This is a genomic window from Olleya sediminilitoris (assembly GCF_016785945.1).
GTDB classification, from domain to species: domain Bacteria; phylum Bacteroidota; class Bacteroidia; order Flavobacteriales; family Flavobacteriaceae; genus Olleya; species Olleya sediminilitoris.
This window is the reverse complement of the sequence record NZ_JAEMEF010000018.1, coordinates 1-57671: the sequence shown is the minus strand read 5'-3', so window position 1 is coordinate 57671 and position 57671 is coordinate 1. Positions and strand designations below refer to the sequence as shown.

Sequence of the window (57671 nt, the reverse complement as noted above, 5' to 3'; positions counted from 1 at the left end):
TTGGAAAAGGCAATTATTTATCGAATGAGTTTACCGAATGAATTACCTGAAAAGATTGAGAATAATATTCTATATTTTAAATTGGAATCTGAAAAAGTAGGAATATCAATTTTGGGAGGTTTACCACAAATGTTATGTCTTCCGAAAATTGGATGTAATTGATAAAAAAACGAACGCACAACACCGTATAAAAATAATTGCGGTTAAGTGCTTAATCAAAGGTCTTTGCGTGTTTGTAACGTCTGATTTTCCTTCGGAAAATCCTCGCATACAAACCCGCAACTATTCTTATACATAAACGTTGTACGCAATTAGCGAGATAAAAAAATAATGGAATCATACATTTCAAAATATCAATTTAAAGCAACTGGAGATAATCTATTGAAACATATTGTCCCAAGTGAATTTCATGTTAGGATTGATATTGACAATTTAGTCTTACGCATTTACCGAGACAAAAATTTATTAGAATATGATGAGATTCTGAGTAAATACTCAGTTAATGAATCATCTGTGGCTATAAGCTTTATTAAACTCATAATACTATCAGACTATTCCTTAAAAGCTTTTAAAGCTAGAAGAAGAATAAACACACAATTTGCATGGCGATTAATTTTTGAAGGCTTAACATTTTTCAAAAAGGACAATCCAAAAGCTGGAATCGGCTCACAAGGTTTTTTATCGATTGAATTGTATAGGTATGAGTCTGAGAATAATCGTAAAATTTTGAGACTTCATATTTGGGATGAATCTTTTGAAAATAAATTTAAAGAAAATGAATATGGAAAATACAAAGTTCATTCCCATCTCTTTAATGCTCAAAGCCATGTATTAGTTGGTAGCATCTCTAACAACAGGTATGAAGTTTTGGCAACAGATGATACTTCAGAAAAAAGCCTGTATAGAATAGATTGGAAGTCTGAAAAAGATGACAAAGGATTAACTAAAAGAAGGTCTGAGTTAAATGTTGACATAGAAAATGTTACGATTAAAAAAACTTCTAGTGAAACAGTAACGATAGGACAAGAATATTCTGTTTCAATAAATGAATATCATAGTTCAAATTCTAACACACCCCTAACCGCAACTTTGTTCTTATTCAATTCGGATGAAGGGCTAAATGATTTGTCAAAAGTTGTGGGTCCAAAGAACGACTCAGATACGGGCTTTAAGTATGAACAAATTAATATTTTCCCAAGCCTTTATAACATTGACAGAGAAATTAAGAAATACTATAACAAGCAGAAACTACTTGGCTTAGATTGGATGAGAAAGATTCACACTCTTGAACATGCACATAGAATCGAATCGAGACACCTTAATACATTTTCTGAGGTTCTTTCTTGGTTAATTGTTGGTATACCAGCAATAATAGCTGGTTTAACTTTCTACTTGAAACAGATGCCTAATGACAAAGAAGATATAATCGTATGGGTTGCTATTATGGCTGGAATTAGTACTTTACTAGGTACGGTTAATAAAGTTATCAAACCCAGTAATCTAAGTGAAAAACATAGGCTAAACTCGGAGAAATTTGAACACCTCAGGCACAAACTGGAAAAGTGCATAATATTCAATAATGATGATAGGTTGGAGTTGGTTCTAGATGACATTCAGAAAGACTGGAAAGAACTAACTCTCTATAATGTCAAAGAGTACAATTTCAAACGGGCATCAAAAATGATAAAAAGCATGAAAGTTTATCCTGAGAACCTAGCTTTCTTGAAAGAATAAAAAATAAAAGCGTACAACAACATGTATAGTGCATACCCTTCGGGAAACGCACCATACACAAAACGTTGTAACCAATTTGAGAAAAACTGCATCTATATGAAATTTATTGGTCAATCAATTTTTATATTATTAATTATTTCAATTTTAGGATGTGAAAAAAGTAAACCTAATAATGGCAAATTAGAAAATGCTACAAAATTAAAAAATCTCGAATACGCTGTTTATAACCAAACTTTATCCTTTTTAGGAGAAGACATTTTGTATAATCACAAAGATTATTCATTTCTTGAGAAATTTGAGATTGAAAGATTTAATGAACGATTTGAAGTTAAGGATAAAACCAAACTTTTTGAGAGAATAAAAAGTGAAGGAATTGACACATCAAAAGTTTACTTATCCAAAATCGACTTCCTGATATTACCAGATAGTTTAGACGAAAAAAGCGGTTTACCTAAAAAAGAGTTCAAGATTGACAAAATAAACCATCCTGTTGGAATAATTCTAATCAAGGAAAATGATAAAATTAGAGAACTTGATTTTTTCATTAAATCATTACGATTATCTCGAATAGTATTTAATAAGACAAAAACTAAAGCCGAATTTGAAATTGAAATAGTAAGAGGTTTAATGAACGGAAAAGGAATGAACGTTAAATGTGAACTCAGAAATGGGGCTTGGGTAATAGTCAAAACAAAAACAACTTGGGTGTCATAAAACTGTTTACAACAAAGTACTGTAGTTAAAAACAAGTAAAAACTCATTAATTTTTCAATAAAACACTTATATAATTATTATCATAAGTTAGTCTTGATTTTGCTATTGCAAAAGCCTGTTTTAATAGTGTATTACAAACCGCTATTAATACTAATGTTTTCCGCTACCCTTTGGCTACTAATCAATAGTATATTGCTTTGCAAGCATAGTTATATTTACAGGCATTAAAACTGCACATAAATAATAAATTTCAAAGCTTTTAATTCCCTATTTTACTAATTAGGGCAAGTCCTCTAAAAACATTTAAAAACCCTAAGACCAACACTGTCTTTAGCATTTAAAGCATACAAAGCACCATCAACCATTTGGTAAAACCGCACACCAAGCACTAAAAGCCTAGTTCCAATCACAGTAGGCAAAGTATCAGGCGTTAAAGTCAAAGTAGATCCAGCATAACTGCCATCCATAACTACAGGAGCTGCCATATGCAAAGCATAATCTAAACGCTCAAAATCAAAATCCAAAACACCATAAGTCAGTGCAATATGTGTGGCACCATCTGCAAAACCAACCTGATCAATATTAAAATCAGTAAAAGTCAAAGCATAATCACTATCAGACACACCATACTCAAAAGGCAATACCTGTGCCACCTCGCACGCTGGTGTATAATTAAACTGTTCCAATAATTGCAAACCTTTCGCCTGCCCTACACCATTAACTACCGTACGCATACCACGTGCATTAGTAGTATCTAAGGTCTTTAAACGCGTAAATAAGCTCATCAAACGACTATGAAAATGCGGAAACGTGTACCCCTTATAAAACGGAGCCAAAGCTAATCTAAACGCTTTATTAACTGCAGAACAATGCCCAAACTCATTAGCATTTTCACGCACACGCTGCATACTGGCCTTACTTTTTATAGCCTTTTTAGTAAACCCACCACCTGCTTTTCTGGCAATAGGTTTCCCATGTAAATAATAAAAATTAACACCATTTATCGTCCCTACTAAGGGTATAATTCCTGTCTGTTTTGCCATATCCTTAAATTTTATATTAAACACCTATAATACAGTAATATACAAAATATTTCAATAAGGGTTATAGCGTGGTTATAGCATGCTTATAAAGTAGTTATAACATGGTTATAGCATGATTAAAGTGTATTAATAATAACCAAGCTTAATGCATAACTTAGCAATTCAAGCAGTAAACGTTCAGGTGTGTATATATAATTAGCATGGTTCTGGTTGACACATAAAATATTTTCTGATGTTATAAACAATTACTATGTCCTAAATTAATCTTATAAATACAACACTACAACCTAAATAAACCCACAAAAAAGAAATATAAAAACATCACAATAGTATCAGATGTAAAAACTAAAACTGTAGGTCAATTGTGATGTTTATAAGCTAACACACTAATCACCTTAGCAATTACTTCTAAAACCAATTAATAATATAGAAAAGACCAACAAATACTAGAGCATCGTTTTAAATCTAAAATGAATTTAAGGCAACATGAATTGGTTAACCAATTTTTCATTATATTACTTAAGTTATTATAACCACCATTAATTATTTTTTAAATAATTAATTAGACACAACAAACTAAACTAAACTGAACTAAATGAAAATGATTAAAAAACAACACAACTTAGTATTGGGTTTAATCCTATTAAGTATTGGACTACTAAACAGTTGTAAAGACCAAGTAAAAACCAATACCAATAAAGTTAATACAGTTATAAAAGATACTATTAAAGTCAAATATGCCAATTCTGTAATTCCGTTTTTTGATAACTGGAAGTTAATTTTAGGTGATGGATCTAATGCTGGAATTGCTAATAATTTTGAAAACAAAGACTTTTTCTATACTACAAATGATGGTAAAACAGATTGGGTTGTGTTTAAAACACCTAATGGTGGAGATACACACGGAACCTCTAATAACACCAGAACCGAATTAGCACAAATAAAAAAATGGTATCCAAAGACAGCAAACGATAAATTGACTGCCACACTAAAAGTAATGAATGTGTCTGCTACTGGAGATGCTCGTGTGGCTGCAACCCATTCGGTAGTTGTTGGACAAATTCATAGTGCTGATGCTTTTGAAAACGAACCGTTAAAAATTTTTTACAAAAAGTATCCTGGACACGATAAAGGTTCTGTTTTTTGGCATTACGAAATTAATACTGCTGGAGACGATAATTCAAAACGTTGGGATTATTCTTCTGCGGTTTGGGGTAACGACTTCTCGGTTGTTGGTAGCGATGCCAATACCTATCCAGAACAACCAAAAGAGGGGATTGCGTTAGGCGAAGAATTTACTTATACAATTGAAGTGAAAAATGGTATTATGAATTTAACGTTTACAAGTCCAGGACATGAAACCAAAACATTTACTAAAAACATAATACAATCTGAATATACAACTGTAGCAGATATCCCTGAACAAACTAAACAACTATTTTTTCCAAAAGGTCAAGATGGCGTAGAGCGTCCAGAAGCATACACAGGCGAAGGCTGCTTTTTTAAGCTTGGTGCTTATAACCAAACCAACGGAAAATCTCCTGATGTAAATAAAAACTGGTGCTCTGGTGCACAAACTCATAATGGAGATATTGCTAAACAATATGCAGATGGTAATTATGCTGAAGTTTGGTTTAAAACAGCTAGCATAAGCGTTAGTGATGCTGCAGTATCAAATGAAGGCTATTTTACTAAAAACGATTAGTAACTATCTAACCCATAGTATAAACCACTTTGTAGTAACAAAGTGGTTTTTTTATTGTCTAACAGTTTTACTTTAATAAGGCTACTATAGCATCAAATTTCTTTTCTATAGCATAATCTAAAGCGGTTTTACCATTGTTGTCTTTAATAGTGGTATCTGCTTTGTGTTGCAATAATAACTTTACAATGTCAATTTTATCATATTGGGTAGCAAAAGTTAAAGCTGTCGTTCCGTTATTATTCACTGCATTTAAGTCAGCTCCATTTTTAATTAAATAGTCTGCAAATGCAATATTACCTTTAAAACTAACACCAATCAGTGCAGTATTTCCTGAAGCATCTTTATCATTGATTGGGGCATGATGTTCAACCAAAACCTTTGTTGCTGCTTCATTATCAAAATAAGTAGCCAAAATTAATGGTGTAAATCCACGTTGGTCTTTGGCTTCTGCTAACCTTGGGTGTTCCGCTAAAATGGCTTTTAAACCTGCTGTATCTCTATTTTTTATACTTTCAAAAAGGGCTTCTGTATTCATTGTGTTTCTATTTTAATGTATTTAAAAATTGACTATGTCGCTACTTTTAATCTAATTCTAAACCTAAAGACCTAGCTTTCAACTTAAAAAAGCGACTTTTAAATTAGTCGTAGTCAATAAAAAAGGAATGGACTTTATGTAAATCCATTCCTTTAAATAATATGTCAACGTATTTTATTTCACGTCAAAACGATCTAAATTCATCACTTTAGTCCAAGCAGCAACAAAGTCTTTAACAAAACGATCTTGACCATCGTTTGCACCATAAACTTCAGCTATTGCTCTAAGTTCTGTATTAGAACCAAAAATTAAATCTGCTCTTGTACCTTTAAATTTAACTTCACCTGTATTTCTGTTACTTCCTTCAAAATATCTATCGTCTTCAGAAGTTGCTTTCCATGTGTAAGTGAAATCTAAAATGTTTTTAAAGAAATCGTTACTTAATGTACCTACTTGGTCAGTAAAAACACCATAATCAGACCCGTCATAATTAGCACCTAATACACGTAAACCTCCAACTAAAACAGTTAATTCTGGTACAGAAAGTGTTAATAAGTTTGCTCTGTCTACTAATAAATCTTCAGCAGCAATTTTTAAGTCACCTTTAATATAGTTTCTAAACCCATCTGCTAAAGGCTCTAAATATCCAAACTGCTCTATATCTGTTTGTTCTTGTGTAGCATCTCCTCTACCTTGTAAAAAGGCTACCTCTTGATTATATCCTGCTGCTTTTAATGCTTTTTCTACACCTACGTTTCCTGCAAGTACAATTAAATCTGCTAAAGAAACGGTACCTTCAAATTCACCTCTAATACCTTCAAGTACAGCTAGTACTTTATTTAATTCTGTTGGATTATTAACTTCCCAACTACGTTGCGGCTCTAAAGCAATACGCGCTCCATTGGCACCACCACGATTATCAGACCCTCTAAAGGTTGATGCTGAAGCCCAAGCAGTTGTTACTAATTGTGATACGGTTAAACCTGAATCAATAATCATCACTTTTAAGTTTGCAATATCAGCAGCGCTTAATGTATAGTCTACTGCTGGAATTGGATCTTGCCATAATAGGGTCTCTTTTGGCACTTCTGGACCTAAGTAACGTGATGTAGGACCTAAATCACGATGCGTTAATTTATACCAAGCACGTGCAAAGGCATCTTCAAAGGCTTTATGATCTGCATGAAAACGTTTAGAAATTTCTAAATATTTTGGATCTACTTTTAGTGCAATATCAGCAGTCGTCATCATTAAATCTTGTCTTTTACTAGCGTCACCAGCCATAGGGGCTTGTCTAGCTTTAGATGCTGCAGTTGGTTTCCATTGGTGTGCTCCTGCTGGACTTTTGGTAAGCTCCCAATCGTAGTTTAATAATACATCAAAATAATCGGCATCCCAACGTGTAGGGTTTGGTGTCCATGCACCTTCTATACCACTTGTAATTGTATCGTCTAAAACTCCTGTTCCAAAGCTATTTTTCCAACCTGTACTCATCTCTTCAATTGGTGCACCATGTGGTTCTTTTCCAACATACTCATTTGGATCTGCTGCTCCATGCGCTTTACCAAAGGTATGCCCACCTGCAACTAAAGCAACCGTTTCTTCATCATTCATAGCCATTCTTCCAAACGTTTCGCGAACATTATGTGCAGAACCCATTGGATCTGGATTACCATTTGGACCTTCAGGATTAACATATATCCAACCCATCATTACTGCTGCTAAAGGATCTTCTAAATCTCCATCTTCATATCTATCATCATTGGCTCCCCATTCTGTTTCGCTTCCCCAATATATATCTTGTTCAGGTTCCCAAACATCTGCTCTCCCTCCTGCAAATCCAAATGTTGGAAAGCCCATAGACTCTAAAGCACAGTTACCTGCCAGTATCATTAAATCTGCCCAAGAGATTTTGTTACCATATTTTTGTTTGATTGGCCATAACAATAATCTAGCTTTATCTAAATTACCATTATCAGGCCAACTGTTTATAGGTGCAAAACGCTGGTTTCCTGCACCTGCGCCTCCACGTCCATCTCCTACTCTGTAAGTTCCTGCACTGTGCCAAGCCATGCGTATCATTAATCCTCCATAATGTCCATAATCTGCAGGCCACCAATCTTGAGAGTCTGTCATAAATGCAGTTAAGTCTGCTTTTAAAGCCTCATAATCTAGGCTTTTAAAAGCCTCTGCATAATCAAAATCGTCTCCCATTGGATTAGATTTAGAAGCATTTTGGCGTAAAATATTTAGCTTTAACTCGTTAGGCCACCAGTCGCGGTTTTTAACTCCACCACCAGAAGTGTGTTTAACGGTTCCGCTTAAAAAAGGGCAATTTGCAGCACTTTCATTAATGTCAAAGTTTTCACCATTTTGTTGATGACTTGAATGAGGATTATTTTCCATAACAGTAATTTTTAGTTTTTAATTCGAGATAAAATTAGTTATATACCTCATAAATTTACCATTAAAAAAATTGATTGTTACTATTTTAATATAGCTTTTAACTATGGTTCATGTTGAAATAATAAGTATTAACTATTTAATAAAATTTTGCTAAGAGGTATTAATTACATTCTTTATTAACTATTTTTACTTTTAGAAACAAAACTTAATAAAAATGGCAAAAATAACATTAGGAGGCGATCCAGTAGAAACTACAGGGAAACTCCCACAAGTTGGACAACAAGCTCCAGACTTTACATTAACTGTAAGTGATTTATCTGTAAAAAAACTATCAGACTATAAAGGGCAAAAAGTAGTACTAAACATTTTTCCTAGTGTAGATACTGGTACTTGCGCAACATCGGTAAGAGCTTTTAATAAAGAAGCAGCTAACATGGATAATACACAAGTATTATGCATCTCTAGAGATTTACCATTTGCACAAGCTAGATTTTGTGGTGCAGAAGGTATTGAAAACGTTACCATGTTATCTGATTTTAAAACAGGACAATTTGGTAAAGACTACGGATTAGAATTTGCATCAGGTGCTTTTGAAGGGTTACACTCTAGATGTGTAGTTGTTTTAGATGAAAATGGAACAGTTACCTATAATGAGCAGGTACAAGAAGTAGCGGACGAGCCAAATTATAAAGCTGCATTAGAGACCCTATAATATATGGACACCAAAGAACCTTTCGTTGTCAACAGAATAAAAAGCGTTGGGTATGCCTTTAAAGGTATGCTCATGCTTTTAAAAACAGAAGCCAGTATAAAAATACAATTTTGTATAGCTGTAATAGTTACTATTGCTGGCTTATATTGTAACATCTCTGCAACCGAATGGATCATGCAATGCTTTGCTATTGGATTAGTAATGAGTATTGAAGGTGTTAATACTGCTATTGAAGCCATAGCAGATTTTATACATCCTGAACATCATGAAAAAATTGGCTTTATTAAAGACATTGCAGCAGGCGCTGTATTTATCGCCTCAATAGCTTCAACAATCATTGGATTGATTATTTATATACCTAAGCTATTTTAAACAATTATCCATTAGGATAAATGTTAACTATTTGTATTTTTACACAAATTAAAACCTGATAATGGCGAAAGCAAAAAAAACAGTTAAACCTAAAAAGAAAAAAAGCATAAAAAAACCTGATTTGACGCTTAGTAGTCAGCAAAAATTAGTTCTTGGTAGCTTTTTAATAATATTAGGTATCTTGTTTTTTATTGCCTTTTTATCTTATTTATTTACAGGACATGTTGACCAAAGCGCTTTAAGCGAATTTGGATCAAGAGAAGTAGTTACTAAAAACTGGCTAAGTAAACTTGGGGCTTGGATTAGCGACCTATTTATACAACGTGGATTTGGGGTAGCTTCATTTATAATCTCTGGACTAACCTTTTTATCTGGTATATATGTTTTAACAGACTTAAATAAAGCTAAACTGCGTAAACATTGGTTTTGGGGCATCTTAGTTATTATCTGGCTATCTATATTTTTCGGCTTTTTTACACATATTAATGATAGCCTAAGTGGTGTTATTGGTTTTGAAATTAATAGCTTCTTCCAAGATTACATAGGTAAAATAGGTACAATTCTATTATTAACCTTTGCCTTTATTAGTTATTTAGCAATCCGATTTAAATTTACTCCACAGCGTATTGCCTCAATGTTTAAAAAAGCATCAAAAGATATTCAAAAAGATTTTAATGATGACTTTGTACCTGTTGACAATTCGTATTCAGATGAAGCTGAAGCCATGAAATCAGCTTTTGAAGTAGACAAAAAAGTAGAGCCTACAATTTCAAATCATTCAAAAATAGAAGGTACAACTCAACTTGAAGTTAATCCAACAATTCCTAAAAAGCAACCGACAACAACTATCAAAACGGAAACCATTTCGCCTAAAATAGAAATAGAAGAACCTAAGGTTGAAATAGAAGTTGAAACGGTTAAAGAGGAATTATCTGAAACCGATAATTTAGCTAATAAATTAGTTGAAGATTTTGGTCAATTTGATCCTACTCTAGAATTGGGTAATTACCAATTCCCTCCTTTAGACTTACTTAAAAAGTATGATAACGAAGGGGTTACCATAAACCAAGAAGAACTAGAAAATAATAAAAACCGAATTGTAGAAACATTAAACAACTACAAAATTGGTATTGCAAGCATAAAAGCGACAATTGGTCCAACGGTAACGTTATATGAAATTGTACCAGAAGCTGGTATCAGAATTTCAAAAATTAAAAACCTTGAAGATGATATTGCATTATCATTATCGGCTTTAGGGATACGTATTATTGCTCCAATTCCAGGAAAAGGAACCATTGGTATTGAGGTACCAAATAAAAACTCGACAATCGTATCAATGCGATCTGTTATAGCCTCACAAAAGTTTCAGAAAACCGAAATGCATTTACCAATAGCTATTGGTAAAACTATTAGTAATGAAACCCTAGTGGTCGATTTGGCAAAAATGCCTCACCTTTTAATGGCTGGAGCAACAGGTCAAGGTAAATCTGTTGGTTTAAATGCTGTGCTAACCTCATTATTATATAAGAAGCATCCTGCTGAAGTAAAGTTTGTTTTAGTAGATCCTAAAAAGGTTGAATTAACTTTATTTAATAAAATTGAAAGACATTATTTAGCTAAGCTTCCTGATGAAGGTGAAGCCATTATAACCGATAATACCAAAGTAATACACACCTTAAATTCATTGTGTATTGAAATGGATAACAGGTATGAAATGCTTAAAAATGCTTTATGTAGAAATATTGTAGAATACAATAACAAGTTTAAAGCACGAAAACTAAATCCAAACGATGGTCATGCTTTCTTACCATATATAGTACTGGTTGTAGATGAGTTTGCTGACTTAATTATGACTGCTGGTAAAGAAGTAGAAACTCCAGTTGCAAGACTAGCACAACTGGCTCGTGCTATTGGTATACATTTAATTATTGCAACACAACGTCCATCTGTAAACGTAATTACAGGTATTATAAAAGCTAACTTCCCAGCAAGAATAGCGTTTAGAGTATCAAGTAAAATTGACTCTAGAACCATTTTAGATGCAGGTGGAGCCGATCAATTAATTGGTCGTGGTGATATGTTGTACACTCAAGGTAATGATATGATACGTATACAATGTGCGTTTGTGGATACACCTGAAGTAGAAAAAATAGTCGATTTTATTGGTGGTCAAAAAGCATATCCTGACGCCTATTTATTACCAGAGTATGTTGGTGAAGAAAGTGGCACAAGTCTTGATGTAGATATAACTGACAGAGATGTCTTGTTTAAAGATGCTGCCGAAATTATTGTTACAGCTCAACAAGGATCTGCGTCTTTATTACAACGTAAATTAAAACTAGGGTACAATCGTGCTGGTCGTCTAATTGACCAATTAGAAGCAGCAGGTATTGTTGGTGGTTTTGAAGGTAGTAAAGCCAGACAGGTGTTAGTGGTAGATTTAGTGGCTCTTGATCAATTATTAGAAAACGAAAAGAAATAAATTACACTTAAAATGAAAAAAGTATTAGTATTATTTTTATTAGCAACAACAACTATTTTTGCTCAAGATAATAAAGCAAAACAATTGTTAAATGAAGTTTCAGCTAAAGCGAAAAGTTACCAAAATATTTCAATAGACTTTAAATATGTTTTAGAGAATCTTGAAGAAAATATTAAGCAAGAAACTAAAGGTGACGTAGTCATGCAAGGCGAAAAATACAGATTAAACATCTTAGGTATTACACGTATTTATGATGGTCAAAACATTTATAGCATTAGTACAGAAGATGAAGAAGTTACTATATCTAAAGGAAGTGATGAAGATGAAAGCACCATTACACCTAGTCAAATGTTATCGTTTTACAAAGATGGTTTTACTTATAACATGGACATAGTACAAGATGTAAGTGGTCGTAAAATACAATATGTAAAATTAACACCAATTGATTCTAATTCTGAAATCAAATATGTTTTATTAGGTGTTGATAACAAAACAAAGCATATTTACAGATTAATTGAAGTTGGAAAAAATAGCACTAAAACGACTTTAACAGTAAACGCTTTTAAAACAAACGAGACTTTATCAAAATCGTTATTTACCTTTGACAACAGTAAATACAAGGATTATTTCATCAATAAACTAGATTAATCTTAAGTGAAAATATTAGATAGGTACATATTAACTTCATATCTAAAAACTTTTATCAGCGTGTTTGTAATACTCATGCTGATTTTTGTTTTACAAGCTATATGGTTATATATTAAAGAATTAGCAGGTAAAGATTTAGATCTTGTCACTGTATTAAAATTTTTAATGTACATTACTCCTACATTAATACCTTTAATTTTACCCCTTACAATTTTATTATCTTCAATAATGGTTTTTGGTAATTTTGCCGAAAATTATGAGTTTGCAGCCATGAAATCTACAGGTATATCACTGCAACGTGCTATGTCAGGTTTAGGTATATTTATAGTTGGATTATCTATATTAACGTTCTTTTTTAGTAACAACGTTATACCTTGGGCAGAATATAACAGCTTTAACTTAAGACGCAACATTGCAAAAGTTAAACCTGCAATGATAATTGCAGAAGGTCAGTTTAATGATATTAGTGACCAATTAAATATTAAAGTTGAAGAGAAATATGGTGAAAACGGTAAATTTCTAAAAGGCATAACCATACATCAAAAAAGCGGAAAAAGTTTTTCTGGTAACCACATCACCATAATTGCTAAAACAGGAGAATTGGCTAGTTCTGAAGATTCTAATATCTTAAAACTAATACTATACGATGGGTATTACTATGATGATACACCTCCTAAAAAAATAGCTGAACGTAATAAAAAACCATTTGTAAAAAGTGAATTTAAAAAGCATGTCTTAAATTATGATCTATCTAATCTAAATAATGTGGATTTAAATGAAAAAAATGTAGACGATAATTATAAAATGCTTAATGTAGCTGAACTTAATTTTTCAATAGATTCCTTAAAAACTAAAAGACAAACTACAGTTAAAGATTTTTCTAAAGCTTTATACACCAGAACAAATTTATCTACAATAAACTTAACGATAAATGCTAAAAAAGACAGTATTTTCAAAGGTAATATTTTAGATATATTTAAAACCAAACGTAAAATTCAAGTATTGGATTATGCTATTAATAGTATTTCTAGTACACAACAAATTATAAAATCAAAACAAAGTAATTTAAAAGGTGAAAATTCTAGAATTTACAAACACGGAATCCAATTACATAAAAAGTTTGCTTTAGGAGTCGCTTGTATTATCTTATTTTTTGTTGGAGCTCCTCTTGGTGCATTAATCCGTAAAGGTGGACTGGGTTTACCAATGGTAATTGCTATTGTTTTATTTTTAACCTATCACTTTATTGGTTTATTTGCAGAAAATAGTGCTAAAAACGGAAACTTAAATCCTGTATTGGCTGCTTGGTTTTCAACATTAATCATGTTACCCTTAAGTATATTTTTAACTACTAGAGCAACACAAGACAGAGGGATTTTTGAATTTGACCACATTACAGAACCTATTAAAAATTGGTATAATAAAAAGTTTAATCGTGGCTCAAAGCTTGACCGTTTAGATCATAATTTTACAATTGTACATTTTGAAGATAAAGAGGTTTTAAATTATAAATCTTTATCAAAAATTAATATCATTAGCCTTAGCATCGCCATGATATTATTCATTTTATATTTTGTTTTTAAAAATAACAAATTACCTCAATTAGCACTTGCAGGTATACAAATTGCTGGAGTATCAGCTGTTATATTCATATTCAATTACATAAAATCAACAATTACTTATAATACCTTAGTTGTTAAAACAGTACATAAAGAAGAAACTTTGATTCAAAAAGGTTTAGGATTATTTATTTATCCTTTAACACATTTTTTAAGAGTTAGTAAATTATCTGTTGGAACAAATTTTAATGGATTAACTGCTATGGATACTGTATTTGAATCAGGATCCGAACCAATTATACTTACAGACAAAGATTTAAAAGATTACAATATAATAGCAACCTTAAGCTTCATTAGTTTCTGTATTGCTTTAATTTTATTTGTTTTATACTTTGTATTTAAAAATAATAAATTACCTCAATTAGCACTTGCAGGCATACAAATTAGCGGAATCTCATTTCTAGTTTTTCTTTTTAATTATATAAAATCTTCTATAGAATTTTCAAAAAATTTAAAGGCTATTAAAGTAAAAAGAGAAAACTTTTTAATGCTAATTTTAGGCGTTATAATGTATCCTATCATTCATTTTAAAAGACGTCAAAAACTATAGGCTTAATTGCACTAAGTAATAAATATGCAATATCTTTGCAGGACAACACATTTGTTATGAATACTACACAAAAAAAAGAAAAAACAGCTTTTAAATTAAATACAATTGAAGAAGCTATACAAGATATAAAAGCAGGAAAAGTCATTATCGTCGTTGATGATGAAGATAGAGAAAATGAAGGTGATTTTGTTGCTGCAGCAGAATTAGTTTCTCCTGAGATGATAAACTTTATGGCAACGCATGGTCGTGGTCTAATTTGTACACCTTTAACGGAACAACGTTGTGAAGAGTTAGATCTACACATGATGGTTACCAACAATACAGATCATATGGAAACTGCCTTTACTGTATCTATAGACTTAAAAGGAAATGGTGTTACTACAGGTATATCTGCTGCAGATCGCTCTAAAACAGTACAGGCACTAGTAAATCCTGAAACAAAACCGTTTGATTTAGCACGACCAGGACATATTTTTCCATTAGTTGCTAAAGAAGGTGGCGTTTTAAGACGTACAGGTCATACTGAAGCAGCAATTGATTTTGCAAGATTAGCTGGACTACAGCCTGCTGGTGTGATTGTTGAAATCATGAACGAAGATGGAACGATGGCTAGATTACCTCAGTTAATTGAGGTTGCTAAAAAGTTTGATTTAAAACTAGTTTCAATTGAAGATTTGATTGCTTATCGTATGGATCATGATTCTTTAATCGATAAAAAAGAAGACTTTGAGATTCAAACAAGATTTGGTGCTTTTAGATTAAGAGCATACCAACAAACTACAAATAATCAAGTTCATATTGCTTTAACTAAAGGAGATTGGACTAGCAATGATACAGTTTTAACTCGTGTTAACTCGACTTTAGTTAATAATGACATATTAGGAACGTTAACCAATAATGCCGATGAGAAGCTAGACGACATGTTCAGAGTAATTAATGATGAAGGCAAAGGTGCTATTCTATTTATTAATCAACAAGCTGAATCGATGAACTTGCTACAACGTTTATCGGTTTTAAAATCAGAACAAAAACCAGATACTATTGCTAAAGCTCCTGCAATTGCAATGGATAGTAAAGATTTTGGTATTGGAGCACAAATACTTCATGATTTAAATATTCATAAAATTAAGCTTATCTCAAACTCACAACAAACTAAACGTGTTGGAATGATAGGTTATGGTTTAGAAATAATTGAATACGTTAATTACTAATTAACTTTTAATTTAAAATAAAAAAAGCTCCAATTATTAATTGAAGCTTTTTTTATATAATTATAATAGTTTTATAATGATGCTTTTATAGCTTCGACCATTAATTCTGCACGTTTTTTTGTTTCGGCTTCAGTCCAAGATAGTTTAATTAAACATGACAAGTTTCTACCTATATAATGATCAGATTTTTCAAAAGACTTATTTTTTAAGTAAGACATACCATCTTTAACCTCTTTACTAACAGGATATAATGTTTTCAAGTCTTTTAAATGATCCCATTTTCTAACATAATGCCAATTGTTATCATAATAATGAAAACATGCATCAACTCCACTATTTTTAAATGAAGCTGAAACTTTACGAGCAATATCTAAATCCGGTAAGAAAAAGCTTAAAAACGCATAACTCTCCTCTCCTCCTTCAGGTACTGTTCTAAAAGTAACTTCAGGAATTGCAGATAAAGCTTCCCTTAAAATTGTGTAATTCTTTTTCTGTATAGCAACAAAATCTTTTAAACGTCTAACCTGAGCTAAACCTACAGCTGAATGTAACTCTGATAATCTAAAATTATAACCTAAGACTGGATGTGATTCTGCACCTCTATCATTACCAATATGGTCGTGACCATGATCTGTAAAATAATCTGCATGTTTAGCATATTCTGGATTATTGGTAATAACAGCTCCTCCTTCTCCAGAAGTAATTGTTTTAACAAAATCAAAACTAAAGCAACCTAAATCACCATAAGTTCCTAAATATTGTCCTTTATAAGTACCTCCAATTGCTTGGCAAGCATCTTCAACTAATTTTAAATTATACTGATTGGCTATTGTTTTTAAAGCCTCTAAATTAGCCATACTACCACACATATGAACTGGCATAATAGCCTTAGTTTTATCTGTAATGGCTTGTTTTACAGCTTCAGGATCTAAGGTTAAAGTATCATCAATATCAACTAAAACTGGAATAGCACCAAGCATCATTATAGCCTCAAAACTAGCAACAAAAGTAAAACAAGGCATAATAACCTCATCACCTGCTCCAACTCCTGCTAATGCCAAAGCTACAGAGACTGCTGCTGTACCATTGGTTACTAATTGTGCGTGATTAACCTCTAAAGTTTTTTGTAATTCTTGCTCTAATGATTGTGCTTTATAGTGACCATTTCGCATAGTATCAAAACCATAACGCATTAAAACACCACTATCTAAAACGTCTTGTACTTCTTTTCTTTCTAAATCTCCAAAGCTTTCAAATCCTGGCATCTCTAATATTTTAATTAAGCATCAAAACTAAACGAAATAGAGCAATAAAAAAAACGTCTAAATTTTATTTTAGACGTTTTGTTATAATATATATTGAATTTTAATAATTCTCTAAAATGGCATCAATAAATGCATAATGCCTGTCGGTTTCTCTTAAAAAAGTATAACCAGATAATTCACCTATTATTTGTAATTGATCATTTAAAGCAACTAAATTAGGATAACCTCCAGAGGTATTATATTTATTAACAACTTTTTGATTTTTTTTCTTTTGTTCTTCAGTAATAATGTCGATGCGTCTAGGCATATCAATCATTAAAAGCACAAACTGATCTGCTTTAGCTTCAAATTTTTCTGTATGAAAAAAATCTTTTTTCAACATTTTACATGGTGCACACCAATCGCTACCTGTAAAATATATTAGAATTGGTTTTTGAGAAGCCACAGATTCCTTTTTAGCTTCAGATAAATCTGTTAACCAATTAAGGTTAGATATGTAGTCTTCTTCGTCTTGTGCATTAATTGAAAAAGTTACACATATTAGAAATAGAAAAAGTATTTTCTTCATTTTATTAAAATTTAAAGCGAAACAAATGTATTACTTTTTATGAAATAACAACAATCTTGCCAATTTATTGTTTATTTGAATATTACACTATTATTTAAAGGCTTTCTAACTTTTTTTAGCTCCGACATAAAATCATTTTCAGATCTGTAACCTATAGGCATAACTAAAACAGATTTTAAGTTTTGTCTATTTAGATCTAAAAGTCTATCATAATCCTGTGGTACAAAACCTTCCATTGGACAAGAATCGATGCTTAACATAGCACAAACAGTTAACAGATTACCCATTGCTAAATACAACTGGTTTTTTGCCCATGCTTCTTTTTCTAGTTGAGTTTTATTTTTAAAATCTTCAATTAAAAACGTTTTAAACGGATTTAAAATGTCCTCAGGAGTGTTTCTTATGCTTTTTACTCTTTCAAAATAATTTGAAATAAAGGTTTCGTCTAAAATGGTTTCAATACAAAACACTAATACATGCGAAGCCTCTCCTACTTGTTTTTGATTAAATGAAAAAGGAATTAACTCTTTCTGAAGTTTTTTATCTTTAATAATTAACAGTTTGATTGGCTGTAATCCATAAGAAGTTGCTGTTAAATTAAATGCTTCTGAAAGTGTCTTAATATCTTTATCAGAAACCAACTTTTTATCATCAAAGCTTTTAGTAGCATATCTCCAATTTAAACGATCTATAATGTCCATATTTTTTTTATCAAAAATAAAATATAACATTGTAACTACAGTCACAATTATTTTTTAAATGCTACAGATTGATTATTAGGTAAATAAAATAAAATTTGTGTTTTTTTTGAAAAAAAGTTGATTTTTATTTGAATAAAACTAAAATCCTATCTATATTTGCACTCGCATTTAGGGAATACCTAATGAGGCACTCAGGAGAAATGGCAGAGTGGTCGAATGCGGCAGTCTTGAAAACTGTTGAGGGTCACACCTCCGGGGGTTCGAATCCCTCTTTCTCCGCAAAAAAAAATCACAACTTCCGTTGTGATTTTTTTGTTTAAAATAGTTTTAATTTATTCTTTCCAAAAGCCTTCTATCTCTTCTAATGATTTACCTTTTGTTTCTGGTATAAATTTATAGGTAACAAATACTATTATTAATATAAAAGCTATAAATATAAAGTATGGTAAAGATCCATTCCATGGTGCTGTATTATTGGTCTCACTTTCCATAACCATAGGAAAAGATTGAGATACAACATAATTTGCAGCCCATTGCGCTGCTACAGCTACAGACATGGCTACACTACGAATTTTATTTGGAAACATCTCTGATAATAAAACCCAAACAACAGGACCCATTGACAATGCAAACGAGCCAATAAAAATTAAAACACCTATTAATGAGACTAAACCTACACTTTGTTGCTGTAAACTAACCCCTAAAAGTAAAAACCCTATAATCATACCTACAGAACCAATATATAATAATGGTTTTCTACCAAATTTATCTACTGTAAACATAGCAACAAAAGTAAATACTAAGTTTACAAAGGCTAATAATATTTGCTGTGCTAATACATCTTCCTTTCCAAACCCTAAAGCTTTTTCAAAAATATCTGCTCCATAATACATCACAGCATTAATACCTGTAAACTGTTGCAACATAGATAAAACTGTTCCTATTATTATAATTACTAATATTGCTTTTGATGCATAATTAACTTTTACATTAGTATTGTTTTGAGTTAAGGATTGCTTAATTTGTAACAACTCTTTTGATGCTAAATCTTCATCATTAATTTTCTCTAAAACCATTAAAGCTTCATCTTCTTTACCTTTTAAAGCTAACCAGCGTGGACTTTTAGGTACAAAAAATAGTAATAATAAAAATAATCCGCTTGGTATTAATTCTGACCAAAACATACGACGCCATCCAAATTCTATATTTTCTGCTTGAGTTAAATTATGACCTATATAATATGTTGCCAAAAACACAACAAAAAAACCAATAACAATGGCTAATTGATAGTAAGTTACCATACGACCTCTAATATTTGAAGGTGCAATCTCTGCTATATACATTGGAGCATTCATTGATGCTACTCCTATACCTAAACCTCCTATTATTCTAAAAAAGACTAACATGCTTACTGATTGAGGAAATAACTCTGGCAAACCAGAACCATAAGCTGACAATGTAAATAGGATTGCTGATATAATTAAGGACCATTTTCTACCTATTTTAATACTTAATGGTGCTGCAACAATGGCTCCAACAAAACAACCTAACAAAGCACTTCCAACAACCCATCCTTTTAAAGCTGAAGTCAAATCAAAATGCTCTGTTAAGTAAAATTGTGCTCCATTAATAACACCTGTATCGTATCCAAATAATAAACCTCCTAATGCAGATACTGCTGCAATTAAAAGTAAAAAAACTCCTTTTTTCATTTAATAAATTTTTTAGTTAATACATCAATATACTACTTATAATAATTGAGAATTATCAAAATCAAGACTTGTATGGTTTTTGTATAGGTGAATTTAATAATTTTTCAAGCTATACTTGATAAATCAGTAATTATACCATTCTTAAATATAGGTTTGTATAGCTGTTTGACACAATTAAATCTGCATTTTTTAAGCATTATAATGCATATAATAAACAAATGATTAAATCCGCTTATAAGATATATTGAACATGATTTTTATCATGTTTTAAATACTTGTTTTGATCTATTTTAGTCTAAGTAAATAATATGAACACTTTTTATTAAAACGCTAAATAAGCAATTTATGAAACTATCTATTTTAATCCCAACTGACTTTTCTAACAATGCAAAAAGTGCTATTAATTATGCAATAAAATTATATCAAGAGCAAGAGTGCACATTTTATTTACTGCACGCTTGGTCTGTTAAAACAAATAACAGAACGTACATTACATCAAACTTTGTTGACACATCAAAAGAAGAGGCTAAAATTAAATTAAAAGACTTTAAAAATAATATCGAGAGCTTAAACGCAAATAAAAAACATACATTTAAAACTATTTTTAGCACAAACAAACTTATTGATGCTATAAATTGCAATTTAAAAGACTTTAGTATTGACCAGCTATTTATGGGTACTAAAGGTGTAACAAAAGCTAAAGAACAATGGTTTGGTAGTAATACCGTTAATACTATTAAAAAAATAAATCAGTGCCCTATTATTGTTGTACCTGATGAATATAATTTTAAACCTCTCAAACAAATTGCTTTTGCAACAGATTATAATAGGCATTTTGGAGACGAATTAATAACCATTAAAGCATTTGTAAAATTATACGACTCTAAATTACAAGTAGTACATGTTTGTAAAAAAAATACATTAACAGATAATCAGAATCATAATTTAACAATGCTTCAAGCTAACCTAAGTGATATACCACACAATTTTAATTGGATGACAGATGAGCTTAAAAAAACTGAAGAAATCACCAATTTTATTAAACTACAAGATATTGATGCTCTAATTTTAATTAATTACAATCATGGTTTTATTGAGAATTTAATAAACGAACCTGTTATTAAAAATGTAGTCTCTTATCCTGACGTCCCTTTATTAATATTACCTTACAAAGACTAAAATTAAAAAAAGAGCTAAACACTAGCTCTTTTTTTGTGTAATAAAGTTTTAAGAAGTCATTCGTTTTTTACCAGTAATACCTTCTACTTTAATAATAAATACAGCAGGAATATTGTCTTTATATATTTTACTTGAAAAATCACTAATAAAATTAGCTTTAACTTGTTCTTTATCCAAAATAATATCTTTAATTCCTAATGAAAATTTATGCAAATACGCTTTAGCATCACTTCCAAAGTGTTGTTCAAATTTACCATGTACTAAAATAGACTTCCAATTAGTAACATTATCAATATCCGAAACAAGTAATGATACTCTTGGATACTTTCGCATAGCATTCATTTTATGACCATCTCCAGAATAACAAATAATTGCATTTATTTCTTTATCAAAAAAGTAAGTAATAGGTACAACATAAGGTTCATTATTATAAATATAGCCTAATTGTCCAATGTAATTATTTTCTAAAATGTAGTCAATTTCTTTTTGTTCTAAATTTATAAACATTGCATATTGGTTTAAGGGTTAATTTCTTTTTCAAATTCTATTTCTAATTTAGCTAACAACATTAATTCTGCTTTATTTGTTTTAGAAAAACTAGACGCAATATTAATAGCTACAGCAATTATAGCTTCCTTCAATGTTTTTGTAAACAATCTTTCGTTAGCTTGTTTGTATTTTATAAAACTATTATAACACTCTTCAGATTCATATTCTTTATTTTTTGAAAACCATATAAAAGCGTCAATAATATCTTCATTGCTTTCAGAAAACACCCAATTATCGCTTACTTTTTGTTTTAACGTTTCAGTTTCTATCTCTGACAAAGTGCCATCAACTGTAGCTATAGCATAAAACAATTTGCCTAAATTTTGACTTAATTTATTGTTATTAACTGTTTTGTTTTCCATGACTATTAATTTTCCACTTAAAATTACCTTTTAATACTCACATATTTTATGATATAAATCAGCAATAGCAATATTGGTCTTTCTTTTTTTTGTAATTTTATTTTTTAAATACTCTTTATAATAAATGTTCCAAAACAGTCAAGATGTTTTTCAATTGTTATCCGAAGCCATTTCAGAGGGTATTTTAATAGTTGACGAGACACAAACTATAATTGCTGTAAACACAGCTACTGAACAAATGTTTGGTTTTTCTAAAGATGAACTTAACAAACAACCATTATTAACCTTAATACCTTCTAATTTTCATAAAGGACATGGCCACCATTTTAATACGTTTTATAAACATAGCGAAAAACGTACTATGGGTAAAGGTAGAGAGCTTTATGGGACACGTAAAGATGGTAGTAATTTTCCTGTAGAAGTTGGTTTAAACCCTTTTAATGTAGGAGAAAAAAAATATGTCATGGCTTTAGTCATAGATATAACAGAACGTAAAAATTATACGGATAGACTTGAGAAAACCGTTGATGAACGCACCAAACAATTAAGAGAAGCTTTAGAAGCTGAAAAGGAATTAAACGATCTTAAAACTAAGTTTTTATCATTAGTCTCTCATGAGTTTAAAACACCTTTAACAGGTATCTTAACGTCTACAATGTTGTTAAGTAAATATAAACTTGAAGCGCAACAAGACAAACGTGATAAACATATTGAAACCATAACTAGTAAGGTCCATTATTTAAATAATATTTTAAATGATTTTTTATCTATCGAAAAATTAGAATCAGGAAAAATTAATTATAAATTTATTCAATTTAATTTAAGCAAAGTTGTAAACGAAGTCATTTACAATGCTAATATGTTACTTAAAGAAGGCCAAAAAATTTTATATCCTGAAAACATTGATGACATTACCTTAATCCAAGATGAAAAAACGGTCGAGCTTGCCTTGTCTAATTTGGTACACAATGCTATAAAATATTCGCCTGAACAAACTACAATTGAAATTATTGTTAATCAGGATACAAAAAATACTACTTTTAAAGTTATTGACAACGGAATTGGAATTCCTGAAAAGGATCAAAAAAATATTTTTAATCGTTACTTTAGAGCAGAAAACGCTTTACTAGATCAAGGTACTGGAATTGGGCTAAACATTACAAAAACACATCTTGAAAATCTTGGCGGAAACATTACTTTTTCTAGTATTGAAGGTCAAGGAAGCACATTTATAATGACTATTCCAAACACAGTAAAATAAATGAAAACCATACTATTAATTGAAGATGATGCAATTTTAAGAGAAAACACTAAAGAACTTTTAGAACTTTCTAATTACAACGTTAATACAGCATCAAACGGAAAGATTGGTTTAGAAACTGCTTTAAAAACATTACCAGATATTATTGTTTGTGATATAATGATGCCTGAATTAGATGGCTACGGAGTTTTACAAGGGTTATCTAAAAATGATGAAACTAAATATATACCATTTATATTTTTATCTGCCAAAACAGAGCGTCAAGACGTTAGAAAAGGTATGGATCTTGGTGCTGATGATTACATTACCAAACCATTTACAGAGGACGAAATTATTAGTGCTATTGAAAGCCGAATGGCTAAAGCTGCCATTTTAAAAGACTCAAGACAAGTAAATGAGACTTTAAAAAAAGACGATAACCAATTAAGAACATTAAATGATTTAAAAAACTTTTTTGATGACAATGGAGAAGTTTTTAGCATCAAAAAAAATGACACAATCTATCAAGAAGGTCATAACTCTAACTACATTTATTTAATCACTCAAGGTGTTGTAAAATGCCATAAGTTAGATGAAAATGGTAAAGAGCTTACTACTGCATTACACAAGGAAGATGATTTGTTTGGTTACACCTCGTTCACACAAAATATAGCTTATCAAGAATCTGCAATTGCTATGACAGATGTGACATTAGTTGGTCTTTCAAAAAACACATTAAAAGACGTTTTAAATAGTAATCATAAAGTCACCTTAGAGTTAATACAACTGTTAACAGACGACATATCTGGTGTAAAAAACCAATTATTAGAAATGGCATATAGCTCTGTACACAAAAAAACAGCGTCGACTATTTTAAAATTTGCGGAAAAACTAAATAGAAAACCAGAAGATCCAATTAAAATTTCTAGAAACGATTTAGCTAGTGTTGCCGGAATTGCTACAGAAACTTTAATAAGAACCATGTCATCTTTTAAAAAACAAGGTTTGATTGAAATTGAAGGTCGTAATGTTAAAATTTTAGATATCGAAAAGTTAAAAAACATGCATTAAGTTAGTAATTCAACTAACAATTGATAAACATGATTTTTATCATTTTTTAAAATTAGCTTTCATTATAAATTTGTTCGAATAAGAACAAATACAATGAAAACTATTCTATTACCTACAGATTTTTCTGATAATTCTTGGAATGCCATTCAATATGCCTTAAACTTTTACAAGCATATTAATTGTACATTTTACTTATTACATGTTAATAGATTAAGTGATACCATAACCAATGACAATGTGTATTTAAGCACAATTGACGTTATTGATGAAATGTATATTAAACCTTCAAAAAAACAACTAAACAAATTATTAAAAAAGATAGCAACATCTTTTCCTGAAAATACAAAACATACTTTTTACACTATTTCAGACCATAATTTTTTTATTGATTCTGTTAGAAAACATGTCGAAGAAAAAAAAATAGACCTAATTGTTATGGGAACCAAAGGTGCATCAGGATTACAAAAATATATTTTAGGTACAAATACAGGTGATATTATAACAAAAGTACATTGTAACACATTAGTAATCCCAGAACAGGCAAAATATACAACGGTTAATGAGGTTGCTTTCCCTACAGACTTTTTACAGTTTTATGGCAGTCATACTTTACAACCAATATCAGATATATTAGAACAACAAAAAGCAACTGTCAGAGTATTACATATTACAAAAAAACAAAAAGACTTAAACGAAGATCAGAAGCAAAACAAAGACTTTTTAGAAGACTATTTTAGTCAATTTATTTCAAGTTTTCATTTTTTAACAAATACTAAAGTAGAAGCTGCTGTACAATGTTTTGTAGAAAGCAGAAATATTGATATGATTGCTATGGTAGCCAAAAACCTTAATTACTTTCAGCAAATATTGTTTCATAATAAGGTTGAAGATATTAGCTATCAAACTACAGTTCCATTTTTAGTGTTACATGAATAATGTTATTTAATTATTAAAACAATTTCAAGACAATCCAATGTGGTTAGTACAAGCAAGACAATAATCCAAACTATTGATTGTGTATCTTTGTAAAAAAGATAGCTACACTAATGCATTTTGATTTAAAAAACACGTTTACACATTCACTTCCTGCAGATCCAATTACAGATAATAGTAGACGTCAAGTCCCTAAAGCCTGCTATAGTTTTGTAACACCAAAACCGACTGCTAACCCTAAATTAGTTCACGTTTCTCCAGAGATGTTGGACACCTTAGGTTTGTCAGAAAACGATGCTAAAACAAAGGCATTTTTAAATATTTTTACTGGTAATACAGTTTTAGAAAACACAAAACCTTATGCCATGTGTTATGGTGGACATCAATTTGGACATTGGGCTGGACAATTAGGAGATGGACGTGCTATTAATTTATTTGAAGTTGAACACAATAATTTAAACTGGAAATTACAATTAAAAGGAGCTGGAGAAACACCATATTCTAGAACAGCAGATGGATTAGCAGTTTTAAGAAGTTCTGTTAGAGAATATTTATGTAGTGAAGCAATGTACCATTTAGGTGTACCAACAACACGTGCTTTAAGCTTAGCTTTATCTGGAGACCAAGTATTACGAGATGTGATGTATAATGGCAATCCTGCTTACGAAAAAGGCGCTATCGTCACCAGAGTGTCACCTAGTTTTTTACGCTTTGGTAGTTATGAGATACATGCCTCTCGTAACGATATATCGACCCTTAAAACACTTGTAGATTATACTATAAACACTCATTTTTCTCATCTTGTTACTGCAAATACAAAAGCAGAAATAAACAAACAAACCTATATTCAGTTTTTTAACGACGTTGCTACACGTAGTTTAGACATGGTTATCCATTGGCAACGTGTTGGATTTGTACATGGTGTAATGAATACTGATAATTTATCCATTTTAGGACTAACCATAGATTATGGACCTTATGGTTGGTTAGAAGGTTATGAGCCTGGTTGGACACCAAATACAACTGACAAACAAAATAAGCGTTATCAATTTGGTACACAACCAGACATTGTACTTTGGAATTTGTACCAATTAGCAAACGCATTGTATCTACTAATTGAAGAAGCAGAAGGTCTAGAAGCTGTTTTAGCTAATTATGCAGAACAAAAAGACATCAAATACTTACAAATGATGCGTAGTAAAATTGGATTGTCATCCGAAGAACAACTGGATGCCAACTTAATTCAAGAATTAGAAGATTGTTTACAGTTAACAGAAACAGATATGACTATCTTTTTCCGTAACCTATCAGATTTCAATAGCACTACTCCTACTAATGGATTACAAATTATTCGTGAGTCTTTTTACGACATAAAATCTGTAACCGAAGCTGTAAAAAACAGATGGAACTTGTGGTTTGATAGTTATGCAGACCGTTTACAACGCGAGTCAATTTCCGCGAAAGCGAAAAAAGAAAACATGAACAAAGTAAACCCCAAATATGTGTTACGTAATTATATGGCACAATTAGCAATAGATGATGCTAACAAAGGAGATTACAAATTAATTGACGAGCTATACAATCTTTTAAAACAACCTTATGCAGAGCAACCAAAACATCAAAAATGGTTTGCAAAACGACCAGAATGGGCTAGACATAAGGTAGGCTGTTCTATGTTATCTTGCAGCTCTTAAAATTAGGTTAAAAAGAAGGCTAACTGGTTTTCAATAAAAATAACTACTTAGTATTTTGTATCTTTACATAAAAAGAAAAAGGATGTCAGACACTAAAAAACCTGATAATATTGTCTTTAATCAAGAGACACAAAAATACGATGCATCACTAAAACCGTATGCAACAAATGTTGGTGCTCCAGCTATAAAAGTTACAGAAAACGTCACCTGGAAAAACAAAAACGTACACAAAGCCAATCAACAAATTAAAGCTAAGTATTTAGAGCTAAAAGCAGAATACGAAAAAATGATGGATGAGCTAGAATACAACAATTTAGTATATAACGCTAAATTTAGTTTTCAACCTATAATTGGTGATACTTATCATTTATACAGAGACAAAAATGGACAACCCTTTTTATCTATTATCTCTCCAGACCAATGCAACTTTGATTTTGTAGGTAGTTTTTATTTAAACTCAGAGCATATCTGGAAAAGAAAAAATCAAGACGACAACACACAACAATTACAATAACAAAAAAAATCCCAAGTAAACAACTTGGGATTTTTTTTATAATATATATTAAAACAGTAATTGTCAATTGACTGACTAATACTGTTAATAATATTTAGTTTCCTTTTTTGTAATCTTCTAAAAACTTAGCTAAACCACTATCTGTTAAAGGGTGTCTTAACAAACCTTCAATAGAGCTTAAAGGACCAGTCATAACATCTGCACCTAATTTAGCACAATCAATAACGTGCATTGTGTGACGTACAGAAGCAGCTAAAATTTCAGTTTCAAAAGCATAGTTATCAAAAATATGTCTGATTTCTGCAATTAAGTTTAAACCATCTGTAGAGATATCGTCCAAACGTCCAATAAAAGGTGATACATAAGTTGCACCAGCTTTAGCTGCTAATAATGCTTGACCAGGAGAAAACACTAACGTTACATTAGTTTTAATACCTTTATCACTAAAGTATTTACAAGCCTTAACACCATCTTTAATCATTGGTAATTTAACCACAATTTGATCGTGTAATTCAGCAAGCGCTTCACCTTCTTTAACCATCCCTTCAAAGTCAGTTGAGATAACCTCTGCACTAACATCACCATCTACAATATTGCAAATATCAACATAATGCTTCATAATATTATCGTGACCTGTAATACCTTCTTTAGCCATTAAAGATGGATTAGTCGTCACACCATCTAAAATACCCATATCCTGAGCGTCTTTAATCTGGTCTAAATTGGCAGTATCAATAAAAAATTTCATTTAAAAAATATTTAAGTTGTGTATATTTAATTATTTGGGCGTTACCACAAGGGTCAGGCTGTCCGTTATATCTTTTTTTGCCATTTGTGGCAGCAAAAAAAGGATGCCACTTCCATCCTTAACGCAACGCAAAGTTACAATTTAACTTTAGCATCTAAAATAATCATATCAAATGATATTAACATTTTAATTAAAGTCAAACGTTTTTACGAAAAAAAATAATTTCAATTGATTGTATTAATATAAGAACTTGGAATCTTTAATTTATTACTTGGAGTTTCCTATAACTTATAATGGTTTAAAAGCAACTTTTCGTACATTTTATCTGATAATAAAAACTTTAATACTATCGAAAATTTTTGCATTGGTGCACCAACCTTATAATGTATTTTCGGTTTTTTAGTATTAATAACCTGATGTACTTTTTTAGCCACAGCAATTGGTGAGCTACTATTATCTACATGATCATCAATATCCTTTAAAACATTTGGATATTTAGTGTATGGAGAATCTTTTAAAACAGGAGCATGATAACGTCCAGCTGCAATATTGGTAGCAAAATCGCCTGGAGCAATATTGGTAAATTGTACACCAAAATCCTTAGTTTCCATACGTAATGCTTCCGTTACAATCTCCAAAGCACCTTTACTAGCACTATAAATACCACGATATGGTAATCCCATATAACCAGCAATAGATGTAATATTAATTACTAGACCTGATTGTTGTTTACGCATCTGTGGTAATACTGCTTTAATAACATTTATTGGTCCAAAAAAGTTAGTATTAAAGTTATGTTGGATTTGCTCTTGCGGTATTTCTTCAATTGCACCATTAATACCTACACCAGCATTATTAACCAACACATCCAGTTTACCTTCTGCTTTAATCACTGTACTAACAGCTGTTGCAATAGTTACCGTGTCATTAACATCCAAAACAACCAACTTAAACATACTATTAGTATAGTTTGAAGGATTACGACTGGTACCATAAACGGTAAACCCTTTATCGGTTAAAAACTCTCCAATAGATTTTCCAATTCCTGAAGAACCTCCTGTAATTAATACAACTTTAGACATGTAAATAATTTTAAAAGTTAAAAGTAAAAAAGTTGAAAGCACATAACGACTTTAACCAAAAAAGATTTGCTAGAATTAACTAACAAATCTTTTTTTTATGTTTGTAAATCTCTTTTTAATAAAAGGATTTAGAATAATCAAAAAAGGCAAGCTACCTACATCACACCGCTACGACCATTTACCTTTGCTTCGTTCCCGACCTGGAGGATTCAACAGGAGCTGGTTGTGTAGGACTTGCCGAGTGCAAAGATACACACATTTTATTTTTTCGCAATCATTTTTTATAATGAATTTTAATAAATAACTTGCTAACAAATAAGTTTACAAAATGAAAGCATTTAAATACCTTACAATCATATTTTTAGCCACTACTCTTTTTTCTTGTGGTGAAGACGTTGAAGCTCAAAAAAAGAGCTTTTCAGTAACAACTAACGCTAAAAATGGTACAATTAGCATTGATAAAACGCTAGAATTGTCTCTAAAAAATCCTAAAAACATCCAAGTTTCTTCTGTCACGTATCAGTTAAACGGAAAAACAATTGAAGCTAAACAACAACTTTCTGACTTTAAATTAGGCGAACATAATTTAAAAGCTACCATAAATTTTAATGGCGAAACTGCAGAAATTAACCAAACCATTGCATTATTAAGTGATGTGGCTCCTAAATTTTTGAAAGTAGAAATTTTAAATACTTTCCCACATGACAACACCTCTTTTACACAAGGTTTAGAGTTTAATAATGGTGTATTATATGAAAGTACTGGACAACGTGGCGAATCTAAAATCAGGAAAATAGATTACAAAACTGGTGACGTTATTACTGAAACAGCTATACCTGACGCTTTTTTTGGAGAAGGAATTACAGTTTTAAACAATACCGTTTACCATTTAACTTGGCAAGGTCGTAAAGGGTTTACTTACGATGCTAACACTTTAGAGAAAAAAAGCAGCTTTAATTATGGACAAAGTCAAGAAGGTTGGGGATTTGCTAACAACGGAACTAAACTTTATAAAAGTGATGGTACTAGTTTAATATGGTTATTAAATCCAGAAACTTTAGTTGAAGAAGACCATATACAAGTTTGTACTACAAAAGGAAAAATTGGTAGATTAAACGAAATTGAATTTGCTAACAACAAATTATACGCTAATATTTGGGAGAAAAACGGAATTGCAATTATAAACCCTAAAAATGGTGCTGTAGAAGCGGTTATTGACTGTACAATACTAACCAAACAAATTCCTGATTTTTCTATTAACGAAAACTGTTTAAATGGTATTGCTTACAATCCTGAAACTGAAACTTTCTTTTTAACAGGTAAGCGTTGGGATAAATTATTTGAGGTTAAAATTTTAGAAAATTAACCTAATATATTAAAAGTTAAAAGTTTACAAATTGGCTGTTAAAGTCTCTTAATTAAATTTTTCATATAAAATGATAAATCTAAATTTGAGGCTAATCAACCAACCAAACATTGAAAACTTTTACAATAATATTTATCTTATTGACAGGCTATTTTGTGTCTGCTCAAACAGTAAACGGAATTGTTTACGACTCTATTGCTACCATAGAAAACATTAAAATCACCAATCTTGTTTCAAAAAAAATGACTGCTTCAGATGCCAACGGGACATTTTCAATAGCAGGAAAAATAGGTGATACTTTAAAATTTAGTTCGATATTTTATAAGGAACAAACATTAGTTTTGAAAGCTTTTCATTTCCACGAAAGTGTCGTTATTGAGCTAAAAAAAATCTACAATAATTTAGACGAAGTCAAACTTATAACACCATATAAGGAGCAATTAGCAGATGTTAAAACAGTAGAATCTAAATTAAAAAATCAAATTTTAGAGGATATAAAAAATAATCCTCACCTCTATTCTGATCAACCTGTAGCTGGTGGAATAGACGTCATTCAGGTTTTTGGATTAATTGCTAAACTGTTTGAAAATAAAGATAAATATGTTCCGCCTCCATTTATTGAAATGACCTATGAAGATTTAGAAACGCTTTTTGAACAATCAAAACTATTTAATAGCAGTTTTTTAGTTAATGATTTAGCAATTGAAAAAGACTACATCCCAATGTTTTTAGAATTTGTTATTAAAAATGAACTTAACAGTAATCTTCTAGAAAAGGAAAAAGAGTTTGAACTACTAGAAATTTTTGTACAAAAAGGTCAAGTATTTAATAAAATTGTAGCAGACTTTAAAAAAGAACAACTTAATAAGAATTAAAGGCTTTTGATACTAAATCATTAATTCAAAAGTTATATTTTAGTCAACCAAAGTTACAATTACATTTATATGAAGCGTACGCTATATTTTATCTGCTGTTTAGGATTTATATTATTTTGCAGTTCTTGTCGTAAGGATTTTGAGTTTCAGGCTAGTTCTGGAAACCTAGGTTTTTCTAAAGACACAGTATATTTAGATACTATTTTTGCAAATATTGGCTCAAGTACCTATAACTTAAAAGTGTACAATAATAGTAACGAAGATATCTCTATACCTAATGTACAACTACAAAATGGCGAAACCTCTGGTTACCGATTAAATCTTGATGGTCAAGCCGGAAAAAGCTTTAATAATGTAGAGTTATTAGCTAAAGATAGCTTGTTTATTTTTATCGAAACAACTTTTAATACGACCACTACTCCACTTACTGACGACCAATTTTTATATACCGACAAAATAATTTTTGATGCTGGAGCTAACCTTCAAGATGTAGATTTAGTGACTTTAATTAAAGATGCTAATTTTATTTATCCTGATAAAAACAACACAACTGGTGTTGTTGAAACCCTAACACTTACAATAGATGGTCAACCTGTAGAAACAGAAATACAAGGACGAGAACTATTACCAGAAGAACTAACATTTACAAACCAAAAACCTTACGTAATTTATGGTTATGCTGCAGTACCATCAGGCGAAACATTAACTATTGATGCAGGAGCACGTGTCCATTTTCATGCTAATTCTGGATTGTTAGTCTCAGAAGGTGCTACTTTAAATGTCAATGGAGATTTAAGTACTGACCAAGACCTTTTAGAAAACGAAGTGATTTTTGAAGGTGATAGACTAGAACCATTATTTAGTGATGTGCCTGGACAATGGGGAACTATTTGGCTATTTGATGGCAGTTTAAACAACACTATAAATCATGCAACTATTAAAAATGCTACAGTTGGAGTGTTATCAGATGGTAATGCTGATGCTGTAACAGATAAATTAACCATTACCAATTCTCAAATCTATAATATCAGTACGTTTGGTATTTTAGGTCGTAATACCTCTATCAAAGCAGATAATTTAGTTCTTAATAATGCTGGACAAGCTAGTTTTGGTGCCACTTTTGGTGGAAAATATAATGTGACCCACTCTACTATAGCAAATTATTGGAACAGTAGTTTTAGACAATTTCCAGCCTTATTAATTAATAATTTTGTTATTGATGAAGACAATACTGCTTTTGTTTCTGATTTAACTGAAGCTAATTTTAGCAATTGTATAATTTACGGAAATGATAATCCTGAGTTGTTAATAGATGAAATTGAAGATGCTTCAATTGTATTTAACTTTAAGTTTACTAATTGTTTGTTACAATTTCAGGATAGCAGTAACTTTTTTACAAGTGAAAACTATGATTTTGAAGATACTACACATTACGAAAACATGATTTTTAATGATGATCCTGATTTTAGAGATGCTTTTGAAAACGATTTAATGATTGGTGAAGATTCTGCTGCAAATGGTCAAGGTAATACTACTTTTGCTACACAAGTCCCTAATGATATTTTAGGTGTTGATAGAACTGCAAGTCCAGATTTAGGCGCTTATCAGCACACTGATTTTTAAGACTAAAAACCTCTTTAACTCTATAAGAATAAGAGAGTACTAAATGTGACTTGAATATTCTTCATTAATTCAATTTAAAATCACTTAAATTAAATAAACACATATCGTCAGTTCGAGTGCGTCGACGTAGGATACGTGTATCGAGAACTTTTTTTGTATCACTACATTAAAGTAAAAACCACAAAACAAAAAAGCCAGCTTTTCAGCTGGCTTTTTTTCCGCGAAAGCGAAATATATAATTTTAAATTAGGCTACAAATAAAGGTAAATCACTCATCATTGCATTTACTTTAATAGCAATTTCGTCTAATTTATCTTCATTGTCATGATTTTTAATCACTTCATCAATTAAATCAACAATAACCTCCATTTGGTCTTCTTTTAAACCTCTAGTTGTAATTGCAGCAGTACCTATTCTAATTCCTGACGTTACAAATGGCGATTTATCGTCAAAAGGCACCATGTTTTTGTTTACTGTAATATCTGCTTTTACCAATGCTTTTTCTGCATCTTTACCAGTAATATCTTTGTTACGTAAATCAATAAGCATCATATGGTTATCTGTACCACCAGAAATAATTTTGTAATCGCGCTTTACAAATGCTTCAGCCATAGCTGCTGCATTTTTCTTAACTTGTAGCATATAATGCATAAATGGCTCAGTTAACGCTTCTCCAAAAGCAATTGCTTTTGCTGCAATGATGTGCTCTAAAGGTCCACCTTGATTACCAGGAAATACTCCAGAATCTAATAAAGAAGACATCATACGTAGGTTTCCGTTTTTAAGTTTGATTCCAAATGGGTTTTCAAAATCTTTACCCATTAATATCATTCCTCCTCTTGGTCCACGTAATGTTTTATGTGTTGTTGTTGTTACAATATGACAATGAGGTAATGGATCGTTTAAAATACCTTTTGCTATTAACCCTGCAGGATGCGATATATCTGCTAATAAAATAGCTCCAACACTATCTGCTATGGTTCTGAAACGTTTAAAATCTATATCTCTAGAATAAGCAGAGGCACCAGCAATTATTAATTGTGGCTTTTCTTTAGTTGCAATTTCTTGTATTTTATCATAATTTAAAATTCCTGTCTCTTCCTCTACTCCATAAAATACTGGATTATATAATTTACCAGAAAAATTTACTGGAGAACCATGTGTTAAATGGCCACCATGTGATAAGTCAAACCCTAATATTTTATCACCTGGTTTTAAACAGGCATGATACACTGCTGTATTGGCCTGACTACCAGAGTGAGGTTGTACGTTTGCATATGCTGCACCAAACAAAGTTTTTGCTCGGTCAATAGCTATTTGCTCAACCTCGTCAACCACTTCACAACCACCATAGTAACGCTTTCCTGGATACCCTTCGGCATACTTGTTTGTTAGTACAGATCCTGCAGCTTCCATGACTTGGTCACTGACAAAGTTTTCTGATGCAATTAGTTCTATACCATCTAATTGGCGTTCTTTTTCAGCTTGAATTAATTCAAAAATTTGTTCGTCGCGTTGCATAATTGTATTGTTTTTAATTTCCGCTTTAAGCGAAAATAGTTTTATCGTTAAATATTTATCAAAAATAAGAAATAACCCTTTTAAATAATTGAAAAAACATATATTTACTTATAATTTATAAACAACAAATCAACAATTATATATATGCCATTATCAGCCAATAATCCAGATAGAAAATCGTGGTTACACGTCGATAAAAATTCAGATTTCCCTATTCAGAATATTCCTTTTGGTGTTTTCTTAACTAGAGATGACATTATTACCATAGGAACAAGAATTGGTGATACTGCAATTGATTTAGGCGCTTTACACCAATTAGGCTATTTTGAAGGAATCCCATTAACAGATGATATTTTTTTACAAGATACCTTAAACGATTTTATCGCAGATGGTCGTAAAACTTGGCGTTTAGTTAGAAACAGAATTGCCGAAATATTTGATGCCGATAATACATCTTTAAAAGATAATGTAAAAAACAAAGAAGTTGTATTATTTAGACTAGATGAAATTGAAATGCAATTACCTGTTCAAATTGGTGATTACACAGATTTTTACTCTAGTATTGAGCATGCTACCAATGTCGGTACGATGTTTAGAGATCCTGATAATGCATTATTACCAAACTGGTTACATATACCTGTTGGATATCATGGTAGAAGTAGCTCTATTATACCTTCCGGAATACCAGTACACAGACCACAAGGTCAAACCTTACCTGCTGGAGCAACAGAACCAGTTTTTGGTCCAAGTAAGTTAGTAGACTTTGAGTTAGAAATGGCTTTTATTACTACTGATGCTAATGATTTAGGAGAACCAATACCTGTAAATGAAGCTGAAGAATATATTTTTGGTCTAGTTTTATTTAATGACTGGTCAGCACGTGATATACAAAAATGGGAATATATACCATTAGGACCATTTTTAGCAAAAAACTTTGCGTCTTCAATTTCTCCTTGGATTGTAACCTTAGATGCGTTACAACCATTTAAAGCAGACAACCCAAAGCCTTTAAAAAAGCAATTACCATACCTACAACAGTCTGCTAAAAAGAATTATGATATTAATTTAGAAGTTGCTATACAACCAGAAAAAGCTAAAGAAACGGTTGTTACACGATCTAATTTTAAACATATGTATTGGAGTATGTCTCAACAATTAGCACACCATACTATTAATGGTTGTCCTGTTAATTCTGGAGACATGATGGGAAGTGGTACCATATCTGGACCAACTCCTGATAGTTATGGATCTATGTTAGAATTATCTTGGAGAGGTGAAAAACCTGTAAAAATGCAAGATGGAACTGAACGTAAATTTATAAACGATAACGATACTGTTATTATGAGAGGTTACTGTGAAAAAGATGGTACTAGAATTGGTTTTGGAGAAGTTAAAACAAAGTTATTACCTGTTTTTGAACCTAAAAAAACAAAATAACAACACATTATATTTCAAATACTTAACCCTTAAATTTAATTATTTAAGGGTTTCTTTTTTTGGTTTGGCACGCAATTTGGATTTCTATTAACATAGAAACCAATTAAATCCAAAAAAGATGAAAAATTTTACACTTATTACAGTACTTCTTCTAGTGCTAACATCTTGCGTTGGAAGAAAACAAATTGAAAAACAATTACATTCTGGTAATTATGATCTAGCAATAAGCAATGCTTTAAAAAAACTAGAAAACAACAAAGACAAAAAACGTAAACAAAGTTATGTAATGATGCTTCAAGATGCGTTTTATAAAGTTGTTGAACAGGATCACACCAACTTAAACCATTTAACTAAAGATGGTAATCCAGAGTTATATGAAACCATATATAATACTTATTTAGATTTAAATAGTCGTCAAAATGCTATTAAGCGTGTTTTACCATTACAGATTGGTGGACAAAATTTAGAACTTGATTTTAATGATTATAGTAATGAAATTATTAATTATAGAACTAAAGTATCAGAATACAAATACACACAAGCGAAACAGTTAATGACAACAAATGATAAGTTTTACAATCGTGATGCTTATGAGTTGTTACAGTCTATTGAAGCTATTAATCCTAACTACAAAAATGTTAGAGAATTAATGAATGAGGCACATTTTAAAGGAACTGATTTTGTTTTAGTTACTATACAAAATCAAACACGTCAAATTTTACCACAACGTTTAGAGGCTGATTTATTAAATTTTGATACTTATGGGCTTGATCAATTTTGGACAACTTATCACGCTAACGCTGATTACAATTTAGAGTATGATTATGCTATGGATTTGCAATTACAACGTATAAACATATCTCCAGAGCATGTTACTGAAAGACAATTATTGCGTCAAAAAAACATAGTTGATGGTTGGGAATATGTTTTAGACGCTAACGGAAACGTAGCAAAAGACAGTTTAGGTAACGATATTAAGCAAGATAAAATTGTTAATATAAAAGCTAGATTTTTTGAAATAAACCAATTAAAATCTACACAAGTTATTGCTAAAGTTGTGTATACTGATTTAAAACAAAATCAAATATTAGACAATTTTAATATTGATAGTCAATTTGTTTTTGAAAACACTTTTGGAACCGTTAAAGGTGATCAAAGAGCTTTAAATAACGATGACTTACAATTATTAAAAAACAAACAAGTGCTTTTTCCAAGTAATGAACAAATGGTTTATGATACTGGTGAAGATCTAAAATATAAACTTAAAGATATCATATCAAGATACCGTTTTAGAAGTTAAAACATATATTTTTGAAACAAAAAACTCTCAAATTACTTTGAGAGTTTTTTTATTATTTTTTAATAATTTTTTTTGTCGATACATTTCCTAATTCATCTTTGAGTTCTAAGAAATAAATACCCGAAGTTAAATCCTGAAAATTAATTTCAAAATTTTCACTTATCAATTTTCCATAAGCATCAAATAACTTTTTATTTTTTATTGTATTACTTGAATTAATCTTAAGGTCATTAGTAAATGGATTTGGATATACTTTGAAATAAATACTTTTAAAACTTGACAAAGATAATACGTTACACTCTGCTTCGTTTTCAACAAATGTAGAAGCGTTATCTATTTGCCAATCTTGATAATCATTCACTAGATTGTTTGCATCTGATGCATTATCAACATAAATACAAGTCAATGCTGGGTTAAGTTCCGCTCTAAAATTAGAATAAGTATTTGATGGATCAGTAGTGGTTCCTGCTAAAAGACCATTAGCTCCATTTCTTACATCTAAACTTGTTAAATCATTTTCATAACACCATAGCCTTTCTAGCAAATTGTTTGCAGATACATCTAAGGATGTCAATTGGTTTAAAGCACAAAAAAAAGAAGTAAGTGATAGATTTTGACTAATATCAATACTGCTTAGTTGATTTTCACTACAGTTAACAAGTGTTAGATTTGGATGATTACTAATATCTAAACTAGTTAAACTATTTGTAAAACAGAACAAACTTTCTAAACTTAAATTATTAGACAAATTTAATGTTGTTAAATTATTTTGTCCAACATTTAAACTTGTTAAAGCAACAAAATCCTCAATTCCAGTTAGATCAGAAATATTTTCATTTCTAACATTTAAAAAAGTCAAAGACTCGATATCAGAGGTTAAAACAACTCCATTAATAGTTCCATCACTATCAATACCATCGTTGATTAAAGCTTGTTCGAAATTAGAATCTGGAATGTTAGTCGTTTGGCTATAAATTTGAATATTAGAAAATAAGCAAAGAATAAAAAAAGTAATTTTAGTCATCTTTTTTTTGATAAAAATATATTAAAAACATTAATACAAAAAATTACCTGATATTTTTATGCAAAAAAATCCTTCAACCCACTTAAAATACTTTGCACAGCGTAAGATGCCAGTATCAATCCCATAATTTTACTTATTACAGTAATACCGTACTCTCCTATCTTATCTTGAACTTTATTAGCTGCTAACAATAAAAGACCAGTTAAACCAACTACTAAGAAGACTAGTAATGTGGTTAACAACTGTTGTTGAACTGTATATATATGATTATCAGTTAGCAATACCACTGCCATTATAGCTCCTGGTGAAGCTATGGAAGGGATTGCCACAGGAAAAATAGTTACATGTTTATAGTCTTTAATCCCGTGTTTTTCAGTTTCGGGTTTACCTTCTCCAAAAATCATAGTTAAAGCAAATAAAAATAATATTACACCTCCAGAAATTTGAAACGCATCTAACGTAACATTCATTCCTTCTAGAATTAATTGACCAATAACTATAAAAAACAACAAGACTAAAAAAGCTACAAAACTAGCTCTTATAGCAACTCGCTTTTTATATTTTTTATCAAAATTTTTAGTTGCTTCTAAATACACAGGTATAGAACCTAAAGGATCTATCACTGCAAATAAAAACAGGAAAGAGGTTAAAATTTCTTTCATAAATTATAAACACTATTTTTTTAAAGTTACACCTTGAGTAGTAAAAGATAAACCTTGCTGTCCGTAGGTTGTAATCATAACACCTTCAAAATAAGGTGGATTTACATGTTTTGGTATGGACCAATCAAATAAAAAGTTAGCTCCAGTACCACCTTCACTATCTGTTTCATTTATAACGATCTCTATAGTTTGCATTGGCTTTACAAAAATTGGCTTTACAAAATAAGATTTAATCAACTGACCTTTAGTATCATAAAAATCAGCCTTGTTTATAAAAATAGTATCAGAGGTATTAATGTTTCTTATACTTACAGTTGCTGTTAAATCATGCTTTTTATGCTCTGTAACACTATAAATTTGCGAATATACAGACAGATAACTTGAACCTGTTAATAACGAATCTGACAACTTTGCATTCCACTGCATATTTTTCCAGTTGTTGGAAGGCACGCTATCATTGTTTTTTTCAGTTTCACAACTAAAAAAAGAGAATAGTATTAAAATAAAAAACAATATTGGCTTCATTATGATTAATCAAATTGGTTAAGATTTATTTCATTTATTTGACCATGACTTGCATGTGCAACAGCAATACCATTTTTTACAACAATTAATTGTGGTGATTGGTGCATGACTTGAAATTTATAACCCGTCTCATTAGACACCTCTCTATAGTTTAATAAATCTAAATAGTATAAATCTATATTTAAATCTAAGTCATACATTGCAATAAACTGGTTCATAACCATACTACTTATACCGCATCTTGTAGAATGCTTAAATATAACTTGAGTTTTAGTTTTTGATTTTTGAACAATAGAATCTAATGCTTCAACAGAGGTTAAAGGTATCCATGGTAAAACCTTTTTTTCTTTTGGTTGAGTGTCGCTTCCAAATAATTTATTAAAAATCCCCATTTGTATTTCTTTTTTTAGTTTAAATTATACCAAATTTTTAACGAAGATACTACAGGAAAACGTATAAACTATATCCTAATTTCCTTATTTAAACCTTCTAATATATTTTGAAGTTCTCCTCGTTTAATTGGCTTAATTATGTAGTCGGAAATTTCGGAAATACTTGCAGCTTTTTTTACATCTTTAGCATCAACTGAGGATGACACCATATATATAGTTATTTTTTTACCAACTCTGGGATTGATTTTAACAAACTCATCCATAAACTGAAATCCATCCATGATTGGCATATTAATATCTAATAAAATAACGTCTGGTAATGCTTTAACATTTTCAATGTTTTTAGTTATAAAATCAAATGCCTCATCACCATCAGAAAATGCCATAATGTTTTTATCAAAACCTATAGACTTTAAAATTTTAACTACAGTAAATTTGTAGATTTCGTCATCATCAACAATACAAATATTTAAATCGCTTTTCATTTTTATTTATTAAAATTAATGATGAAGGTTGATCCTTCATTAACAACACTTTCAGCAGTAATCTTACCACCTAATGCTTCAACATGTAATTTGGTCATAAATAGACCGACTCCTTTTGCTTCAGGATGTCTATGAAAAACTTTATGTAGACCAAATAATTTATGTCTGTGTCTGTTAAGGTCTATGCCTAATCCATTATCTTGGATGTGTAATACTGCCTTTCCATCAACTTTAGTTGTCCATACATGAATTTCGGGTGTTCGGGTTTGAGACCTGTACTTCAATGCATTTTCAACTAAATTAAGAAAAATACTTTCAAAATAAATCTTATTGTAAGAAATTTTATTTATTTCTGAAAAATCAAAGGTAATATTAGCTTTAGTCTTAATAATTTGAGCAGCTAGTAACTCTTTTGTTTTATATAATGTCTCATCAAAAAACACATTTGACTGGCTTACTCTATCATTTTTAACTTTAAGAGCTTGTACTAATGTATTTAAGGTAAGTGTTAAGTGACTGGTTACCTTTTTAAAATTATATATTACTTCCTCCTTTTCTAATTGATCTACAGACAAATCATACATGTCCAACAAAGAGTTTAAGTTACTTACAGGAGCTCTTAAATTATGAGACGTTATTTGGGCAAAGTCAGCTAATTGCATATTTTGTGCTATTAATTTATCAGCTAAATGCTCTAAATTTTTATTAGCACTTATTATTTTTTGCTTGTCTTCTTTTTGTTTAGTAACATCTCTAATTGCTGCAGATACAAGCAACCCATCTTCTGTCTCAACTGGACTTAAACTAACTTGAACTGTAAATTCTTCCCCTTTTTTATTTACACCTATTAATTCTTTATTTTCACCCATCCCTATCGACTTAGGATCCTCAAAGTAATTATCCTTATAGATTTTAAAATTTCCGACAATACGTTTTGGTATTAAAATTTCAATCTTCTTATCTAATAATTCAGTATAGGTATAACCAAACATTTTTTCAGCTTGCTTATTTATTAAATGTATTCTTTTATTAGCATTTAAAATTATCATGGCGTCTGGAGCAGACTCAAGTAATCCTTTAAATTTAATTTCAGCCATACGCTGTTTAGTAATGTCTTGGCAAGTACCTATAATTTCACATATTTCATCATTACTATCTTTAATTACTTTTCCTAATACACTAACTGTTTTAACTGATCCATCTGAAACCACTATACGATGTACAAGCTCTCCATCAAAACACTTGTTAGTCATTGTTTGCTTCATATGATTTATTAACAGATCAACATCATCAGGATGAGTCATTTCTAATAAAGTATTTTTATCTATTTTAACATCTTTATCTATACCTGAAACATCATACATACTAGAAGACCATGTTATTTTATCTGATTTAGTATCTAAAATCCAATGACCTATATTATTAATTTTTTCAGCAAAATTTAAAAGTTCATTTTGTTTAAGCAGTTTACTTTCAGCTTGCTTCAAGTAAGTAATGTCTTGAACCACTCCAAATACTCTTACACATTCTCCGTCTACAAATTCTGCTTTACCAATATCTCTCACCCATATATGTTCTCTGTCAGATGTTATAACTTCCAACTCTAAATCAAATGGTTTCCCTGTATTTTTTATAGTCTGTATGGCTTTAATTATTTTTTTACGACTAGCTCCATCTTTATACAAAAACAAGCTTCTATTGCCATACAACTGTTTATCACTTTTAATTTTAAGAAACTTTTTAGCCATAGGGCTAAATGTTAATTTATCAGATTTCACATCCAACTCCCAAGTACCAATTTTAGCAACTTCACTCGTGCTTTTTAAGATTTGTTCAACTTTTTCTTTCGCTAAACGTTCTTCTTTTTGCTTTGTAATATCACCTGTATACATTAGTAAACCTCCAACTTTACCGTCAGATAAATACCAAGGTCTTACATCCCAAAATATCCATTGTACTGTTCCATCTGCTCTTACAAAAGGAGCCTCTTCACAAACATCAATATATCCATTTAAACATTTTTGATGATTTGCTTTCCAGTCGTCTCCTATTTCTGGAAAAATGTCGTAATGAGATTTCCCTATTATTTCTACATTTTCTTTATTATACGTTTTTTTCCATTTTTCAGAAACAGCTATATATTTCATGTCCTTATCTAACATCGCTAAAGATGGGGCTGCTTGAGAAATAAATATTTGATTGTAATATTCTTTTTGTTCCAGATCAAATCTTAATTGATCTAATTCTTCTAAATTTTTATCAACTAAAGACTGTGTCTTTTTTAATCGAGTATTACTAATTTCTAAATCCTTATTTTTTGCTAATAACAATCGTATATTAGGAAACCATAAAAAGAAAAAACCAGTAATCATTATTATTACACATAGACCGCTAATTTTATAAAAATTATACTCAATTTGCTTCAAGTTAGATTCTGCTCGTTTTTGATATTCGTTAACAATTGCATCCATAGCAAATAAATAAGCCAACTCAGTAGCTCTAAACTTAGCCATGTTACTACGATTATAAACCGTAGCATTTATCAAATCTTTACTCTCTTTAATTAATAATTTTAAATTACTATCAACAATACTAAACAATGAGTCAAGTTTAGCTGAATGATCTGTTTTTATATATTCATTAAATAAAAACAAATGAGAAGTCTTTAGCTCTTCAGATAATTGGTATATAGAATCGCTTATAACATGTCTTGGCAATAGGTTCTTGTCATTATGGGCAATAAAAGTTAATTTTGATAATCGCTGGCTTAACATCCTTTGTTTACCAGATTTATTTATTAAGTAGGCATCATTATGCTGCACTAAAACGTGTTTTTTTAAAATATAAAAAAAGGAGAGAAATACTATTAAAAAAATAGTAGTAAAGATTATAAATCTTTGGTTGGTTTTTCGTTTGAGGTTATTCATTATTAAGCTAACATGATATTTAATTTATAGTTGATTAAACTGCAACCATTACAATTTAAACTAAGGGGTAACTATTGATCAATACATAACAAATTAATCAAGTATCATTTTAGGAGAATTACAACATATTTCAAGTTTTATAAAATTAATTACTAGAACTACAATATACGTAACATTAACAATATTAAATATAAGCTTAATTTTATTAAAACCCTAAACAAAACGACAAAAAGTCACTTAAAACCAGTGCAATACAGACATTTTGTCTTACAAAAACACTTGGTAAGGTAATTGAAATAGAGATGATGTAAAACAATTAAATAATATGGTTTTCGCTAAAGCGGAAATAAAAAAACATAAATATATGAACCCAAATAATTATACAATCAAATCGCAAGAAGCCATACAACGTGCGCAACAGATTGCACAAAGTTATGGTCATCAACAAATAGAAAATGAACACTTTTTTAAAGCCATTTTTGAAGTTGATGAAAACGTACTACCATTCATCTTGAAAAAATTGAATGTTAATATTAATGTACTAGAATTAGCCTTAGACAAACAATTAGAAAGTTTTGCTAAAGTTACAGGTGCAGATTTAGTGCTATCCAGAGAGGCTAGCAAAACCTTAAACGAAGCTTCAATCATAGCAAAAGCCATGAATGATGATTACGTCTCTGTAGAGCACTTTATACTAGCTATTTTTAAATCAAATAGTAAAATAGCGCAAATGCTAAAAGACCAAAGTGTTACAGAAAAAGGTTTAAAAGCTGCTATTGAAGAGCTAAGAAAAGGAGATCGTGTGACTTCACAAAGTCAAGAAGACACTTACAATTCACTTAACAAATACGCAAAAAACCTCAACCAATTAGCAAGGGACGGAAAACTTGATCCTGTTATTGGACGTGATGAAGAAATTAGAAGAATCCTTCAAATACTTTCTAGACGAACCAAAAATAATCCTATTCTAGTTGGTGAACCTGGAACTGGTAAAACTGCAATTGCTGAAGGTTTAGCACACAGAATTGTTGATGGTGATGTCCCTGAAAATTTAGTTGACAAACAAATTTTTGCTTTAGACATGGGAGCACTTATTGCTGGAGCTAAATTTAAAGGCGAGTTTGAAGAGCGTCTTAAAGCTGTTATTAAAGAAGTTACAGAAAGTGAAGGTGACATAGTCTTATTTATTGACGAAATCCATACACTTGTTGGTGCTGGAGGTGGTCAAGGTGCAATGGATGCAGCTAATATTTTAAAACCTGCTTTAGCACGTGGAGAGCTTCGTGCAATTGGAGCTACAACTTTAGATGAGTACCAAAAATATTTTGAAAAAGACAAGGCTTTAGAGCGTCGTTTCCAAAAAGTAATGGTCGACGAGCCTGATACAGAAAGTGCAATTTCAATACTAAGAGGTATTAAAGAAAAATACGAAGCTCACCACAAAGTACGTATTAAAGATGATGCTATTATTGGTGCTGTAGAGCTGTCTCAACGCTATATAACCAATCGTTTTTTACCAGACAAAGCAATTGATTTAATGGATGAAGCTGCTTCTAAAATGCGCATGGAAATTAATTCTAAACCAGAAGAATTAGACGTCTTGGATAGAAAAATCATGCAATTAGAAATTGAAATTGAAGCCATAAAGCGAGAAAAAGATGAAGTTAAACTTAAATCTTTAAGAAACGATTTAGCAAACCTTAAAGAAGAAAGAAACGAAATTAATGCCAAGTGGAAAAGCGAAAAAGAAGTTGTTGACAACATCCAAAATACAAAACAGGATATTGAAAACTTTAAGCTTGAAGCTGAAAAAGCAGAACGCGATGGTGACTATGGTAAAGTAGCCGAGTTACGTTATGGTAAAATTAAAGAAGCACAAGAGCAACTAGAACTTTTACAAAAAGATTTGCAAGACAATCAGTCTGAAAACTCTTTAATAAAAGAAGAAGTAACCTATGAAGATATAGCCGAAATTGTTGCACGCTGGACAGGTATACCTGTTACCAAAATGCTACAAAGTGATCGTGAAAAATTACTTAAACTTGAAGACGAATTACATAAACGTGTTGTTGGTCAAAACGAAGCTATTACTGCTGTTAGTGATGCTGTTAGACGCAGTCGTGCTGGATTACAAAATCCAGACAAACCAATCGGTACCTTTTTATTTTTAGGAACTACTGGTGTTGGTAAAACCGAATTAGCAAAAGCTTTAGCAGAATACCTTTTTGATGACGAAGGCGCAATGACTAGAATTGATATGAGTGAGTATCAAGAACGTCATGCGGTAAGCAGATTAGTTGGTGCACCTCCAGGATATGTTGGTTATGATGAAGGTGGACAATTAACCGAAGCTGTTAGACGTAAACCATATTCTGTGGTACTTTTAGACGAAATTGAAAAAGCACATCCTGATACTTTTAATATTCTGTTACAAGTATTAGATGAAGGCCATTTGACAGACAACAAAGGACGTATTGCAGATTTTAAAAACACAATAATTATTATGACTTCAAACATGGGAAGCCAAATAATACAAGAGCGTTTTGATGCTGTTAAAGATGTGGACACAGCAATTGAAGGCGCTAAGGTTGATGTTTTAGCTTTATTAAAGCAAACGGTTAGACCTGAGTTTTTAAACAGAATAGATGATATTATAATGTTTACACCACTGACTCAAGATAATATTACTGAGATTGTTGGATTACAATTAAAAGGAATCACTAAAATGATTGCCAAACAAGGTATTACATTTGATGCCACTCCACAAGCAATAACCTATCTTGCTAATAAAGGTTTTAATCCAGAATATGGAGCAAGGCCTGTAAAACGAGTGATTCAAAAAGAGGTACTAAACCAATTAAGTAAAGAAATTTTATCTGGTCAAGTTAGTACAGAAAGTATCATTTTGTTAGATGAGTTTGATGGACAACTAGTCTTTCGTAATCAAGGAGATTTAGTAACAGAAGACATACAGTCATAAAGTTCTGTTAATGCAAAATAAACCAAATATCAACACGTTTTGATAATGGTTGGTTAGTTGAAAAGCAACACAATACTTTTAAATAAGTGGCGTGTTGCTTTTTTGTTTTATATTGTAAGAATCTAATAAAAAAACATTTTGACTTGTACACTTTAAAGTTTAAAAACCAATTTTTGATTCTATTTTTACTTATAACCAATCTTGCGTATTGTCAAGTAAATTTTAAAAACAATTTAAAATCAGAATCAGATTTTAACAGTCTTAAAACAGCTCCTGTTACAAAAAAATACGGTCGTGTAGATGCTTTAAAGGTCGTTTATGATATTAAATCAAAACAGTTATATTTTATAAATAGTAAAGTGTATAAATATCACTATAAATTTTGTAGTGGCTACCTCAACATTGCTCAATCTTTACAACAATTTAACAACACTAATTACAAAGCAGAACATAAAAACAAACGCTTTTTATTAGGAAACATTAATCACTATCTAGCCAATGACTCTTATAGTTTAGAATTGTCTCCTATAGATGATATGCAAATAAATGATATTAAAACGTTTTACAATGCTGTTAAAAAAGCAACTTATTTTAAAAACTTTAATTTCTTTTTAAATACCGCAAGATTAGAAAACTTAAAATCAGCGATTCAAATCCCTACATTATCAGCTTCAGATTTATATGGAGACCAAACGTATCAAGCTGTAAGTACTCAAAAAAGTTATGGCATTTTAAAATTTGTTAATGTAGATCAATTAACTAAACAGAACATATCAAAACAGGATATAATAGTTATTAACCAACCTATATTAGAACTACCTATAACAGCAGGTGTTATTACAACTATATTACAAACACCGTTAAGTCACATTTCTGTTTTAGGAAAAAACAGACAAATACCTATTGCTGCTTACACTAAAGCCATGCAATCTAAAGTTTTAAAACAATATAAAAACAAGTATGTTTCTTTTGAGGTCACCTTAGACACCTTTTACATCAAGCCAATTAGTAAAGCGCAGTTTATTAGAAAAACTAAAAAAGAAAAAAAGAAAACACTATTTCTAACAAAAAACACAACCACAAAAACACTAATTAATATTGACAATTTAAACCAAAAATCAATAAATACTGTTGGAGGAAAAGCTGCTAACTTTGGAGTCTTATATGATTTAGCTAAAAAAGAAGAGTTTAAAATCCCTGAATCTGCTTTTGCTATTCCTTTTTATTTTTACGAAGCACACTTAAAAACCTCAGGAGCCGACACTTTGGTCAAACAAATGGTTTATGATTATAAAATTAATCAAGACAAAACTGTATTAGCAAAACAATTAAAAGCTATACAAAAAAGAATTAAAAACACACCAATAGCAACTAAATTAATTAAAGATATAGAAGCAAAAGCAAAAAGCTTGGGCAACTATACTAGACTACGCTTTAGAAGCTCTACAAATGCAGAAGATATTGTCGGTTTTTCTGGTGCTGGATTATACGACTCTAAAACAGGAATTATTGGACACCAAAAGAAAACCATAGAAAAAGCTATAAAAAAAGTATGGTCTAGCTTATGGTACCAACGAGCTTTTTTAGAACGTGATTATTTTAATATCGATCAAAACAGTATTGCAATGGGTATTTTGGTACATCGCTCTTTCCCTAACGAGAAAGCTAATGGTGTAGCCATTACAAAAAACTTATACCGAAAAAATTATTTAGGTAACGTCATAAATGTACAAGTTGGAGAAGCTAGTGTTGTACAACCTGAAGCTGGTGTAACTTGTGACCAGATTATTTGCTATTCTGGATCGTCATCCAAATTATATAACCAAAAACGTATTGTAGAAATCATTTCTCACTCAAACCTAAATAACGGAAATTTAGTGATGTCAGAAACCGAAATCATCAACCTTTCTGAACAACTAGAAAAAATCAAAAAACACTATTATTACAACGTATACAAATCCAAACAAAAATATTTAGAGTTTGGACTGGATATCGAGTTTAAATTAGATGGAGAAAATAGAGACCTTTACATAAAGCAAGTCCGTTATTTTAATGACTAAAGTTGTAATGCCTTTTTACTTATCTCTAACTGCTCTTTAAATAAGCTTTCAGTAACCTCTGTATTCCAAAACGGAATCATTTGTTTCATTATAGCTTGTCCTTTGTCAGAATTAAGTATTTCTGGAAATGCTTGTTCTAAAACTTGCAACATTACAGAAGTTGCAGTTGAGGCTCCTGGTGAGGCGCCTAACAAACAAGTGATACTTCCGTCTTTACTACTTACAACTTCTGTCCCAAATTGTAAAACACCTCCTTCGTATTCGTCTTTTTTAATAATTTGCACGCGTTGTCCTGCAACTAGCAACTCCCAATCATCACTTTTAGCATCCTTAACAAATTTTCTTAAAGCGTCCATACGGTCTTCATGAGATGACGTTACCTGCTCAATTAAATATTTTGTTAATGGTAAATTATGCCAAAAAGCACCTAATAATGGCGAAATATTATCAAATTTAACCGATTTTAATAAATCAAAATTAGACCCTTCCTTTAAAAACTTAGGACTAAATCCTGCGAATGGTCCAAATAATAATTCGCGCTTACCATTAATATAACGTGTGTCTAAGTGTGGTGTTGACATTGGTGGATCACCTAGACCTGCTTTACTATAGACTTTTGCATTATGTTGGTTAATAATGGCTTCATTTTTACAAACTAACCATTCTCCACTAATAGGAAAACCGCCATAACCTTCCTTCTCTTCAATTTCTACCTTTTGTAACAATAACAAGCTTCCGCCTCCTGCTCCAATAAATACATGTTTAGACTCTAAGTTAAATTTTTCTTTAGTTTCTAAATTTTCAACCTCAACAGTCCAGTCAATATCAGGACTTGGATCTATATCTTTAACTTCCATGTTACAATGTACAGGTGTATTATATTTAGTTTCTAAAATATTAAATAACGTTTTAGTCAAATTACCATAGTTAACCTCTGTACCTCTATCTATTCTTGAAGCAGCCATCACCTCATCGTCTTCCCTATTTTGCATGATTAAAGGAAACCATTCTTTCATTTTACTTTTGTCTTTAGTAAACTGAATGGTATCAAACATAAAATGATGTTTCATGGTATTATAACGTTGTTCCAGATACCTAGCATTTTCTTGTCCTAACACCCAACTATGATGTGGTACAGCTGCAATAAAATTATTTGGATTAGTTAATAAACCTTGATCTGCCAAATAGCTCCAAAACTGTTTTGACTCTTCAAACTGTTGACATATTTTAATTGCTTTTTCAATAATAACTTGACCCTCTTTTTCAGGACAATAATTTAATTCGCATAAAGCAGAATGTCCTGTTCCTGCATTATTCCAAGCAGCAGAGCTTTCTTGAGCAACCTGGTTTAAACGCTCGACAATTAACACTTTTAAATCTGGCTTTAAAATTTTAGTCATTAATGCTAATGTAGCACTCATTATTCCGCCTCCAACACATATTAAATCATAGTCTTGTGTATTGTCTAGTGTATATTTGCTCATTTATTTCTGTTTTTTGTTTAAATATAAATAAGTCATTTGATAAATTAATTTTTAATGAAAGAAAAAACTAAAAACTGACTATTATCATTGTAAAAAAAGTTTATAAAGTGATTTTACAGCATGAGTTAATCTTATCATTAAAACCCGTAACTTTATATACTAATTTTTATACTGAATGAATATCCTAAACAAATACATAGATCATACTATATTAAAGGCTACTGCTACAAAATTTGATATCATTAAATTATGCGAAGAGGCTGTGAAACACGATTTTTTTTCTGTATGTGTTAATAGTTGTCATGTCTCTTTGGCTAAAGCCGAAATTAAAAACAGTAATACAAAAGTCTGTAGTGTCATTGGATTTCCGTTAGGTGCTATGAGTACTAAAGCTAAAGTTGAAGAAACTAAACAGGCTATTAAAGATGGTGCAGACGAAATTGACATGGTTATAAACATAGGCCTACTTAAAAGCGAAGCATTTGACGAGGTTTATAACGACATTAAAGCTGTAAAAGACCAATTACCTAATCAAGTCTTAAAGGTTATTTTAGAAACCTGTTATTTAACAGATCAAGAAGTTACAAAAGCTAGTCAATTAGCTATAAAAGCTGGTGCAGACTTTATTAAAACTTCTACTGGATTTGGTACAGCAGGTGCAACTGTACATCATGTAAAACTAATGAAGGACGCGATAAAAAACTCTAATACAAAAATTAAAGCGTCTGGTGGTATTAGAGATACTAAAACCGCTTTACAGTACATTAATCTTGGTGTAGAACGTATAGGTACATCTAACGGAATAGCTATAGTGACAGGCAAATCTTCCGGAGAAAAAAGTTATTAAGTACGACACTAATCATTTCATTTTTAAACAAAAAACTATGAGCATACATATTGGAGCCCAAAAAGGCGATGTTGCAGAAACTATATTATTACCAGGTGATCCTTTACGTGCCAAATGGATTGCCCAAACTTTTTTTGACAATCCTGTTTGTTTTAATCAAGTTAGAGGCATGTTAGGTTATTCAGGGACATATCAAGGTAAACCAATCTCTGTGATGGGAACAGGAATGGGTGTACCTAGTATTTCTATCTATGCACATGAGCTAATTACTCAATTTGGAGTCAAAAACTTAATTCGCGTTGGTAGTGCTGGATCATACCAAAAGCATATTAAAATTAGAGACGTGGTTTTAGCTATGGCTGCTTCTTCAAATTCTGGTGTTAACGAACTTAGGTTTGGTGGTGCTGACTATGCTCCTACTGCAAGCTTTGAATTATTCCAAAAAGCTGTAGAGACTGCCAAAGCTAAAAATATTGCTATAAAAGCTGGAAATGTTTTTACTTCTGACGAGTTTTATGCAGACGATTTTGAATCTTACAAAAAGTGGAGTAAATTTGGTGTACTTTGTGTAGAGATGGAAACTGCAGGTTTATATACTGTTGCTGCAAAACACAATGTTAATGCATTAACCATTTGTACAATATCAGACTCGTTAGTGACTGGAGAAAAAACCACTAGTAAAGAACGAGAAACTACTTTTAAAGACATGATAAATATTGCTTTAGAGTTAGCCTAAAACCCAAAACACCCATGAAAAAACTATTAATACTAACGTTAATTTGCTTAAGTTTTTCTTGTAAAAAACAAACCAAAAAGACGACAACGTATTACCTGATAAGGCATGCCGAAAAAGAGCGTACTGATAGTTTAAACAAAAACCCTGATTTAAATCTTAAAGGTCAACAACGTGCTATTAAATGGAGTAATACGTTTAACGCTATTAATTTTGATGCGATTTATACCACAAACTACAAGCGTACTATTCAAACCGCACAGCCAACTGCTAATAAGCAAAATATTAAACTAAAGTTTTATGATGCTAATCAACTTTATAGTCAAGAATTTAAAAAGAATACAACCGGAAAAACGGTATTAGTCGTTGGTCATAGCAATACCACACCAAGCTTTGTAAATGCCATCATCAAACAAGATAAATACAAAGCCATTAATGACACTGTTAATAGTAATTTATTTAAAGTAACCATTATTAATGGCAAAATAAATGACACACTTATTGATAATAAATAGTAATGTTAAATTTACAACCTGTTACATTAGCTAAGCATGCTAATTTATATGCTTTAATGCTTCGTATTTATCCTCCTGCTTACCAACAGCTTTGGGTAAATCAGGATTGCAATTGGTATATTAATAGTCAATACAATAAAGATAATTTAAAAGAAGAGTTACAACTAGCGCATTCTAATTACTATTTTATTCAATTTAATAACTTAACTATTGGTATTTTAAGATTAGTACATCAACCTAATAAAAAAACGACTAAGCTACACAGGTTATATTTAGACCAAGACTATCAAGGACAAGGTTTAGGTAAAAAGGTTATGACTTTAGCTATAACTATAGCCAAACAAAAACTATCTAAAACCATTTGGCTAGAAGCTATGGACACCCAAACACAAGCGTTACAGTTTTATAAAAAAATGGGGTTTATAATTACAGAAGCCTATGCATTAGATTTTGATTTAATACACCCTAATTTAAGAGGCATGTATAAAATGACTAAACAATTATAATTACTTTAACTTCTAATTTATTAGCTTTGCAAGGATGCAAAAAAAGATAAACATACTTAATAAGAAGGCTAAATTTCAATATGAAATTTTAGACAAATATACTGCTGGAATAGTTTTAACAGGAACCGAAATTAAATCTATTAGAAACAGTCAAGCCTCTATTGCCGAATCTTTTTGCGAGTTTAATGAGCAAGGCGAATTGTTTGTTATTAACATGAATATTCAAGAGTATGCCTATGGTAACTACTATAACCATAGACCAAAAGCCGAACGTAAATTACTACTTAACAAACGCGAACTTAAAAAATTACTTAAAGAGGTTAACACCTCTGGTTTAACCATTATTCCTTTACGTTTATTTTTAAACGACAAAGGTTTAGCTAAACTAGATATTGCTTTAGCTAAAGGTAAAAAGTTATACGATAAGCGCGAGACAATCAAGGATAGAGATAACAAACGTGACTTAGCTAGAATTAAAAAGTCATTTAATTAGTGACACAACACTTCATTTTTACAAATAATTAGACGGTTATATTTCATTTCAAAATAAATAAAACCTATTGATTGTTAATTATTTAAAATTATAAATTTTATAATTTCTATAACAATATTCAATTTTTATAAGTTTTATGTTTGGTGCTAGGCAACCATTTTATATAAATGTGCGTCTATATAAATAAACAACCAACTTATAATGAAACACGCTTTAATCGCTTTATTTACATTAGCTAGTCATTTTGCTTTCGGGCAAATAACAGGTACAGTAACCTCTAACAATAACAATCCTTTAGCGGTTGTAAACATTTTTATAGAAAACACCTACACAGGTACTACTACAAATAATGATGGTAACTATGTGTTAGACATTACCAAAACTGGCGATTACACTATTACGTTTCAGTACTTAGGCTACAAAACTTTAAAGCAAAAGGTAACCATCACAAAGTTTCCGTTTGTACTAGATGTTACATTAAAAGAAGAAGACATAAACTTAGATGAGGTTGTTATAAATTCGGATGAAAATCCTGCTAATAACATCATTAGACAAACTATTGCTAAACGTAAAGAGAACTTAAAAAAACTTAAATCGTTTAAAGCTCAGTTTTACTCTAGAGGGTTACTTAAAATGGTAGATGTACCAGAATCTGTTTTTGGTCAAGAAGTTGGAGACTTAGATGGTGCTTTAGATAGTACCAGAACTGGTATAGTGTATTTGTCTGAAACGATTAGCAAACTAGAATACCAAGCACCTAAACCTATTAAAGAAACCATTGTAGCGTCTAAAGTAAGTGGTGATAGTAATGGTTTTAGTTTTAATACTGCGACTGATGTCGAATTTAATTTTTACCAAAATACCTTTGAATTGGGAAGTGAGATTGTCTCTCCTATTTCAGATTTTGCATTTAACTATTATAAATATAAATTGGTTGGTACTTTTTATGATGACTTAGGCAACCTAATTAATAAAATTGAATTACTACCTAAACGAAAAAACGACAAAGCTTTTGGAGGATTTATTTACATTATTGAGGACCAATGGAGTTTGTTTGGTACAGAGGTAACGTTAACAGGTCAACAAGCACAAATACCTGCAGTAGACCTATTTAAAATTAAACAATCGTTTACGTATTATAACACCGAAAAATTGTGGGTAAAAACAACACAGTTATTTGATTTTCAGTTCGGGATTTTCGGGTTTAATGGTGATGGTCGTTTTACTGCTGCTTACAGTGATTATGAGTTTAATCCAAATTTTGATAGCAAGACCTTTTCAAGAGAAATCTTAAGTTTTGAGGATAATGCAAACAAAAAGGATTCGTTATTTTGGGAGACTAAACGTCCTGTTCCTTTAACATCTATAGAGGCTAATGACTATGTACGTCGTGATAGTATCCAATTGGTAAGAGAATCTAAACCCTATTTAGACTCGGTTGATCAAGTAAACAACAAATTTAAAATTGGTGATATTTTAGGTGGTTACAGCTATAGTAATAGCTACAAAAAGACTTATTTCAATATCTCCTCTCCTATTAGCAAATTAGCGTTTAATACCGTTCAAGGTTGGAACGGAACTCTTACTGCTAACTACACTAAACGTTTTGAGGACAATCAAAAATATTTTAATACATCGTCATCCATCAATTATGGCCACTCTGATGACAGACTAAGGGCTACTGGACAAATTAACTATAGGTTTAACCGTAAAAACCGAGCGTTTATATCCTTATCAGGAGGTAGTAAAGTAGAACAATTTAACCCTAATTTATCAAGTTTAGCATTGTTAAACACCTCTTACTCTTTATATACCGAAAAAAACTACCTTAAAATTTACGACCGTAGTTTTGCGCAATTAAATTATAATCAAGAGTTATTAAACGGTTTATATTTATATTCTGACCTAAGTTACAATAACCGTAAACCTTTAAATAATACCACAGACCAAGCTTGGTACCCAAAAAGTGACAGAGATTATACTAGTAATAATCCGCTTGATCCCACAACTGCAGGAATCAATGCTTTTGATCCGCATAACATCATGAAGTTAAACGTCAACACACGTATTAATTTTGGACAAAACTACATGAGTTACCCATTTGGTAAATACAACATCCCTAACAGTAAAATACCAACCCTATATTTAGGTTACGAGAAAGGCTTTGGCAGCAATAACGCCAACTACAATTTTGACCAATATAAAGCCATGTTGTATCAAAACATCAACTTAGGTAATAAAGGAGATTTAACCTATTTAGCCAAAGGAGGTGTGTTTAATAACGCAGACAACATTGCGTTTATAGACTATCATCATTTTAGTGGTAACCAAACCAATGTTGTTATGGATGGTAACTATATTAATAATTTTAAAATATTACCTTACTATGCATTAAGTACTAATAAGGCTTACGCCGAAATACATGCCGAACACAATTTTAAAGGCTATATACTTAATAAAATTCCGTTAATAAATAAACTTAACTTTAATCTTGTCGCTGGATTTAACGCTGCAGCAACAAAAAAAAATAAACCATACACCGAATATTCGCTGGGATTAAGTAATTTAGGTTGGGGAAAAATGCGCTTTTTACGCGTAGATTATGTACGTGCTTACCAAGGTAGCGGATTAGTAAACGATACGTTTTTATTTGGCTTTAGCTTTTAATACTTAAAAAATTATTTAGTAAATAAATAGATAACGTTACCTATACCAACAATACCTGTTAAACAACCTAAAATAAAATCCATTTTAGTTGCTATATATTTCAGCTTATGCTCAATATTTTTAGCTACAATAGCATAAATCGTGTATAATGTAAAAGAACCTATGGTAGAGCCAATCGAAAAATAAAAAGCATTAAACATATTGTATTCAAAATACTTAAAGCCTATTAACAACGATATAAAAGTAAAGTAAAACGGTATAGCCATCATGTTTAATAAAGACATTAAAATACCATAAAAATAAGATTTAGATTTAGGGATTTCTTTTTCCTTAACCTCCTTTTTAGGAGCAAAATAAATCCTAAAAAAATTAATAGATAACAAAAAAAGTATACCAGTACCTATTTTTTGTATTAAGGTAATATACTCAGAGTTTTTCATTAAAATATTAGCAAGATAAGCACCTAAATTGGCTTGAAAAAATAACACCGTAGCATAACCAGCTATTAAATAAAATGTAGATTTTTTACCATTTTTTAAACTATACTTTACTACAGTTAAATTTAAAAAACTAGGCGTAATACTCCCTAAAGCAGCTATACAAAAACCCAAAATTAAGCAGATAAAAAAATTCATGTTTTTATTTTATAAAACAAAGAAACAAAATGCCTGTCTTATTTAGCCAACTCTTAACAGTTTTTAATAATAAAGGTACATTTCAAAACACAAAATAAAAACTATCTAAAAAATACGTAGTTATACGTATTGTACTTGCAAGTGCAATATTGTAATTTAGCTTTTAATTATACAACTATAATAAAATAAAACTTATTAGATATAAGTTACTAAAAGTTGTCATAACGGGAAATATAACCCCAAAAACAACTATATTAGTTGTCATATAACCAGTTGTAGCCAATTAGAGAAACGAGATATTTATGAACATAAAAAATAATATTCTGAAATTTATAAGTATTTTATGTTTGTTATTTCCTTTTCAATCTTGTAAAAAATTATCGGACGAAAATATCAACGTAATTTCCATTCCAAACGACAGCATAAAAGGTCAGGCTTTTATTGGAGAAAGCAGTAGTACTGTTAAATATTCACCTAAAGGAAATTTTATTAAAGTTATTAAACCTGATTCTGGAATTTGGACAAATTTGAGAATTGAGAAATCAAATCAAAAAATTGATTCCAAATTATTTTTTCACGACGACGATATAAATGTTAGTATTATTTATGACAGTTTAAGTCTTGGTGAATATAATTTGAAATTCATATCCGACTTAAAAGATACTATTTCAGAAAAACTGAATTTTAAAAAAAATATTGAATTAAGATTTCCGAATAAACTTCAAGAGTATTATAAAGAAAAAGATATTAAGCACTTAAATATTGACAAACTGACTAAAAATGACACTTTACAAGTTATTTATAAAAATTTCGGATGCTTTGGAGGTTCAGAAAACTTAATCGAATTTATTCGTAACGAAAACAATGAAATCACTTTAAGAAAAAAAATCAACGGAGTAAGGTATGAAGACGAACCTGAAGGCGAATGGATTTACTCAAAAAAGAAAAATGTAAAGGAAAATCTAAAGAGATTTGTAAATAACATTAAAAAGATAGATAAAAACGATGAAAACTACTGTTCATCTCAAATTGAATATATATTTAGAATAAAAGGAAAGAACAAAATTTATTGGGTGAAAGACAAATCCTGTGAATTTAGCAACGAAATTTCAGAAATAATAAACACAAGATAACTGGCTACAACAAAGTACTGTGGTAAAAAACAAGTAAAAACTCATTAATTTTTCAATAAAACACTTCTATAATTATTATCATAAGTTAATCCTGATTTTGCTATTGCAAAAGCTTGTTTTAATAGCTTATTA

Annotated in this window: 50 protein-coding genes, 1 tRNA gene, 1 other RNA gene and 1 pseudogene (1 of these 53 running past the window's edge); 31 read left to right on the top strand and 22 right to left on the bottom strand. The window is 30.7% G+C overall.

Features of this window, described 5'->3' with window-relative positions; all coding sequences use genetic code 11:
* The 3 genes from JAO71_RS15290 to JAO71_RS15280 all read left to right on the top strand — a co-directional run.
* Nucleotides 1-162: the final stretch of a hypothetical protein gene (locus tag JAO71_RS15290; protein WP_203001661.1), read on the top strand. The gene continues 426 nt to the left of window position 1, outside the view; 162 of the gene's 588 nt are visible here — the last part of the coding sequence; its start codon lies off the left edge, out of view; its stop codon occupies nt 160-162.
* A gap of 168 nt (nt 163-330) precedes the next feature.
* On the top strand, nt 331-1734 hold the full coding sequence (locus JAO71_RS15285; RefSeq protein ID WP_203001660.1) for a hypothetical protein: 1404 nt from the start codon (nt 331-333) through the stop codon (nt 1732-1734).
* A gap of 96 nt (nt 1735-1830) precedes the next feature.
* A complete protein-coding gene (locus JAO71_RS15280; RefSeq protein ID WP_203001659.1) occupies nt 1831-2448 on the top strand; it encodes a hypothetical protein in 618 nt (205 codons plus the stop codon).
* A 46-nt stretch (nt 2449-2494) separates the two neighbouring features.
* On the opposite strand, the pseudogene JAO71_RS15900 reads toward JAO71_RS15280, so the two are convergent.
* Nucleotides 2495-2698 (bottom strand): annotated as a pseudogene (locus JAO71_RS15900) (IS110 family transposase); the annotation flags it as partial.
* 43 nt (nt 2699-2741) lie between these two features.
* Complete coding sequence (locus JAO71_RS15275; RefSeq protein WP_203001657.1) at nt 2742-3491, bottom strand: hypothetical protein; 750 nt, start codon at nt 3489-3491, stop codon at nt 2742-2744.
* Nucleotides 3492-4086: 595 nt separating this feature from the next.
* Between JAO71_RS15275 and JAO71_RS15270 the strand changes: the two genes are divergently transcribed.
* Nucleotides 4087-5196, top strand: coding sequence for a polysaccharide lyase family 7 protein (locus JAO71_RS15270; protein WP_203001655.1), 1110 nt, complete (start codon nt 4087-4089; stop codon nt 5194-5196).
* Between the two features lie 67 nt (nt 5197-5263).
* Here JAO71_RS15270 and JAO71_RS15265 read toward each other — a convergent pair whose 3' ends face one another.
* Together JAO71_RS15265 and katG are read right to left on the bottom strand one after the other, a co-directional pair.
* Nucleotides 5264-5731 (bottom strand): ankyrin repeat domain-containing protein, encoded by a 468-nt coding sequence (locus JAO71_RS15265; RefSeq protein ID WP_028290457.1) that lies wholly within the window; start codon nt 5729-5731, stop codon nt 5264-5266.
* A 174-nt stretch (nt 5732-5905) separates the two neighbouring features.
* Nucleotides 5906-8137: a catalase/peroxidase HPI gene (gene katG, locus JAO71_RS15260; protein WP_028290456.1), complete on the bottom strand. Its 2232-nt coding sequence runs from the start codon at nt 8135-8137 to the stop codon at nt 5906-5908.
* 214 nt (nt 8138-8351) lie between these two features.
* Here katG and tpx point away from each other — a divergent pair, with 214 nt between their 5' ends.
* From tpx to ribB, 6 genes are all read left to right on the top strand, one after another.
* Nucleotides 8352-8849 carry a thiol peroxidase gene (gene tpx, locus JAO71_RS15255; protein WP_203001653.1) on the top strand — a complete coding sequence of 166 codons (498 nt, stop codon included), beginning with the start codon at nt 8352-8354 and terminating at the stop codon, nt 8847-8849.
* A 3-nt stretch (nt 8850-8852) separates the two neighbouring features.
* A complete protein-coding gene (locus tag JAO71_RS15250) occupies nt 8853-9221 on the top strand; it encodes a diacylglycerol kinase (RefSeq protein WP_028290454.1) in 369 nt (122 codons plus the stop codon).
* Nucleotides 9222-9282: 61 nt separating this feature from the next.
* A complete protein-coding gene (locus JAO71_RS15245) occupies nt 9283-11703 on the top strand; it encodes a DNA translocase FtsK (protein ID WP_054850763.1) in 2421 nt (806 codons plus the stop codon).
* A 12-nt stretch (nt 11704-11715) separates the two neighbouring features.
* Nucleotides 11716-12351, top strand: a complete 636-nt coding sequence (locus JAO71_RS15240; RefSeq protein WP_028290452.1) for a LolA family protein — start codon at nt 11716-11718, stop codon at nt 12349-12351.
* Nucleotides 12352-12357: 6 nt separating this feature from the next.
* On the top strand, nt 12358-14520 hold the full coding sequence (locus JAO71_RS15235; RefSeq protein WP_203001651.1) for an LptF/LptG family permease: 2163 nt from the start codon (nt 12358-12360) through the stop codon (nt 14518-14520).
* Between the two features lie 56 nt (nt 14521-14576).
* A complete protein-coding gene (gene ribB / locus JAO71_RS15230; RefSeq protein WP_028607709.1) occupies nt 14577-15731 on the top strand; it encodes a 3,4-dihydroxy-2-butanone-4-phosphate synthase in 1155 nt (384 codons plus the stop codon).
* Nucleotides 15732-15802: 71 nt separating this feature from the next.
* Here the strand turns inward: ribB and JAO71_RS15225 are convergent, their stop codons facing one another.
* From JAO71_RS15225 to JAO71_RS15215, 3 genes are all read right to left on the bottom strand, one after another.
* A complete protein-coding gene (locus tag JAO71_RS15225; RefSeq protein ID WP_116822538.1) occupies nt 15803-16996 on the bottom strand; it encodes a DegT/DnrJ/EryC1/StrS family aminotransferase in 1194 nt (397 codons plus the stop codon).
* 100 nt (nt 16997-17096) lie between these two features.
* On the bottom strand, nt 17097-17564 hold the full coding sequence (locus JAO71_RS15220; RefSeq protein WP_116822537.1) for a thioredoxin family protein: 468 nt from the start codon (nt 17562-17564) through the stop codon (nt 17097-17099).
* Between the two features lie 71 nt (nt 17565-17635).
* On the bottom strand, nt 17636-18265 hold the full coding sequence (locus JAO71_RS15215; RefSeq protein ID WP_203001649.1) for an NAD(P)H-dependent oxidoreductase: 630 nt from the start codon (nt 18263-18265) through the stop codon (nt 17636-17638).
* A gap of 194 nt (nt 18266-18459) precedes the next feature.
* On the opposite strand from JAO71_RS15215, the gene JAO71_RS15210 reads away from it, so the two are divergent.
* A tRNA-Ser gene (locus JAO71_RS15210) sits at nt 18460-18544 on the top strand.
* A gap of 53 nt (nt 18545-18597) precedes the next feature.
* On the opposite strand, the gene JAO71_RS15205 is transcribed toward JAO71_RS15210, so the two are convergent.
* Complete coding sequence (locus JAO71_RS15205) at nt 18598-19977, bottom strand: sugar porter family MFS transporter (RefSeq protein ID WP_116822536.1); 1380 nt, start codon at nt 19975-19977, stop codon at nt 18598-18600.
* Between the two features lie 345 nt (nt 19978-20322).
* Between JAO71_RS15205 and JAO71_RS15200 the strand changes: the two genes are divergently transcribed.
* On the top strand, nt 20323-21156 hold the full coding sequence (locus JAO71_RS15200) for a universal stress protein (protein ID WP_203001646.1): 834 nt from the start codon (nt 20323-20325) through the stop codon (nt 21154-21156).
* A gap of 48 nt (nt 21157-21204) precedes the next feature.
* Here JAO71_RS15200 and JAO71_RS15195 read toward each other — a convergent pair whose 3' ends face one another.
* Together JAO71_RS15195 and JAO71_RS15190 are read right to left on the bottom strand one after the other, a co-directional pair.
* Nucleotides 21205-21663: a pyridoxamine 5'-phosphate oxidase family protein gene (locus JAO71_RS15195; protein WP_116822534.1), complete on the bottom strand. Its 459-nt coding sequence runs from the start codon at nt 21661-21663 to the stop codon at nt 21205-21207.
* 11 nt (nt 21664-21674) lie between these two features.
* A complete protein-coding gene (locus JAO71_RS15190; protein ID WP_116822533.1) occupies nt 21675-22067 on the bottom strand; it encodes a hypothetical protein in 393 nt (130 codons plus the stop codon).
* 124 nt (nt 22068-22191) lie between these two features.
* On the opposite strand from JAO71_RS15190, the gene JAO71_RS15185 reads away from it, so the two are divergent.
* From JAO71_RS15185 to JAO71_RS15165, 5 genes are all read left to right on the top strand, one after another.
* The gene (locus JAO71_RS15185) at nt 22192-23328 is read left to right on the top strand and encodes a PAS domain-containing sensor histidine kinase (RefSeq protein ID WP_203001644.1); all 1137 of its coding nucleotides are present in this window, start codon (nt 22192-22194) and stop codon (nt 23326-23328) included.
* The gene (locus JAO71_RS15180) at nt 23329-24378 is read left to right on the top strand and encodes a response regulator (protein WP_203001642.1); all 1050 of its coding nucleotides are present in this window, start codon (nt 23329-23331) and stop codon (nt 24376-24378) included.
* Between the two features lie 93 nt (nt 24379-24471).
* Nucleotides 24472-25314, top strand: coding sequence for a universal stress protein (locus tag JAO71_RS15175; protein WP_116822531.1), 843 nt, complete (start codon nt 24472-24474; stop codon nt 25312-25314).
* A gap of 110 nt (nt 25315-25424) precedes the next feature.
* Nucleotides 25425-27005 carry a protein adenylyltransferase SelO gene (locus JAO71_RS15170; protein ID WP_203001640.1) on the top strand — a complete coding sequence of 527 codons (1581 nt, stop codon included), beginning with the start codon at nt 25425-25427 and terminating at the stop codon, nt 27003-27005.
* Nucleotides 27006-27087: 82 nt separating this feature from the next.
* Nucleotides 27088-27519 (top strand): DUF2452 domain-containing protein, encoded by a 432-nt coding sequence (locus tag JAO71_RS15165; protein ID WP_203001638.1) that lies wholly within the window; start codon nt 27088-27090, stop codon nt 27517-27519.
* A 94-nt stretch (nt 27520-27613) separates the two neighbouring features.
* On the opposite strand, the gene fsa is transcribed toward JAO71_RS15165, so the two are convergent.
* The 3 genes from fsa to ffs form a co-directional block, all read right to left on the bottom strand.
* The gene (gene fsa / locus JAO71_RS15160; protein WP_028290433.1) at nt 27614-28267 is read right to left on the bottom strand and encodes a fructose-6-phosphate aldolase; all 654 of its coding nucleotides are present in this window, start codon (nt 28265-28267) and stop codon (nt 27614-27616) included.
* Between the two features lie 281 nt (nt 28268-28548).
* Nucleotides 28549-29349 (bottom strand): SDR family oxidoreductase, encoded by an 801-nt coding sequence (locus JAO71_RS15155; protein ID WP_203001636.1) that lies wholly within the window; start codon nt 29347-29349, stop codon nt 28549-28551.
* Nucleotides 29350-29490: 141 nt separating this feature from the next.
* An RNA gene (gene ffs / locus JAO71_RS15150) (signal recognition particle sRNA small type) lies at nt 29491-29589 on the bottom strand.
* Between the two features lie 88 nt (nt 29590-29677).
* Here ffs and JAO71_RS15145 point away from each other — a divergent pair.
* From JAO71_RS15145 to JAO71_RS15135, 3 genes are all read left to right on the top strand, one after another.
* On the top strand, nt 29678-30715 hold the full coding sequence (locus JAO71_RS15145) for a glutaminyl-peptide cyclotransferase (protein ID WP_203001634.1): 1038 nt from the start codon (nt 29678-29680) through the stop codon (nt 30713-30715).
* 110 nt (nt 30716-30825) lie between these two features.
* A complete protein-coding gene (locus JAO71_RS15140) occupies nt 30826-31590 on the top strand; it encodes a hypothetical protein (protein ID WP_203001632.1) in 765 nt (254 codons plus the stop codon).
* Between the two features lie 69 nt (nt 31591-31659).
* The gene (locus JAO71_RS15135; protein WP_203001630.1) at nt 31660-33213 is read left to right on the top strand and encodes a hypothetical protein; all 1554 of its coding nucleotides are present in this window, start codon (nt 31660-31662) and stop codon (nt 33211-33213) included.
* Nucleotides 33214-33459: 246 nt separating this feature from the next.
* Here the strand turns inward: JAO71_RS15135 and glyA are convergent, their stop codons facing one another.
* A complete protein-coding gene (gene glyA / locus JAO71_RS15130; RefSeq protein WP_116822524.1) occupies nt 33460-34734 on the bottom strand; it encodes a serine hydroxymethyltransferase in 1275 nt (424 codons plus the stop codon).
* Between the two features lie 144 nt (nt 34735-34878).
* On the opposite strand from glyA, the gene fahA reads away from it, so the two are divergent.
* Both fahA and JAO71_RS15120 read left to right on the top strand, forming a co-directional pair.
* On the top strand, nt 34879-36171 hold the full coding sequence (fahA, locus tag JAO71_RS15125; RefSeq protein ID WP_203001628.1) for a fumarylacetoacetase: 1293 nt from the start codon (nt 34879-34881) through the stop codon (nt 36169-36171).
* Between the two features lie 118 nt (nt 36172-36289).
* The gene (locus JAO71_RS15120; RefSeq protein ID WP_203001626.1) at nt 36290-37471 is read left to right on the top strand and encodes a hypothetical protein; all 1182 of its coding nucleotides are present in this window, start codon (nt 36290-36292) and stop codon (nt 37469-37471) included.
* A gap of 52 nt (nt 37472-37523) precedes the next feature.
* Here JAO71_RS15120 and JAO71_RS15115 read toward each other — a convergent pair whose 3' ends face one another.
* The 6 genes from JAO71_RS15115 to JAO71_RS15090 form a co-directional block, all read right to left on the bottom strand.
* On the bottom strand, nt 37524-38495 hold the full coding sequence (locus tag JAO71_RS15115; protein ID WP_203001624.1) for a T9SS type A sorting domain-containing protein: 972 nt from the start codon (nt 38493-38495) through the stop codon (nt 37524-37526).
* 56 nt (nt 38496-38551) lie between these two features.
* Nucleotides 38552-39157 carry a MarC family protein gene (locus tag JAO71_RS15110; protein WP_116822520.1) on the bottom strand — a complete coding sequence of 202 codons (606 nt, stop codon included), beginning with the start codon at nt 39155-39157 and terminating at the stop codon, nt 38552-38554.
* A 12-nt stretch (nt 39158-39169) separates the two neighbouring features.
* Nucleotides 39170-39682: a DUF3124 domain-containing protein gene (locus JAO71_RS15105; RefSeq protein WP_116822519.1), complete on the bottom strand. Its 513-nt coding sequence runs from the start codon at nt 39680-39682 to the stop codon at nt 39170-39172.
* Between the two features lie 5 nt (nt 39683-39687).
* Nucleotides 39688-40074, bottom strand: coding sequence for a bacillithiol system redox-active protein YtxJ (gene ytxJ, locus JAO71_RS15100; protein WP_028290422.1), 387 nt, complete (start codon nt 40072-40074; stop codon nt 39688-39690).
* Nucleotides 40075-40142: 68 nt separating this feature from the next.
* Nucleotides 40143-40559 (bottom strand): response regulator, encoded by a 417-nt coding sequence (locus tag JAO71_RS15095; RefSeq protein WP_028290421.1) that lies wholly within the window; start codon nt 40557-40559, stop codon nt 40143-40145.
* Between the two features lie 2 nt (nt 40560-40561).
* Complete coding sequence (locus tag JAO71_RS15090; RefSeq protein ID WP_203001622.1) at nt 40562-43381, bottom strand: PAS domain S-box protein; 2820 nt, start codon at nt 43379-43381, stop codon at nt 40562-40564.
* Between the two features lie 469 nt (nt 43382-43850).
* Between JAO71_RS15090 and clpB the strand changes: the two genes are divergently transcribed.
* Together clpB and JAO71_RS15080 are read left to right on the top strand one after the other, a co-directional pair.
* Entirely contained in the window at nt 43851-46466 is a 2616-nt protein-coding gene (gene clpB / locus JAO71_RS15085; RefSeq protein ID WP_203001620.1) for an ATP-dependent chaperone ClpB, read from the top strand.
* A gap of 173 nt (nt 46467-46639) precedes the next feature.
* Complete coding sequence (locus tag JAO71_RS15080) at nt 46640-48526, top strand: PEP/pyruvate-binding domain-containing protein (protein WP_203001618.1); 1887 nt, start codon at nt 46640-46642, stop codon at nt 48524-48526.
* On the opposite strand, the gene mqo is transcribed toward JAO71_RS15080, so the two are convergent.
* Nucleotides 48523-50010, bottom strand: a complete 1488-nt coding sequence (gene mqo / locus JAO71_RS15075; protein ID WP_203001616.1) for a malate dehydrogenase (quinone) — start codon at nt 50008-50010, stop codon at nt 48523-48525. The genes JAO71_RS15080 and mqo overlap by 4 nt on opposite strands.
* Nucleotides 50011-50185: 175 nt before the next feature.
* Between mqo and deoC the strand changes: the two genes are divergently transcribed.
* The 6 genes from deoC (at nt 50186) to JAO71_RS15045 (ending at nt 55771) form a co-directional block, all read left to right on the top strand.
* Entirely contained in the window at nt 50186-50857 is a 672-nt protein-coding gene (gene deoC, locus JAO71_RS15070) for a deoxyribose-phosphate aldolase (protein ID WP_203001614.1), read from the top strand.
* Between the two features lie 37 nt (nt 50858-50894).
* Nucleotides 50895-51593 carry a purine-nucleoside phosphorylase gene (gene deoD, locus JAO71_RS15065; RefSeq protein WP_116822513.1) on the top strand — a complete coding sequence of 233 codons (699 nt, stop codon included), beginning with the start codon at nt 50895-50897 and terminating at the stop codon, nt 51591-51593.
* 14 nt (nt 51594-51607) lie between these two features.
* Entirely contained in the window at nt 51608-52105 is a 498-nt protein-coding gene (locus JAO71_RS15060; protein WP_116822512.1) for a SixA phosphatase family protein, read from the top strand.
* A 2-nt stretch (nt 52106-52107) separates the two neighbouring features.
* Nucleotides 52108-52611, top strand: a complete 504-nt coding sequence (locus JAO71_RS15055) for a GNAT family N-acetyltransferase (protein ID WP_116822511.1) — start codon at nt 52108-52110, stop codon at nt 52609-52611.
* A gap of 34 nt (nt 52612-52645) precedes the next feature.
* Entirely contained in the window at nt 52646-53104 is a 459-nt protein-coding gene (smpB, locus tag JAO71_RS15050; protein WP_028290411.1) for an SsrA-binding protein SmpB, read from the top strand.
* A 201-nt stretch (nt 53105-53305) separates the two neighbouring features.
* A complete protein-coding gene (locus JAO71_RS15045) occupies nt 53306-55771 on the top strand; it encodes a DUF5686 and carboxypeptidase regulatory-like domain-containing protein (RefSeq protein WP_116822510.1) in 2466 nt (821 codons plus the stop codon).
* 11 nt (nt 55772-55782) lie between these two features.
* Here the strand turns inward: JAO71_RS15045 and JAO71_RS15040 are convergent, their stop codons facing one another.
* Nucleotides 55783-56406, bottom strand: coding sequence for a LysE family translocator (locus JAO71_RS15040; protein ID WP_116822509.1), 624 nt, complete (start codon nt 56404-56406; stop codon nt 55783-55785).
* A 302-nt stretch (nt 56407-56708) separates the two neighbouring features.
* Here JAO71_RS15040 and JAO71_RS15035 point away from each other — a divergent pair, with 302 nt between their 5' ends.
* Nucleotides 56709-57539, top strand: a complete 831-nt coding sequence (locus JAO71_RS15035; RefSeq protein WP_116822508.1) for a hypothetical protein — start codon at nt 56709-56711, stop codon at nt 57537-57539.
* The last annotated feature ends 132 nt before the right edge of the window (nt 57540-57671 follow it).

Excerpts from the sequence above, each read along its gene's own strand:
- JAO71_RS15200 (WP_203001646.1), top strand. The coding sequence starts at position 20,323 with ATGAAACTATCTATTTTAATCCCAACTGACTTTTCTAACAATGCAAAA.
- JAO71_RS15205 (WP_116822536.1), bottom strand. The coding sequence starts at position 19,977 with ATGAAAAAAGGAGTTTTTTTACTTTTAATTGCAGCAGTATCTGCATTA.
- tpx (WP_203001653.1), top strand. The coding sequence starts at position 8,352 with ATGGCAAAAATAACATTAGGAGGCGATCCAGTAGAAACTACAGGGAAA.
- JAO71_RS15145 (WP_203001634.1), top strand. The coding sequence starts at position 29,678 with ATGAAAGCATTTAAATACCTTACAATCATATTTTTAGCCACTACTCTT.
- JAO71_RS15105 (WP_116822519.1), bottom strand. The coding sequence starts at position 39,682 with ATGAAGCCAATATTGTTTTTTATTTTAATACTATTCTCTTTTTTTAGT.
- JAO71_RS15225 (WP_116822538.1), bottom strand. The coding sequence starts at position 16,996 with ATGCCAGGATTTGAAAGCTTTGGAGATTTAGAAAGAAAAGAAGTACAA.
- JAO71_RS15195 (WP_116822534.1), bottom strand. The coding sequence starts at position 21,663 with ATGTTTATAAATTTAGAACAAAAAGAAATTGACTACATTTTAGAAAAT.
- JAO71_RS15135 (WP_203001630.1), top strand. The coding sequence starts at position 31,660 with ATGAAGCGTACGCTATATTTTATCTGCTGTTTAGGATTTATATTATTT.
- JAO71_RS15095 (WP_028290421.1), bottom strand. The coding sequence starts at position 40,559 with ATGAAAAGCGATTTAAATATTTGTATTGTTGATGATGACGAAATCTAC.
- JAO71_RS15045 (WP_116822510.1), top strand. The coding sequence starts at position 53,306 with ATGAAACACGCTTTAATCGCTTTATTTACATTAGCTAGTCATTTTGCT.
- JAO71_RS15220 (WP_116822537.1), bottom strand. The coding sequence starts at position 17,564 with ATGAAGAAAATACTTTTTCTATTTCTAATATGTGTAACTTTTTCAATT.
- fahA (WP_203001628.1), top strand. The coding sequence starts at position 34,879 with ATGCCATTATCAGCCAATAATCCAGATAGAAAATCGTGGTTACACGTC.
- ribB (WP_028607709.1), top strand. The coding sequence starts at position 14,577 with ATGAATACTACACAAAAAAAAGAAAAAACAGCTTTTAAATTAAATACA.
- JAO71_RS15270 (WP_203001655.1), top strand. The coding sequence starts at position 4,087 with ATGAAAATGATTAAAAAACAACACAACTTAGTATTGGGTTTAATCCTA.
- mqo (WP_203001616.1), bottom strand. The coding sequence starts at position 50,010 with ATGAGCAAATATACACTAGACAATACACAAGACTATGATTTAATATGT.
- JAO71_RS15285 (WP_203001660.1), top strand. The coding sequence starts at position 331 with ATGGAATCATACATTTCAAAATATCAATTTAAAGCAACTGGAGATAAT.
- JAO71_RS15055 (WP_116822511.1), top strand. The coding sequence starts at position 52,108 with ATGTTAAATTTACAACCTGTTACATTAGCTAAGCATGCTAATTTATAT.
- JAO71_RS15215 (WP_203001649.1), bottom strand. The coding sequence starts at position 18,265 with ATGGACATTATAGATCGTTTAAATTGGAGATATGCTACTAAAAGCTTT.
- clpB (WP_203001620.1), top strand. The coding sequence starts at position 43,851 with ATGAACCCAAATAATTATACAATCAAATCGCAAGAAGCCATACAACGT.
- JAO71_RS15250 (WP_028290454.1), top strand. The coding sequence starts at position 8,853 with ATGGACACCAAAGAACCTTTCGTTGTCAACAGAATAAAAAGCGTTGGG.
- JAO71_RS15180 (WP_203001642.1), top strand. The coding sequence starts at position 23,329 with ATGAAAACCATACTATTAATTGAAGATGATGCAATTTTAAGAGAAAAC.
- JAO71_RS15190 (WP_116822533.1), bottom strand. The coding sequence starts at position 22,067 with ATGGAAAACAAAACAGTTAATAACAATAAATTAAGTCAAAATTTAGGC.
- glyA (WP_116822524.1), bottom strand. The coding sequence starts at position 34,734 with ATGCAACGCGACGAACAAATTTTTGAATTAATTCAAGCTGAAAAAGAA.
- JAO71_RS15060 (WP_116822512.1), top strand. The coding sequence starts at position 51,608 with ATGAAAAAACTATTAATACTAACGTTAATTTGCTTAAGTTTTTCTTGT.
- JAO71_RS15265 (WP_028290457.1), bottom strand. The coding sequence starts at position 5,731 with ATGAATACAGAAGCCCTTTTTGAAAGTATAAAAAATAGAGATACAGCA.
- JAO71_RS15110 (WP_116822520.1), bottom strand. The coding sequence starts at position 39,157 with ATGAAAGAAATTTTAACCTCTTTCCTGTTTTTATTTGCAGTGATAGAT.
- JAO71_RS15275 (WP_203001657.1), bottom strand. The coding sequence starts at position 3,491 with ATGGCAAAACAGACAGGAATTATACCCTTAGTAGGGACGATAAATGGT.
- deoC (WP_203001614.1), top strand. The coding sequence starts at position 50,186 with ATGAATATCCTAAACAAATACATAGATCATACTATATTAAAGGCTACT.
- JAO71_RS15245 (WP_054850763.1), top strand. The coding sequence starts at position 9,283 with ATGGCGAAAGCAAAAAAAACAGTTAAACCTAAAAAGAAAAAAAGCATA.
- smpB (WP_028290411.1), top strand. The coding sequence starts at position 52,646 with ATGCAAAAAAAGATAAACATACTTAATAAGAAGGCTAAATTTCAATAT.
- JAO71_RS15280 (WP_203001659.1), top strand. The coding sequence starts at position 1,831 with ATGAAATTTATTGGTCAATCAATTTTTATATTATTAATTATTTCAATT.
- JAO71_RS15240 (WP_028290452.1), top strand. The coding sequence starts at position 11,716 with ATGAAAAAAGTATTAGTATTATTTTTATTAGCAACAACAACTATTTTT.
- JAO71_RS15175 (WP_116822531.1), top strand. The coding sequence starts at position 24,472 with ATGAAAACTATTCTATTACCTACAGATTTTTCTGATAATTCTTGGAAT.
- JAO71_RS15155 (WP_203001636.1), bottom strand. The coding sequence starts at position 29,349 with ATGTCTAAAGTTGTATTAATTACAGGAGGTTCTTCAGGAATTGGAAAA.
- JAO71_RS15185 (WP_203001644.1), top strand. The coding sequence starts at position 22,192 with ATGTTCCAAAACAGTCAAGATGTTTTTCAATTGTTATCCGAAGCCATT.
- deoD (WP_116822513.1), top strand. The coding sequence starts at position 50,895 with ATGAGCATACATATTGGAGCCCAAAAAGGCGATGTTGCAGAAACTATA.
- JAO71_RS15035 (WP_116822508.1), top strand. The coding sequence starts at position 56,709 with ATGAACATAAAAAATAATATTCTGAAATTTATAAGTATTTTATGTTTG.
- JAO71_RS15115 (WP_203001624.1), bottom strand. The coding sequence starts at position 38,495 with ATGACTAAAATTACTTTTTTTATTCTTTGCTTATTTTCTAATATTCAA.
- JAO71_RS15170 (WP_203001640.1), top strand. The coding sequence starts at position 25,425 with ATGCATTTTGATTTAAAAAACACGTTTACACATTCACTTCCTGCAGAT.
- ytxJ (WP_028290422.1), bottom strand. The coding sequence starts at position 40,074 with ATGGGGATTTTTAATAAATTATTTGGAAGCGACACTCAACCAAAAGAA.
- JAO71_RS15120 (WP_203001626.1), top strand. The coding sequence starts at position 36,290 with ATGAAAAATTTTACACTTATTACAGTACTTCTTCTAGTGCTAACATCT.
- katG (WP_028290456.1), bottom strand. The coding sequence starts at position 8,137 with ATGGAAAATAATCCTCATTCAAGTCATCAACAAAATGGTGAAAACTTT.
- fsa (WP_028290433.1), bottom strand. The coding sequence starts at position 28,267 with ATGAAATTTTTTATTGATACTGCCAATTTAGACCAGATTAAAGACGCT.
- JAO71_RS15040 (WP_116822509.1), bottom strand. The coding sequence starts at position 56,406 with ATGAATTTTTTTATCTGCTTAATTTTGGGTTTTTGTATAGCTGCTTTA.
- JAO71_RS15165 (WP_203001638.1), top strand. The coding sequence starts at position 27,088 with ATGTCAGACACTAAAAAACCTGATAATATTGTCTTTAATCAAGAGACA.